Raw genomic sequence first — 56,289 nt, forward strand, 5'->3', positions numbered from 1 at the left:
CTGGGCGCAGGCGAGCATGAGCGAGACGTTCTCCATCGCCCACAGCGTGGTTCGCGCTCGCCGGTGCCCGGTCTGGGCCAGTGGTTCGATCTGGCTGCGCCGGGCGGACATGATCGCGAACTCGGCGCCCACGAAGAAGGCGTTGCTGATCAGCAGGATGACGAGCCAGACGATGCCCCACCAGTAGCTCATCGGACCTCCCCTCCCCTCTCGACGGCCGTGGCGCCGTGCGATCCACCGGCGGCAGGGGTGCCTTCTCCCGGGTCCGCGGGCCGGTCGGTGAACCGGATCCGGTCGATCCGGCGGCCGTCCATCCGTTCGACCGTCAAGGTGCCGGACCCCACGTCCACGGTGTCCCCGGCGACGGGGATGCGACCGAGCTCGGCCATCACGTACCCGCCGACCGTCTCGTACCCGGATTCGTCGGGCACCGTCAGGCCGGGGATCTGTTCACTGACCTCGTCCGGGCGCATCAGCCCGGGGAAGTACCAGTCCCCCGCCGCGCTCTGCAGCACGCCGGGCTTGACCCGGTCGTGCTCGTCGGAGACCTCGCCGACGATCTCCTCGACCAGGTCCTCCAGCGTGACGACGCCGGCGGTGCCCCCGTACTCGTCGAGCACGACGGCGAGCTGGAGGTTGCCGTCGCGCAGTTCAGCGAGCAGCGCATCCAGGTGCACGGTCTCGGGCACGCGCAGCACGTCGGTCATGATCGCGGCGGCGGGGATGTTGGCGCGCCGCTCCGCGGGCACCCCGATCGCCTTCTTCACGTGCACCACGCCGCGGATCTCGTCCACCGAGGATCCCAGCACGGGGAACCGGGAGTACCCGGTGCTGCGGGCGAGTTCGACGACGTCCGCGACCGGTGCCTCGTCGTCGACGGCGGCCATCCGGGGCCGCGGGGTCATCACGTCCGCCGCGGTCTGGCTCGCGAACCCGAGCGTGCGGGAGACGAAGGTCGCGGTGCCGGCGTCGAGCGTGCCGAGCTGGGCCGAGCGCTGCACCATCGAGGAGAGCTCCTCGGGCGAGCGGGCACCGGAGAGTTCCTCCTTGGCCTCGAGCCCGACCAGGTGCAGGACCCGGTTGGCGAAGCCGTTGAGCACCACGACGGCGGGCTTGACCACCGCGGTGAACATCAACTGGGGCCGGGCGAGCGCGCGGCCGAGCGGTAGGGCACGCGCGATGGCGAGGTTCTTCGGCACCAGTTCACCGAGCAGCATGGAGAACAGGGTGGCGATGATCATGGACGCGACCAGGGCGATGCCGTACTGCAGCGACGCGGGTACGCCCACGGCGCCCAACGGCCCCTCGAGCAGCACCGCGAGCGACGGCTCCATCACGTACCCGGTCAGCAGGGTGGTCAGGGTGATGCCGAGCTGGCAGCTGGACAACTGGGTCGACAGGCTCTTCAGACACTGCAGCAGCGCTTCGGCACCCCGCTCACCGGCGTCGACGGAACGCTGCACCTGGGGCTGGTCGAGCGCCACGAGCGAGAACTCGACGGCGACGAAGAATCCGGTGCCGAGGATGAGCAGGAAGCCGACGAGAAGGAGCAGCCATTCCATCAGGCATCAGCCCGCGTCGGCGCGTAGCAGGGAGCGGATGCGGTGCGGGGCGAGCCGGACCGCGAGGAGCGACTTCGCCCCGGGGCAGCGTCAGCTGCACCCGGCGATGTCCTCACGATTCTGCGCACACGGCGATGCGCGGCCGGCCCCCGTTGAGGGCGCTTCATGGGCCAAGAGTCTACCGGACGGGTGGACACCGGACACCGGCAGAAACTCGAAGGGTGCCATGACCGGCCCTCCCAGAACGTCCTCGATCGGTCTACCGTCGAATACGAGCGGGGATGAGAGCGAGCGAACGGCTACCGAAGGAGCGATCGCATGAAAGAGATTCACGAACGCACTCTGGGCACCCAGCACCTCGCGGTGTCGCCACTCGGACTGGGCTGTATGGGCATGAGCCAGTCGTTCGGCGCCCGCCCGCCGCGGGACGAGATGATCACGCTCCTGCGGGCCGCGGTCGACCGCGGCGTGACCCTGTTCGACACGGCCGAGGTCTACGGCCCCTTCCACAACGAGGACGTCGCCGGCGCCGTCAAGGAGCTGGTCGACGCCGGCAAGGTCCGCCACTTCGGGCTGTCCGAGGCCGGCGTCACCACCATCCGCCGGGCACACGCCGTGCAACCCGTCACTGCCCTGCAAAGTGAGTACTCCTTGTTTTGGCGCGAGCCCGAGGACGCCATCCTGCCCATCCCGGGTACCAGGCGGCTCGACCGCCTCGATGAGAACCTCGGGTCGGTACGGCTCGAACTCACGCCCGACGACCTCGCCGAGCTCGACGCCGCGTCCGCGAGCGTGCAGGTCCAGGGCGACCGCTACCCCGAGGCCATGCAACGCATGATCGACCGCTGACGGACGGGTGGTAGCACAGCAGAAATGTCGGAGGCGGGTGGTGGACTTGCTGCATGGAAGAGTTCACCACACCACGCGAGGGCAGCGCCGAGCGCGGCTTGGATTGCAGGCCGGCTCCCGACGCGGATACCGACACCGGCCCGGCCGCCGATCAGGAGTGGATGGACCGGGGCATCGACTGGCCGCGCTACGAGAACGCTCTGGCCCCCGCCCTGGGTGAGCTGGCCGACTGCGCCCGGGCCGAACGGGCGTTGATGGCGCGTCGAGCCCACGTGATCACCACGGTGATGCACCACGCCGAGGACGCACACCGACGGTGGGCCACCACCCACCCGGAGTCCTCCGCGAGCCTCCCCTCGCGGCTCGTCCGTGACCTCGCCCATTCCAGTGCCGTCGGCGAGCTCGCCTGCCTGCTGAAGCTGACCGAGCGCGCCGCCGAGGATCTGATCGCTCAGTCCACGGTGCTCACTTCCGCGCTGCCCCGAGCCCTGGCGGCCCTGGCAGCGGGGCGCATCAGTTGCCGGTCGGCGGCGGTGATCACCGACGTCGCGGGGGAACTGCCGCCCACGGTGGTCCCCCGGTTCGAGGAGCGGATCGTGGCGTACGCCGAGGGCGACGTCACCGACGCGCAGGTAGCCGCCCGCGCCCGCCGGCTGCGGGACGACCTGCACCCCGAGTCCCTCGCCACGCGCCGGCGGCGGTGCCACGACGATCGCCGGGTGTGGATCCGGCCCGCCGGCGATGCGATGGCCTGGCTGGGCGGCTACCTCGCCGCCGAGTCGGCCGCCCTGATCGAGGCCACGCTCACGGCCCTCGCTCGCGAGGCTCGTGACGCCCCGGACGAGCGCCGGACCATGGAACAGCGCCGCGCGGACGCCCTGGTCGATCTGCTCACCGATCCGGAGTCGCTCTCCCGGCCCGGCTCGCCCGCCGCAACCGCCACTGGATCCGTCGACCGACCCGTCGCTGGGCCCGCCGGCCGGCCGTCACTGCCGGGAACCGGATGGCTGGCCCGACCGGTGCTGGCGGTCACCGTTCCAGTCGGCACCATGCTGGGCGGACCGGAGCCGGGCTGGCTCGCGGGATTCGGTCGGATTCCCGCCGACCAGGCCCGGCAGCTGGCCGCGGCCGCCACCAGCTTCACCCGGATCGTGACCGACCCGGCCGACGGCGGCATCGTCTCGATCGACCCGCGCCAGTACCGCATCCCGGCCGCCCTGCGCCGTGCGCTGGCCCAGCAGACCGCCAACTGCCGGTTCCCGGGATGCCGCGCCCGGGCCGACACCTGCGACCTCGATCACCGGGTTCCCCACCGGCAGGGCGGCACCACCGATGCGGAGAATCTGCTGCCCCTGTGTCGAACCCACCACCTACGCAAGCACCGCACCGCCTGGCGGATGCTGCACGGACCGGGCACGACCGGAACGGACACCGGCACAGCCGCGACCAGCATCACGTGGGTGTCGCCGGGTGGGCGCCGCTACACCAGTGAGCCCGAGCCGCCGCCGTCCGTCGTGCTGGCCGACCCGCCGCCCTTCTGACCGGGCAACCCTCTGACCCGCGCCTCGATGACCAGCAGCGCTGACCGGCGGCTCACCAGCTCTGCGCGAGCGGGCGGCCCTCCTCGTACCCGGCGGCCGACTGGATGCCCACGACGGCGCGCTGCCGGAACTCGGTCAGGGTGCGCGCCCCCGCGTAGGTCATGGAGCTGCGCACCCCGGAGGTGATCCCGTCGAGCAGGTCCTGCACCCCGGGGCGGGCCGGATCCAGGAACATCCGCGAGCTGGAGATGCCCTCCTCGAACAGTCCCTTGCGGGCCCGCTCGAACGCCTCCTCCCGCTGGGTGCGGTTCTGCACCGCGCGGGCCGAGGCCATGCCGAAGCTCTCCTTGTACAGTCGGCCGTCCGCGCCCTGCTGCAGGTCGCCGGGGCTCTCGTGGGTTCCGGCGAACCAGGAGCCGATCATCACCTGACTGGCCCCGGCGGCGAGCGCGAGCGCGACGTCGCGGGGGTAGCGCACCCCGCCGTCGGCCCACACGTGCCGGCCCAGCGCCCGGGCCGCGTCCGCGCACTCGAGCACCGCGCTGAACTGGGGCCGGCCCACGGCCGTCATCATCCGGGTGGTGCACATGGCACCGGGGCCCACCCCGACCTTGACGATGTCGGCGCCGGCGTCCACCAGATCGCGCACCCCGCCGGCGCTGACCACGTTGCCCGCCACCACGGGCACGTGCGGGGCGAGGGAACGGACCGTGCGCAGCGCCTCGATCATCCGGCGCTGGTGCCCGTGCGCGGTGTCGACGACGAGCGTGTCCACCCCGGCGTCGAGCAGGCCGCGGGTCTTGGCGGCCACGTCGCCGTTGATGCCGACCGCGGCCGCGACCCGCAACCGTCCCTCCGCGTCGACAGCGGGACGGTAGAGGCCGGAACGGAGCACACCGGTGCGGGTCAGGGCGCCGGCGAGCACGCCGTCCCGCACCACGGGCGCGAACCCCGACGCGGTGGCGTTGAGCACCTCGAATGCGTGCCGCAGGGCGGTCTCCGCCCGGTCCGGGTCGGACGCCAGGTCCGCGGCGTCCAGTTCGGCGGCGTCGACGGTGGGCGAGGTGCGCAGCACGGCCCCCAGCGAGGCGAAGCGGTCCACCCCGGCCAGGTCGGACTCCCCCGCGACGCCCAGCACACGGCCCGACTCGTCGGCGACCACGACGTACCCGTGGGCGCGCTTGCCGATCAGGTGCAGCGCATCGACGACGGTGTCACCCGGACCCAGCCGGACCGGGGTCTCGAACACGGTGTGCCGGCCCTTCACCCAGCCGGTCACCTCGGCGATCACCGGCAGCGGCACGTCCTGGGGCAGCACGCCGAGAGCGCCACGACGGGCCACCGTCTCCACCATGCGCCGACCGGTCACGGCGGTCATGTTCGCCACGACGATGGGGATGGTGGTGCCGGTGCCGTCGTCGGTGGCCAGGTCGACGTCCAGCCGGGAGGCCACGTCGGAGGCCGACGGGACCATGAACACATCCGCGTAGGTCAGGTCGGTCGTGGGCTCGGTGAGGAACTTCATGGTCGGCTCTCCTGCCAGGGATCGGACGGCAAACCAAGCAACGATACCGTCCGCCGTCCCGATGCGGCAACCCGCCCTCCGAGTCACCGGCACCGTGGTGATTCGCCACCCTCCCGCGATCATCACTAGACTGGTCACTGGTCTTCGCTGCCCAGGCGCGACCACGCGCGGCCGGACGACGTGCCGACCTCGGACGTCCGGTGCGGAGCGCGTGAGCGTCTGTGCGGCCGGGACGACGGTGGATCGGGCAGCTCAGACGGAAGAGGCGAATTCATTGCCACACCAACCACACCAGCGCATCCCCGAGGAGTTCGCGGGTAACGAGTGGCTCGTCGACGAACTGTACGAACAGTTCACGAAGGACCGGAACGCGGTCGACCAGAAATGGTGGCCGATCTTCGACTCGTTCGACGCCGACGCGACCACCAGCCGCTCGGGGACCGCGGGCAACGGCGCTGTGCAGGACAGGACCCCCCGGAAGTCCCGCAGCACCGGTGCTGACGTCACCGACGAGGGTCCGGCCACCAACCCGGCCGACCCGGACGCCGACGCGAAGGGTTCCCGGCCCGCCGGGCCGGGCGGCGGCGCCCTGGGCGTGAAGCCGACCTCGATCGCCGAACCCGGCACGAACAGCCCCCGGATCCGCACCCCGATCCCGGCACAGCTACCGGCGAACGACCGGGAGAAGCGCACCGAGGAGGACACCCGGACCGTCCTCAAGGGCGTCGCCAAGGCCGTGGCCGCGAACATGGACGCCAGCCTGAGCGTACCCACGGCCACCACCGTCCGGGCCGTGCCGGCGAAGCTGCTGGTGGACAACCGGATCGTGATCAACAACCACCTGCGCCGGGCGCAGGGCGGCAAGGTCTCCTTCACGCACCTGATCGGGTTCGCCGTCGTGCGGGCGCTGGCCGCTTTCCCGTCCCAGAACGTGCGGTACGAGGTGGTCGACGGCAAGCCGACCGCGGTCCAGCCGGCGCACGTCAACTTCGGCATCGCCATCGATCTGCCGCGGCCCGACGGCACCCGCACGCTCGTGGTGCCGAACATCAAGAAGGCCGAGACGATGAATTTCGTCGAGTTCTGGACGGCCTACGAGGACCTGGTCAAGCGGGCGCGCGAGAACAAGCTGACCATGGACGACTACAGCGGGACCACGGTCTCGCTGACCAACCCGGGCGGCATCGGCACCGTGCACTCGGTGCCGCGGCTGTCCGCCGGCCAGGCCTGCATCGTCGGCGTCGGCGCCCTCGAGTACCCGGCCGGGTACCAGGGCTCGAGCGAGAAGATCCTGGCCAAGCACGCGATCAGCAAGATCATCACGCTGACGTCCACCTACGACCACCGGGTGATCCAGGGCGCCGGCAGCGGCGAGTTCCTCCGCCTGGTGCACCAGTTGCTCCTCGGTGAGCAGGGTTTCTTCGACCACATCTTCGAGGTCCTCCGGATCCCCTACGAACCGGTCCGCTGGGCGCAGGACGTGCAGGTCGACCCGTTGGAACAGATCAACAAGGTCGCCCGGATCCAGCAGTTGATCCACGCCTACCGGGTCCGCGGCCACCTGATGGCCGACATCAACCCGCTCGAGTACGTCCAGCGCAAGCACCCGGACCTGGACATCCGCACCCACGGGCTGACCCTGTGGGACCTGGACCGGGAGTGGCCGACCGGCGGTTTCGGCGACAAGCCCAAGCTGGCGCTGCGGGACATCCTCGGGGTGCTCCGGGACGCGTACTGCCGCAACGTCGGCATCGAGTACATGCACATCCAGTCGCCCACCGAGCGCGAGTGGTTCCAGGATCGGCTGGAGCACCCGTACAAGAAGCCGGACCGCGAGGAGCAGCTGCACATCCTCGCCAAGCTCAACGCGGCGGAGGCGTTCGAGACCTTCCTGCAGACCAAGTTCGTCGGGCAGAAGCGGTTCTCCCTGGAGGGCAGCGAGTCCCTGATCCCGTTGCTCGACGCCGTGATGGAAGGTGCGGCGGACGACGGGCTGGACGAGGTTGCCATCGGCATGGCGCACCGCGGCCGGCTCAACGTGCTGACCAACATCGCCGGCAAGACGTACGCGCAGGTGTTCCGCGAGTTCGAGGGCACCGTCGACCCGAAGTCCGTGCAGGGCTCCGGCGACGTCAAGTACCACCTGGGCACCGAGGGTTCCTACGTCTCGGAGCGAGGGAACCGGACCCGGGTCTACCTGGCGGCGAACCCGTCACACCTGGAGGCCGTCGACTCCGTCGTCGAGGGCATCGTCCGGGCCAAGCAGGACCGGCTGGACCAGGGCGCGGACGGGCCCTCCTCCTTCCCGGTGCTCGCCGTCCAGGTGCACGGGGACGCGGCGTTCGCCGGCCAGGGCGTGGTCGCGGAGACGCTGAACCTCTCGCAGTTGCGCGGCTACCGCACCGGCGGCACCATCCACGTCATCGTCAACAACCAGGTGGGTTTCACCACGGCGCCGTCGTCGGGACGGTCCTCGGTCTACTCGACCGACGTCGCCCGGATGGTGCAGGCGCCGATCTTCCACGTCAACGGGGACGACCCGGAGTCCGTGGTGCGCGTCGCCCAGCTGGCGTACGCGTACCGGCAGCGCTTCCACAAGGACGTCGTGATCGACATGATCTCCTACCGGCGGCGTGGTCACAACGAGGGCGACGACCCGTCGATGACGCAGCCGATGATGTACACGCTGATCGAGCACAAGCGCTCCACCCGCAAGCTGTACACCGAGGCCCTGGTGGGCCGCGGTGACATCAGCCAGGAGGAGGCGGACCGGGCGCTGAAGGACTACCAGGAACGACTGGAGCGGGTGTTCTCCGAGACCCACGCCGCGCAGACCTCCCCGATGCCCGTCATCACCGGCGACAGCGAAGCCGTCTCCGACCTGGAACGGCCCACCGCGCAGCAGCAGGACGACGGCGGCATCACCGTGCCGGACTCGACGGCCATCAGCGCCGAGCGGCTGGCCCGGATCGGGCAGGCGCACCTGGACATCCCCGAGGGGTTCACGGTGCACCCGAAGCTCAAGGCGCTGCTGGAGAAGCGGGAACAGATGTCCCGCGAGGGCGGCATCGACTGGGGTTTCGGCGAACTCGCCGCGCTCGGTTCGCTGCTGATGGAGGGCGTCCCGGTCCGGCTCGCCGGCCAGGACTCCCGGCGCGGCACGTTCGTGCAGCGGCACGCGGTTTTCCACGACCGGGTCACCGGTGACGAGTGGACCCCGCTGACGCACCTGACCGAGGACCAGGCGAAGCTGTGGATCTACGACTCGCTGCTGAGCGAGTACGCGGCCATGGGCTTCGAGTACGGCTACTCGGTGGAGCGGCCGGACGCCCTCGTCCTGTGGGAGGCCCAGTTCGGCGACTTCGCCAACGGCGCGCAGACCATCATCGACGAGTTCATCTCCTCGGCCGAGCAGAAGTGGGGGCAGCGCTCCTCGCTCGCCCTGCTGCTCCCCCACGGGTACGAGGGTCAGGGTCCGGATCACTCCTCCGCCCGGATCGAGCGGTACCTGACCATGTGCGCCGAGGACAACATGACGGTCGCCAACCCGACCACCCCGGCCTCGCACTTCCACCTGCTGCGGCGGCACGCGTTCAGCAAGCCGCGCCGGCCGCTGATCGTGTTCACGCCGAAGCAGTTGCTCCGGCTGCGGGCGGCGGCGTCCCCGGTCGAGGACTTCACGCAGGGCACCTTCCGGCCGGTGATCGGCGATCAGGCGGGGCTGCGGGCGGAGGACGTCAAGCGCGTCATCCTCGTGTCGGGCCGGCTGTACTACGACCTGGCCGCGCACCGGGACAAGCACGAGATCACCGACACCGCGATCGTCCGGGTCGAGCGGCTCTACCCACTGCCGCTGGCGGAGGTGCGCGCCGAGCTGGCGACCTACCCGAACGCGGAGCTGGTGTGGGCGCAGGACGAACCGGCGAACCAGGGTCCGTGGCCGTTCATGGGGCTGAACCTGGTGCCCGAGCTGGACCGCCCCGTGCGGTTGGTGTCCCGTCCCGCGTCGGCCTCCCCGGCCACCGGTTCGGCCAAGCGCCACGCCGTCGAGCTGCAGCGGCTCGTCTCCTCGGCCTTCGCCGAGAACTGATCGCTGCCGTGTTCGAACAACGCACCGTACGCATCAGCGCGGTCGGCGACGAGCTGCTGGCCGGGGTCGGCGACCCGCGGGCGCTGGGCTGGTTCGGTCGGGTGCTGGCCCGCACGCCCACGGACGACGTCGACCTGGCCGCCTACACCCTGGCCGCCCCGCAGGAGGGCACCGAGGCGCTGGCCGGCCGCTGGCAGGACGAGGTCGGTCGCCGGTTCGAGGACGGCGCGGAGAACCGCCTCGTCATCGGGCTGGCGGCGCACGACCTGGACGTGGAGGTCTCCAGCGCCCGCAGCCGGCTGAACCTGGCGAACATCATCGACGGCGCCTCCCAGCAGGGCATCCCGGTGATCGTCGTCGGGCCGCCCCCGGGTCTCGACCCGGTGCGGAACCGGCGGCTGGCGGACCTGTCCGCCGCGTTCGCGGACGTGACCACCCGGCGTCGGCACACGTACGTGGACACGTTCACGCCGCTGCAGCATCACGAGCAGTGGCGAGCCGACCTGGCCGCGAACGACGGCCGGCCGGGGCAGGCCGGCTACGGACTGCTCGCCTGGCTGGTGCTGCACCGGGGCTGGTACGAGTGGATGCGACTGCCCGCGCCCGCCTGACGGCGGTCCGGAGCGTGGCACCGGTCGTGGAAGAATGGACCGGAATCGATTCTCGACGGCGAAGGAGGCAGTGATGAGCAAGCGGGCACGTAAGCGCCGCGACCGCAAGCGCGGTGGAGCCAACCACGGCAAGCGGCCGAACACCTGAGCCGTGAGGCGACACGGCCTCATCGACGCGCGAGGAGGGCCCCGGACGATCACGTCCGGGGCCCTCCTCGTGTGCGGGCTGTGTCGTGTACGGACGGTCAGCGGGAGACGCGGACGGCGGTGATCCGGCTGATGATCGTGGCCTTGAGCGTCTCCGGGGCGGTCTCCGCGCAACTGCGCCGCACCACGGTGCGGATCACCCGCTCGACCTCCTCCTCCTGGACGCACTCGGGGCAGTGATCGAGGTGCGCCTTGATCTCGGCGATGTCCTCACGCGGCAGCGCACCGTCGAGGTACTCGTAGAGCCGCTCGATCCGGGCGTCCGTGCAGCCCCCGAGGGCCGTGCAGTCTTCCTCACTCATGTCGTTTCTCCTTGGTGGTGCTGCTCACCCGCATGCCGCGGTCCACGGCGTAGTCGGAGAGCTTCTCTCGCAACAACCTCCGGCCCCGGTGCAGCCGGGACATGACCGTGCCGATGGGTGTGCCCATGATCTCGGAGATCTCCTTGTACGCGAATCCCTCGACGTCGGAGAGGTACACGGCCAGCCGGAAGTCCTCCGGGATCTCCTGCAGGGCCCGTTTGACGTCGGTGTCCGGCAGGTGGTCGAGGGCCTCGACCTCGGCCGATCGCAGACCGGTCGACGTGTGGGACTCGGCGCGGGCGATCTGCCAGTCCTCGATGTTCTCCGACTGGGACTGCTGCGGTTCGCGTTGCCGCTTGCGGTAGAGGTTGATGTACGTGTTGGTCAGGATCCGGTACAGCCAGGCCTTGAGATTGGTGCCCGGCTTGTACTGGTGGAAAGCGGAGAAGGCCTTCGCGTACGCCTCCTGCACCAGGTCCTCGGCGTCGGCGGGATTCCGGGCCATGCGCAGCGCGGCCGAATACAGCTGGTCGACGTAGCGGAGCGCGTCCCGTTCGAACCGGGTCCGGCGCTCGTCCGCCGATTCGCTGGCGACGTCGACGTCGGGTGAGTCGGTCGGCGCGTCGCTCTCGGCGGTGCGCGCCGCCGGTCGGGGTGTGTGCGGTGCTGAAGTCATCGTCGCCCAGTCTACTGGCGTCGCCTCGAGCACCGGCATGGCCCCTCCTTCCGGGTCCGTCGCTGACGTACCTCGTTCCTGGTGCGCCTTCCGATCATGCCAACCATGACGCTCACCGGGCTTATTCCCCGGATCGGGTGGGCGGAGCCGGGAATAGATGGAAGACTGGCAGGCACCGACCACCCCTGGAGGCAGATCATGACGCTCGTTCGTTTCTTCGCCCGCCCCGCCCTCGCCGGCACCTTCGTCCTCTCCGGCATCGACCGGGTCAAGAACGCGGCCAGCCAGGCTCCCGCCCTGCAGCCGGTTCTCGGCGGCCTCCGCTCGGTGGCTCCGCAGGTGGCCCAGTACACCCGCGACGAGGTCACGGTGGCCAAGGTGCTCGGCGGTGTGCAGACCGGCGCCGGTGCCCTGCTGGCCATCGGCAAGCTCAGCCGGCTCGCCTCGACGGTACTGGTGGGTACCCAGGCGATCACCGCGTGGGCGGAGTACGCTCAGGCGCCCGCGGACACCGCCGAGCAGAAGACCGCCCGCCGCACGCAGCTGCTGACGAACATCGGCCTGGCCGGGGGCGCCGCCCTGGCGGCGGTCGACCGGAACGGCAAGCCGTCCCTGGCGTGGCGGGCCGAGCACGCGGCGGCCGAGGCGCGGCGCTCCGCGAACCGGTCCGAGACCCGCAAGGCGGTGCAGAAGAAGGCGACGGACGCCAGGAAGAAGGCCGCGGACGCGACCAAGAACCTGAAGCGGAACGCCGAGCAGGCCCGCGAGGCCGCCGCGAAGAAGGCCGCGAAGAGCGGCTCGAACAAGGCCGAGTGGCAGAAGAAGGCGGAGAAGCAGCTCAAGGCTGCCGGCATCCTCTGACCGGCCCCCGATGACCGGTACGGCCGACACGCCACGACGGAGCCTCCCCTGGTGGGAGGCTCCGTCGGCGACCCGGCCCGTGGACGCCGTGCTCGCCGTCCCCGGCTCCAAGTCCCTCACCAACCGGTACCTCGTCCTCGGGGCCCTCGCCGGTGGCGGCTCCCGCCTGCGCGCCCCGCTGCACTCCCGTGACACGGAGCTGATGCTGGCCGCGGTCCGCGCCCTCGGCGCCCGGGTCGACGAGATTCCCGGGCCGGGCGGCTTCGGTCCCGACTGGCAGTTCACCACCCCCCTGCCGAGCGGTCCGGCGGCGAGCGCGACCCCGGCCCGCTCGGTCGACTGCGGCCTCGCCGGCACCGTGATGCGGTTCGTGCCACCGCTGGCGGCCCTGACCGGGGGCCCGGTGCGGTTCGACGGCGACGAGGCGGCGCGCCACCGACCCATGGGCGCCGTTCTGGACGGGCTGCGCGCGCTCGGCGTCACGGTCGACGACGACGGTCGGGGCGCCCTGCCCTTCACCGTGGACGGCACGGGCGCCGTGACCGGCGGGCGCGTGGTCATCGACGCCAGCGCCTCCTCCCAGTTCGTCTCCGCGTTGCTGCTCGCCGCTGCTCGCTTCGCGGCGGGGCTCCGCCTCGAACACGCGGGCCCGCCGATCCCCAGCCTGCCCCACGTGCAGATGACCGTGCAGGCGCTGCGTGCGGTCGGCGTCGCCGTCGACGACGGCACGCCCGACGTCTGGACGGTCGAACCGGGCGCGGTCCGGCCCTTCGACGTCGCCATCGAGCCCGACCTGTCCAACGCCGGCCCGTTCCTGGCCGCGGCGCTGGTCACGGGCGGGCGGGTCACCATCACCGGCTGGCCCGAGCGCACCACCCAGGGCGGGGACCACTGGCGGCGAATCCTGCCCGCCTTCGGGGCCACCGTCACGTCCGGTCCCGGCCGGCTCACCGTCACCGGACCGGCCCGGCTGCGCCCCGTCGACCTCGATCTCTCGGCCGCGGGCGAGCTGGCCCCCACCGTCGCGGCGCTGGCCGCGGTCGCGCCCGGTCGTTCCCGGCTGCACGGCATCGCGCACCTGCGCGGGCACGAGACGGACCGGCTCGCCGCGCTGCGCACCGAACTGACCCGCGCCGGCGCGCCGACCACCGAGACGGAGGACGGCCTGGTCGTCGACGGCGGCCGGCTGCACGCCGCCGACATCCACAGCTACGCCGACCACCGGATGGCCACCTTCGGCGCGGTGCTCGGTCTGGTCACCCCCGGGACGCGGGTGGCGGACATCGCGACCACCGCCAAGACCCTGCCCGAGTTCCCCGACCTGTGGGCGCGGATGCTCACGGGCGGCAGAAGCCGGTGAGCGGCCGCGAGTGGGACGAGTCGGACGTCCGGGTCCGGCCCAACCGGCGCGGCACCCGACCCCGGACGAAGGACCGGCCCGAACACCGGGACGCCGTCGTCGGGCGCGTCATCACCGTGGACCGGGGCCGGTACACGACCGTCGTCGCCGAGGACACGCCGGACGAACGCGTCGTCATCGCCGCCCGCGCCCGCGAACTGCGACGCACCGCGATCGTGCCCGGCGACGCGGTCGACCTCGTCGGTGACGTCAGCGGCACCGCGGACACCCTGGCGCGGCTGGTCCGGATCCGGGACCGCCGCACGGTGCTGCGCCGCAGCGCGGACGACACCGACCCGGTCGAACGCGTCGTCGTTGCCAACGCCGACCAGCTCGTCATCGTCACCGCCGCGGCCCGGCCCGAACCGCGCACCGGGTTCGTGGACCGCGCCCTCGTGGCCGCCTACGACGCGGGCATCACCCCCCTGCTGTGCCTGACCAAGGCCGACCTCGCCGACCCGGCCCCGTTCCTGGCGCGCTACGCCCACGTGGACCTGCCGGTGGTGATCAGCCGCACCGGTGGAGCGAGTGGCCGGCCGGAAGCCACCGGGGCGGGACCCGACGCCGCCCTGGACGCCACCGCCGTCGGCCGCCTGCACGCCCTGCTGGACGGGCGGATCAGTGTGCTGATCGGCCACTCGGGCGTCGGCAAATCCACGCTCGTCAACGCGCTCTCCGCCGCCGACCGCGCCACCGGCTCGGTCAACGACGTCACCGGCCGCGGCCGGCACACGTCCTCCTCCGCGCTGGCGATCAGGCTGGCCGACGCCACCCCCGGCAGCTGGATCATCGACACGCCGGGCATCCGGTCCTTCGGGCTGGCGCACGTCTCCGCCGACAACCTGCTGCGGGCGTTCGACGACCTGGCGCCCGGCGCGGAGGACTGCCCACGCGGGTGCGAGCACCGCAGACCGGAGGACGGCTGCGAGCTCGACGCGTGGGTCGCGGCGGGCGGCGCCGGTGCCGCCGGCCCCGCCCGGCTGGCGTCGTTCCGTCGGCTGCTCGGCGTCGCCGAGACGGAGCCGGCCCCCGAGAAGGAACTCGGTTCCTAGCCGGGTCCTGGCACCGTATCCGGCGAGGCAGACGATAGCGTGAAGAGCATGATCACTCGCGACCGGCCCTCGTCGTCCTGGACCGAAGACCTGCGCCTCGCGCACGTGATCGCCGACGCGGTCGACGCGCAGACGATGGCGCGGTTCAAGGCGCAGGACCTGACCGTGGAGACGAAGCCGGACATGACGCCGGTCACCGACGCCGACACCGCCGCGGAGGAGTCGATCCGTGCCCAGCTGGCCCGGGTCCGACCCCGGGACGCCGTGCTCGGAGAGGAGTTCGGATCCACCGGATCCGGTCCGCGCCGCTGGGTCATCGACCCGATCGACGGCACGAAGAACTTCGTCCGTGGCGTGCCGGTGTGGGCGACCCTGATCGCGCTGATCGACGAGGAGCGGCCCGTGGTCGGCGTCGTCTCCGCCCCGGCGCTGAACAAGCGCTGGTGGGCCGCGGCCGGCAGCGGGGCGTTCACCGGTCGGTCCCTGGCCGCGGCCACCCGGCTGCGGGTCTCGGACGTCAGGACCCTCGCCGACGCGTCCCTCTCCTACTCCTCGCTGAGCGGTTGGCGCGAACGGGGCGGCCTGGACCGGTTCCTCGGCCTCACCGACGCGGTCTGGCGTACCCGCGCCTACGGGGACTTCTGGTCCTACTGTCTGGTCGCCGAGGGCAGCGTCGACATCGCGTGTGAACCCGAACTGAACCTGCACGACATGGCGGCCCTGGTCCCGATCGTCACCGAGGCCGGGGGCCGGTTCACCTCCCTCGACGGCGTCGACGGGCCCTTCGGCGCCAACGCGCTGGCCACCAACGCCCGGCTGCACACCGACGTCCTGCGCCTGCTCAACCCCGGCCTGGACGAACTCGCCCTCACCCCCGGCCAGGGCTGAACCGGAAGCATTGCCGTGGGCCCGGGCCGCCGGTAACTTTCAGGTATGCCTAACTCTGCCGTGCGGGTCCGCCGGCCGGCCCGGTGGCCGACCGTTGCCCTGCTCGGACCGGCCTTCGTCGCCGCCGTCGCGTACGTCGATCCGGGCAACGTGGCCGCGAACCTCACGTCCGGGGCAAAGTTCGGCTACCTGCTCGTCTGGGTGCTGGTCGCGGCGAACGCGGTGGCGGTCCTGGTGCAGTACCAGTCCGCCAAGCTGGGCATCGTCACCGGGCGATCCCTGCCGGAGTTGCTGGGCGACCGGCTCTCCGCCTGGCCGCGTCGGGCCTTCTGGGTGCAGGCGGAACTGGTCGCCCTGGCCACCGACCTGGCCGAGGTGGTCGGCGGGGCGATCGCCCTGCAGCTGCTGTTCGGGCTCCCCCTGCCCGTCGGTGGCGCGATCGTCGGGCTGGTCTCGATGGCGGTGTTGCTGGTGCAGAGCCGGCACGGGCAACGGCCCTTCGAGCGGGTGGTCGTCGGGATGCTCGGCGTCATCACCCTCGGCTTCCTCACCGGCCTGGTGATCAGCCCGCCCGACGCCGGGGCCGTCGTCGGCGGCCTGGTGCCGCGGTTCGCCGGTCCGGACTCGGTGCTGCTGGCCGCCAGCATGCTCGGAGCGACGGTGATGCCGCACGCGGTGTACGTCCACTCCGCGCTCAGCCGGGACCGGCACCACACCGCGCGGGACACCGGACTCGTCCTGCGGGCCACGCGGTTCGACGTCGGTGGCGCCCTCGTCCTGGCCGGGGCGGTCAACATCGGGATGCTGTTGCTCGCCGCCTCGACGCTGGGCGGGGTGCAGGGCACCGACACCATCGCCGGGGCCCATGCCGCCGTCGTCACCGCCCTGGGCCCCGTCGTCGGGGTCCTGTTCGCGCTGGGGCTGCTCGCCTCGGGCCTGGCGTCGACGTCCGTGGGCTGCTACGCCGGCGCGGTCATCATGGGCGGCCTGCTGCGGTTGCGGATCCCCCTGCTTCTCCGGCGCGCCCTGACGCTGGTGCCGGCCATCGGCCTGCTGGCCGCGGGAGTGGACCCCACCTGGGCGCTGGTCATCTCGCAGGTGGTGCTCTCCTTCGGCATCCCGTTCGCCGTGATCCCGCTGCTGCGGTACACCGGCCTGCCCGCCCTGATGGGCCGGTACCGGGACCCGGCGGTGACCCGGGTCCTGGCCTGGGCGGCGGTGGCGTTGATCGTCGCGCTCAATGTCGTGCTGTTGTGGCTGACCGTCACGGGGACGGCCGGATGAGCGCTCCGGCCCGCTCCTCGGCCAGTGTCCAGGACTACGTCAAGGTGATCCACGCCCACACCGAATGGCAGGCGGCACCGATCACGACGACGGCCCTGGCCGCCCGGCTGGGCGTCACCGCGGCGTCCGCCTCGGAGATGGTGCGCCGCCTGGACCAGCGTGGCCTGGTCCGGCACCGCCCGTACCGGCCCGTCGAGTTGACCCCGGCCGGGCGGAGTCTGGCGGTGGCCATGATCCGCCGGCACCGGGTGCTGGAGACCTGGCTCGCGGCGGAGCTGGGGTACGGCTGGGACGAGGTGCACGACGAGGCGGAACGGCTCGAGCACGCCGTCTCCGACCGGCTGATCGAGGCGATCGCGGACCGGCTCGGCGACCCGGAGCACGATCCCCACGGGGACCCGATCCCCCGCCGGGACGGCACGGTGGCCCCGGTCAACGCGCGGCCGCTCGCCGGTTTCGACGCCGGTCATCGGGTCGCCGTTCGCCGGGTCAGCGACGCGGATCCGGCGCTGCTGCGCGACCTCGCCGCCGCGCGGATCGGGCTCGGCACCGGACTGACCGTCGGGTCGGGCCTGCGGGCGCGGCTCGACGACGGCGACGAGGTGGCCCTCTCCGCAGCGGCGGTCGCCGCCGTGTGGGCCGTCGACCGCGGCGAGCACCCGGGTTGCACGCTCAGCCAGCGTTCCTGACCTCCACCACCCGGGCCTCCCAGGGCTGCAGGACGGCCGGGTCCGCTGCCGGTTCGGCTGCCGGCTCCGCCAGGTTGGCCAGCACCGGCGTGGCGTCCGCCGGTCGGCACGACGGCGGCAGGACACATGGTCCGCCACTGAGGTTCGCGGTGAGGAGGAGGGTGCGCTCACCCAGGGTCCGGGTGTAGGCGAACAGCTGCTCGTGGTCGGGCTCGAGCAGGTGGAACCGGCCGAAGGCGACGACGTCGTCGGTGTGCCGCAGCTCGATCAGCCGCTGGTAGAAGCGGAAGATCGACCGGTCCGAGGCCCGGTCGGCGGCGGCGTTGATGGTCGCGTAGTTGGGGTTCACCGGCATCCACGGCGTCACGTCCGGCCGCTCCGATCCGGCGCTGAAGCCGCCGTGCACCGAGGCGTCCCACTGCACCGGGGTCCGCGCGTTGTCCCGGGTCATCAGCCGCAGCGCGGCCAGCACGTCCCGGGGGTCGGCGCCCCGCGCGGTCACCGCCTCCGTGTAGTGGTTGATCGCCTCGACGTCGTGGAAATCCTCGATCCCGCTGAACGGGACGTTCGTCATCCCGAACTCCTCGCCCTGGTAGATGAACGGCGTCCCGCACTGCAGGTGCAGCACCGCCGCCCACGCCGTGGCCGAGGCGTACCGCACCCGGTTCCCGTGCTCGACGTCCCCCCGCTCCTCGAGGGCCTGGCCGTCGTCGCCGAACCGGGAGACCAGGCGCGGCTGGTCGTGGTTGTTCAGGTACAGGGAGTTCCAGCCCCGGCCGGCCAGACCGTCCTGCCACCGGGCCAGGTTGGCCTTGAGGTGGCGCAGGTTCAGGGTGGCCGGGTCCCATTTGCCGCCCTTGCCGTGGTCCAGGCCGACGTGCTCGAACTGGAAGATCATGTCGACCTCGCCGCGGGTCGGGTCGGTGTACAGCTGGGCCTGTTCCAGCGGCGTGCCGGGGGTCTCCCCCACCGTCATCAACTCGGCGTCCCGGCCGGCGAACACCTCCCGGTGCATCTCGCGCAGGTACTCGTGCACTCGGGGGCCGTTCGCGTACTGCTCGGCCCCGAGCGGCATCGGGGAGGCGACGGGCTCGACGTCGACGAACGCGCCCTTGGAGATCAGGTTGATCACGTCCATCCGGAAGCCGTCCACACCCCGGTCCAGCCACCAGCGCATCATGGCGTACACGGCCCGCCGCACGTCCGGGTGGTCCCAGTTCAGGTCCGGCTGCTGGGAGGCGAACAGGCGCAGATAATACTGCCCGGTGGCCTCGTCCCACTGCCAGGCCGGGCCGGAGAAGAACGACCGCCAGTTGGTCGGCTCGGCGCCCGGGCTGCCGCCGGTGCAGCCGGGGCGGGGATCCCGCCAGATGTACCAGTCGCGTTTGGCCGCGGTGCGGGCGGACCGGGACTCGCGGAACCAGGCGTGCTCGTCGGAGGTGTGGTTGACGACGAGGTCCATGATCAGCTTCATGCCCCGCTCGTGCACCGCGGCGAGCAGCTGGTCGAACTGTTCGAGCGTGCCGAACCGGGGGTCGATGCCCTGGTAGTCGGCGATGTCGTAGCCGTTGTCGTGCTGCGGGGACGGGTAGATCGGGGAGAGCCAGATGACGTCGACGCCGAGGTCGGCGAGGTGGTCCAGCCGGGAGGCGATGCCGGTCAGGTCGCCGAAGCCGTCGCCGTCGCCGTCGGCGAAGCTGCGCGGGTAGATCTGGTAGACGACCGCCCGCGTCCACCAGGGCGCGTCGGCCGGGTCGGGGAAGGCGGCGGACGGGGCGGGCACGGTCCGGGCGGTGGGGTCTGCGGTCATCGACCCATGATGTCAGGTGGTGACGGTCAACGGCGGCGGAGCAGACCGCCGAGCAGGAACGCGAGCCCGACGACGATCGCGAGCAGCGTGTAGAGGGTGTGGGTGCCGCCCACCACGGTCACGGCGAGGATGAACACGAACGACCCGGACAGGATGATCAGCCCGATCACGATCAGCCACCGCCCCGGCTGGGGAGGCGGGATCGGCGGCAACCACGGCGGCCGGTCGTCCGTCCAGCTCACGGGTCCAGTGTAGGGCCGGACGCTCGCCGGGCGGCTCCCCCGCTGCCGCCGTCTGGTTGGGACACGACATCCCGTTGACAGCCCCTAGACTTCACCGGTGAACCCGTCAGCCGCCGCGCAGCAGCAGCACACCGCGTCCCCCACCCCGCGAACCGGATCCCACCCGCTGGTGCGGGTCTCGCAACCGCACGTGCTGCGTAACGCGATCCTCGCGCTGGCGGTCGGCGGTTTCGGTATCGGCGTGACCGAGTTCGCCATGATGGGCCTGCTGCAGAACGCGGCGGACGACCTGGCCGTGAGCATCTCCGACGCCGGGCACGTGATCTCGGCCTACGCCCTCGGCGTCGTCGTCGGCGCCCCGGTCCTGGCGACGCTCGGCACCCGGATCCCCCGCAAGCACCTCGCGGTGTGGCTGATGGTGTTGTTCACCGTCGGGAATCTCAGCGCCTTCTTCGCGCCCACGTACCCGTGGCTCGTGCTCACCCGGTTCGTCGCCGGGCTGCCGCACGGTGCCTACTTCGGGGTGGCGGCGCTCATCGCCGCGTCGCTGGCACCGGCCACCCGCCGGGCGCACGCGATCGCGATGGTGATGATGGGCCTGTCCGTGGCGAACGTCGTCGGCGTCCCGGCCGCCACCTGGCTCGGTCAGACGTTCGGTTGGCGCTGGATGTTCGTGTTCGTCGCTTTCATCGGTGTCCTCGCCGTCGTCCTGATCGGCCGTATCGTCCCGTTCCTGCCGGCGGACCCGGGCGCGAGCCCGCTGCGTGAACTCGGGGCGTTGCGCCGGCCCCAGGTCTGGTACGCGCTGCTCACCGGGGTGGTGGGGTTCGGTGGCTTCTTCGCCATGTACTCCTACATCGGCCCGATCATGACGTCGGTGACCGGGCTCGACGCCGCGTGGTTGCCGCTCGTCGTCGGGTTGTACGGGTTGGGCATGGTGCTCGGCAACCTGATCGGCGGCCGGCTGGCCGACCGGTCCGTGATCGGCGGCATCGTGCTGGGCCTGGTGGTGACGTGCGCGCTGCTGGCCGTGTTCGCCGTGCTCGTGCACTGGCCCGTGACCGCGCTGCTGCTGGTCCTGCTGATCGGCGCGAGTGGCTCCGTCCTGGTACCCGGCCTGCAGGCGCGGCTGATGGACGTCGCCGCCGATGCGCAGACCCTGGCCGCGGCGCTGAATCATTCCGCCCTGAACATCGCCAACGCCCTCGGTGCGTTCCTCGGCGGACTGGTGATCTCTCTCGGGCTCGGCCTCGTCGCCCCGATCGTGCTGGGCTCACTCCTGGCCGCGGCCGGCCTGCCGATCCTCGGGCTCAGCGTGCTCCGGCAGCGGCGGACGGGCAGCGCGAGCGCCTGACACCCCGCTCGACATGCCGGCGGCGGAAGCGGACGCGCAGGTCACCCCGGTGATGCCATACTTGGATCATCAGCACCCTGAGGATGGAGGACATCATGGGCATCATTGCGTGGATCGTGCTCGGTCTGATCGCCGGCGCCATCGCCAAGGCGATCCTGCCGGGACGTCAGGGCGGTGGGTGGATCGCCACCCTGATCCTGGGCATCATCGGAGCTCTGCTCGGCGGCTGGATCGCCAGTGCGATCTTCGGCATCAACGTCAATCGGGAGTTCTTCAGCATCGGCACCTGGATCTTCGCCATCATCGGCGGCGTCATCGTCGCCGCGATCTGGCAGTGGATCCGGGGGCGGACGGGCGCACGCAACCGCGCCTGACCCGCCTGCACCCACGGACGGCCCGGACATCGGTCCGGGCCGTCCGTGTGTGCTGGCTCCTCAGCGGCGCTGGGCGCGCGCGGAGGCGTACAGGCAGACCGTGGCCGCGGTGCCGACGTTGAGGCTCTCCGCCGCCCCGTACACCGGCACCCGAACCCGCGCGTGCGCGGCGCTCCGTTCGTCCTCCGCCAGGCCGTGCGCTTCGTTGCCGAACAGCCACGCCGTCGGCGCCTCCAGCGCGAGGCCCTCGGTCGGTGCCGCCGCCGTCTCGCGACGGATCAGTCGACGGGCCGCGGCGGCGTCCTGCAGCGCGTCCAGGTCGGTACTGCCGTAGCCGTCCGCCGCCAGCAGGGTCACCGCGGATGCCCGTAGCCGGTCGGCCAGACCCGCGAACGGGACACCGAGGACGACGGGCAGGTGGAAGAGGGACCCGACGGTCGAGCGGACGGTCTTGGGGTTGTAGAGGTCCACGCTGCCCCGGGTGAGGATCACCGCGTCGGCCCCGGCCGCGTCGGCGGCCCGGAGCACGGTCCCCGCGTTGCCGGGGTCGCGGACCTGGCACAGCACCGCGATCAGGCGGGGATCGCCTGCCAGTACCTCGTCCAGACCCACGTCGACCATCCGGCAGACGGCGACGACCCCCTGCGGGGTGACGGTGTCGCTCATGGCCGCCAGGACCTCCGACGTCACCCGACGCAGGACGACCCCGTCGGCGGGCTCGCCCAGTTCCGGGTGGCGGGCCAGGGCGTCGTCGGTGGCGAACACCTGCTCCACGGTTCGGTTGCCGGCGCGATGCCGGCGCAGGGCTTCCCGGACGGCCTGCGGACCTTCCGCGAGGAACGCGCGGCGCCGCGAACGCGCGGAGCGCCCGGCCAGGCGCGCCACCTCCCTGACCCGGTCGGCTCCGGGGTGGGACATGACGGCGCTGTCCGGGCGCTCCGTCGGGCCGGTGCCCCGTTCCGCCCGCGAGATGGTGCGCCTCAGGCTGCGGTCGCCGGCGCCGACGTGTCGGCGGGCAGGGCATCCTTGGCGAGCGCGACGAGCGCGGTGAAGGCCGCCTCGTCGTTGACGGCCAGCTCGGCGAGCATCCGGCGGTCCACCTCGATCTCGGCCAGGCGCAGACCCTGGATGAACCGGTTGTAGGTGATGCCGTTCGCGCGAGCCGCGGCGTTGATGCGCTGGATCCACAGCCGGCGGAAGTCGCCCTTCCGCGCCCGGCGATCCCGGTAGCTGTAGGTGAACGACTTGGTGACCTGCTCCTTGGCCTTGCGGTACAGCCGCGACCGCTGACCGCGGTAGCCACTCGCCCGGTCCAGGGTCTCCCGGCGCTTCTTGTGGGCGTTGACCGCCCGCTTCACACGTGCCACGTGTCTACTCCTTTACTTGGTGACGGGGCGAACCCCGTGGAATTCGTCTGTCGAGCGGGTCTGTCTACAGACCCAGCATCCGCTTGATGGTCTTGGTGTCCGCCGGGGACACGTCCTTGTCCATGGACAGACGGCGGGTCAGGGTGCTGGGCTTGCGCTCGAAGTTGTGGCGCATGCTGGACTGCTGGCGGCGCAGCTTGCCGCTGCCGGTGACCTTGAATCGCTTCTTGGCCCCGCTGTGAGTCTTCTGCTTCGGCATCGGCCGTCTCCGTTTCTTCATCGGGCCGCGACGAGTCGCGGCGCATTCCTGGGTCCTGGTCGGGACCCGTCCGTGGGTGACCCGATCGATTGCCGGGCGAGGTGGTGGCTTACTTCCGTCCGCCGGGCTTGGGGCCCGGTTTCGGGGCCGATGGCCTGGGCGCCGACGGCTTCGGCGCGGCGGCGGGCTTGGAGGCCGCCGACGTCGGCGCCGCGGCGGGCTTCGACGTGGCAGTCTCGACGACAGGGCTCTCGACGGCCGGTGCCGCGGCAGCGGGTTCCGTCGCCTGCACCGCTGCGGGTGCCGACTCAGCCGTCGTGTCGACCGGGGTCGCCGTCGGCGCCGGCGCCGTCTCCACGGTCGCACCACCGCCGGCCGATCGCAGCGCGTCGCCGATGCTCTGGGTCATCGGCGCCTGCTCGCTCGTCTCCACCCGGCTATCGGCCCGGCTCTTCGACTCGCGGCGTTCCTCGCGCTGGGCGGCGCGGCGGGCGTCGGCCTTGTTCTTGAGCGGTCCGATGACCATCACCATGTTGCGTCCGTCGATCCGCGGCGTGGACTCGACGGAGCCGACCTCGGCGACGTCGGTCGCCAGCCGATCCAGCAGGCGGATGCCCATCTCGGGACGCTGCTGTTCCCGGCCGCGGAACTGGATCATGGCCTTGACCTTGTCGCCGGCACCGAGGAAGCGCAACGCGTGGCCGACCTTGGTGTCGTAGTCGTGCCGGTCGATCTTCAGCCGGAACCGGATCTCCTTGAGCACGGTGTTGGTCTGGTTCTTGCGCGCCTCGCGCGCCTTCACCGCAGCCTCGTACTTGTACTTGCCGAAATCCATCAGCTTCGCGACGGGCGGCTTGGCCTGCGGGGCGACCTCGACCAGATCGAGGTCGGACTCTGCGGCCAGTCGGAGGGCGTCCTCGATGCGGACGATGCCTACCTGCTCACCGGCAGGCCCGACGAGCCGCACCTCGGGGACGCGGATACGATCATTGATTCGGGGATCGCTAATCTGTTTGCTCCTGTAGTCGGTTGGCGATTCACGCCGCGGGGGCGTGAAGACCCCACGCACACGAAAAGCCTCCGTCTGCGCATGCACACGGAGGCTTCGGAAGGAGCGGGAGGACCACGCGAGCGGGTCACGGACCGACGACGAGGACGCCGTGGAACGACGCCGCACCGCACGCCGGGTCCTTGATCCAAGGAGCCTGGTGCCCGACCGGAACCCGGCGGCCGCACTGTCGAACGGGCCGTCGCGGGTGGGAGAAGCCTCCGCTTGCAAACGGCCCGCTCAGGGCGGGCCGCTGGTCTGTGCCAAGCTTACCATCATGAGCTTTCCGGACCAGAATCCCACCCCGCCCGCACCGCACGACCACCACGACGCGCACGCCCACACCGGCGATGGGGCCGGTGATTCTGCTCAAGCGCAGCTGCGGGACATCGCCGAGGTCCCGGCGGTCGAGGTGATCACGACGGCCGCGGTGCACCTGATGAGCGCGGCGGCGGTCAAGTGCGGGCTGGCCGACGGCGACGACGCGGCGTCGCTGACCGACCTGGACGAGGCGCGGAAACTGATCACTGCCCTGGCCGGGTTCGTCACCGCCGCCGCCCCGGAGATCGGCAGCCAGCACGCCGGCCCGTTGCGCGACGGTCTACGGTCGCTGCAACTGGCCTTCCGTGAGGCCTCGGCCATCCCGGACAAGCCCGGTCAGGGGCCGGGCGAGAAGTTCACCGGGCCGGTCAACTGACCGTCGCGCTCAACCGCGGCGGCGATCGACGCGTGCCCGACCGCCCACGAGGGCCAACCCCACCAGGGCGAGCACCAGCGCCAGGGAGCCGGCACCGATGAAGCCGGCGCCGGGCCCGAACACGTCGATCGCGATACCGATCGTCGGGGAGCCGAGCGCGCTGCCCGTGGTCAGCGCCGAGCCGTACCAGCCCATCGCCTGTCCGCGCCGCGCCTCCCCCACCAGGTCCGCGACCCGTTCGCTGCAGGCCGTCAGCGTCGGGGCGCACAGCAGGCCCGGCAGGATGGACAGCAGGCCGAGGGTGAGCGGGTCGGTGGCGAGGGCCAGCGGGATGGTCACCAGGCTCATCCCGGCCAGCAACAACAACGGAGATACCGGCCGGTCCAGCACACCGTAGGTCAGGCCGCCGACCACCGAGGCCAGGCACCAGAACAGGAACACCAGACCGAGGGAATCGACGTCGTCCGACTCGCGGAGCACGGCGACGAAACCGACGTCGGTGCCGGAGAGCAGCAGGCCGACCGCGGCCGCCGCCCCGAGCACGGCGACGATCGCCGGGGTCAGCCAACTCCGCCGGCGGCTGCCCACCACCGGCTGCGACGCGGTGATCAGCGGCAGGGACGACGTGATGGCGTCCGTGGCGGCGGCCACCTCGGCCGGGGCCAGCGTCTGCATCGCCTCCGTGTCCTGCCGCCGACGTCGTTCGTCGGCGGTGGCGTCGTCGCGCCGGCCGACCTGGCTGGACCGGGTGGGCGGGTTGAACCACATCAAGAGGGCCCCGGCCAGGGAGGCGCACACGCCGACCAGCACGAGGCCCACCTGGGTGCCCACGGTGGTGGCCAGCAGGACGCCGGTGGCCGGGCCGATGACGAACACGAGCTCGGTGCCCATGGAGTCGATGGCGTAGGCGGTGCGGCGCTGCTCCTCGGGGACGAGGACGGCCAGGGACTGGCGGACGACGGAGAAGACCGGCAGGGCGAACAGACCGCCGAGCACGGCGGCCGGGATCAACAGTTCGTAGGGCAGGAACGGCGCCACCGACCAGATGCCCACCTCGGCCACCACGGAGGGAATCAGGGCCCGCCGCAGCCCGACCGTGTCGACCCGGTGGCCGCGCCAGGGGGCGCCCACGGCCAGGCCGATCGTGATCGCGGTGGCGACGATGCCGGCGGCGGTGAAGCCGCGCTGGAGGGAGTCGACGACGTGCAGCGTGAGCATCACACCGGCCGCCGCGTGCGGGACGCGGGCGAGCATGCCCACGATCAGCAGGCGGCGGATCGGTGGCTGTGCCAGCAGCGTGCCGTACCGGGCGAACGTCGTCGTCCTCATCGCGGACATCGTCCTGTCGTCTCGTCCCGGCTCGGGGCGCGGGTCAGGTGGGTGCGGCCACGATCCGCAGTTCAATCGAATCGACGCCGTCGGCGAACACGGGGTCGGCGGCCAGTCGCTCCTGGATCCGGCGCACGGTGGCGTCGAGGTCGTGACGGTCGAGGCCGGCGCGCAGGGTGAGACCGATGCGCAGTTCCGGTCCGGGGCCACCGCCGGGGACCCGGGTGCCGTCGAGGGCGGCGCTGACCACGCCCCGGCCCGCCGTGCAATCGACCTGCAGGACCGCGGGCTCGCTCACTGTAGCACCGCGCGCGGCGGCGGCGACGGCGGCGTCGGTGTACGACGGCGTCCACGGCTTCTGCTGCGCCAGGGCCCACAGCGCGGGCCGGCGCACGACGAAGCTGATCGCCGCACCGGGGTCGAGCACCATCAGCTGGGCGCCTTCCGCGGCCGCGGCCAGGGCGGCTCGGGGCGCCCAGGTCGGGATCGGGCGCGCGTCCGGGTGCCAACCCCGCAGCGTGTCCACGGAGCTGAAGACGGGCAGCACGGTGCGCCCGTCGGGGGCGGCGATCGTCACCAGGGACAGCTCCGCCTCCTTGTCGGAGACGGGCACCGGCGCAGCCTCCGGGTCACCTCCGTGGGGGGCGGCGACGCCGGCGATCAGCGGAACGAAGATCCGCGCTTCCCGGAGCGCGTCCACGACGGCGTCCTCGCCGGCGCGACCGGCGCGCAGCTCGTCGAGCGCGGCGTTCACCCGAACGTCGGCGGACCCGTCGTCGTCGGCGTGGGTCGAGGGAGCGGCCGCATCGGGGCCGAGGTTCCGGCCCGCCCACGGGATGCCGGCCGAGTCGGCGGGGCCGCCCGCGGCGTCGAGCAGGGCCCGGATGTGCCCCGGCAGTTCACGGCTCACGGCCGGCCGGCCACGTCCAGCGCCTCGGGCAGCGTGAACGCGCCCGCGTACAGCGCCTTGCCGACGATCGCTCCTTCGAGTCCCCGGGGCACGAGCGCGCGCAGCGCGGTGAGGTCGTCGAGCGTGGAGATGCCGCCGGAGGCGACGACGGGCTTGCCCGTGCGGGCGAGCACCTGACCGAGCAGGTCCAGGTTGGGTCCGCGCATCGTGCCGTCCTTCGTCACGTCGGTCACCACGTAGCGGGCACAACCGGCGTCCTCGAGCCGGGCCAGCACGTCCCACAGGTCACCACCGTCGCGGGTCCAGCCGCGGGCGGCGAGGGTGGTGCCGCGCACGTCGAGGCCGACGGCGATCGCGTCGCCGTACTTCTCGATCGCGGCCGCGGTCCACACCGGGTTCTCGAGTGCGGCGGTGCCGAGGTTGACGCGGCTGGCGCCGAGGGCGACGGCCTGCTCCAGGGACGCGTCGTCGCGGATGCCGCCGGAGAGCTCGACGCGGACCTCGAGGTCCCGCACGACGCGGCCGAGCAGGTCCCGGTTGGAGCCGCGGCCGAAGGCGGCGTCCAGGTCCACCAGGTGCACCCATTCGGCGCCGGCGTCCTGCCACTGGCGGGCGGCCTCCACCGGGTCGCCGTAGGCGGTCTCACTGCCGGCCTCGCCCTGGACCAGGCGGACGGCCTGCCCGTCGGCGACGTCGACCGCCGGCAGCAGGATCAGCCGGCCGGTGGTCGTGTCGGCGACATCGGGAGCCGCGGGGGTCGGGGTCATGCGTGTCCTCGTCTTCTCCGGCGCGGTGCCGGTCAGGGTGTGCCGGGTCGGCTACAGGGTGCCGAGCCAGTTGCGCAGCAGTTGCGCGCCGGCGTCGGCGGACTTCTCCGGGTGGAACTGGGTGGCCGAGAGCGGCCCGTTCTCGACGGCGGCGATGAACGGACCGCCGTGCCGGCTCCAGGTGACGCGCGGGGCGGCCATCGTCGGGATGGTGACGTCGAACGTCCAGTCCTGCACGCCGTAGGAGTGCACGAAGTAGAAGCGCTCGTCGGCCAGCCCGGCGAACAGCGCGCTGTCGGCGGCCGGTTCCACCGTGTTCCAGCCCATGTGCGGGACGACGTCCGCGGCGAGCCGCTCGACCGTGCCGGGCCACTCCCCCAGGCCGTCGGTGGGCACGCCGTGCTCGACGCCGCGCTCGAACATCACCTGCATCCCGACACAGATGCCGAGCACGGGCCGGTTGCCGGCGATGCGTCGACCGATCAGGCGCGGCGCGTCCACGGCGCGCAACCCGTCCATGACGGCCTCGAACGCGCCGACGCCGGGGACCACCAGGCCGGCGGCCTCGGTCACGTCGGCCGGGTCGTGGCTCAGCGTCACGTCGGCGCCGACCCGTTCCAGGGCGCGCACGGCCGAGCGGATGTTCCCGGACCCGTAGTCCAGGACGGTGACGCGCGGCGCGCCGCTCACAGGGCGCCCTTCGTCGACGGGATGCCGTGCACCCTCGGGTCCGGCTCGACGGCCGCCCGCAGTGCCCGGGCGAGCGCCTTGAACTGGGCCTCGGCGATGTGGTGGGGATCCCGTCCGCCGAGCACGGTCACGTGCAGGCAGAGGTGGGCGTGCAGGGCGAGGGCCTCGAACACGTGCCGGGTGAGCGAGCCGGTGAAGTGCCCGCCGATCAGGTGGTACTCCTGCCCGGCGGGCTCGCCCGTGTGGACGAGGTAGGGCCGGCCGGAGATGTCGACGACGGCGCGGGCGAGGGCCTCGTCGAGGGGGACGGTGGCTTCGCCGAAGCGGCGGATGCCGGCCTTGTCACCGAGCGCTTCACGCAACGCCTCGCCGAGGGTGATCGCCACGTCCTCGACCGTGTGGTGGACGTCGATGTGCGTGTCACCGGTCGCCTGGACGGTCAGGTCGATCAGGGCGTGCTTGGTCAACGCCGTCAGCATGTGGTCGTAGAACGGGACCGAGGTGTCGATCCGTCCCTCGCCGGTGCCGTCGAGGTCGAGCTCGACGGTGACGGAGGATTCGCTGGTCGTCCGTTGCCGGCGGGCGGTCCGGGATGGGGTGGTCATGGCAGTCCTTCGTCGTCACGGGCGATGACGGGGTGGGAGAGGGTGGGGTCGAGTCTATCGAGCGACGCGGCCGGGCTGCTGGCCGCCGTCATCGGGCAGGAACGGCGACACCCGCGTCGACCAGTTCCCGCATCCGGTCCAGGAAGGCGGTGGTCTCCGCCTCGGTGCCGGCGCTGACCCGGAGCCGGCCGTGCAGGCCGATGTCGCGGATGATGACGCCGGCGTCGAGCAACCCGTGCCACACCGCCGTGGCGTCCCGGAGCGGACCGAACAGCACGAAGTTGGCGTCCGACGGGGTGGGGGTCAGACCGAGCCGGTCCAGCCCGGCGACGATCCGGTCGCGCTGGGCCTTGATGTCCTCGACGGTGGCCAGCAGGGCGTCGGCGTGGGTGAGGGCACCCAGGGCGACGGCCTGGGTGACCGCGGAGAGGTGATACGGCAGACGCACCAGCCGCAGGGCGTCGGTCACCTCGGGGGCGGCGGCCAGGTACCCGAGCCGCGTGCCGGCCATGCCGAAGGCCTTGCTCATGGTGCGGGAGACGACCAGCCGCTCCCGCCCGGGCAGCAGGCGGAGAGCGCTCGGGGTGCCGGTGTGCGCGAACTCGACGTACGCCTCGTCGACGATCACCATGGACCGGGTCTGCTCCGTGGCCGCGTAGACGGCCTCGACGACATCCAGACCGGTGGAGGTGCCGGTGGGGTTGTTCGGACTGCACACGATGACGACGTCGGGTGCCTCCGCGCGGACCTGGGCCGCCGCCGCGTCCGGGGTGAGGGTGAAATCCGGCTCCCGGGTACCGGCGATGTAGCGGGTATCGGTGCCGGAGGCGAGCAGCGGATACATGGAATAGGTGGGCGGGAAGCTCATCAGGGTCCGGCCCGGTCCGGCGAACGCCTGGAGCAGCTGCTGCAGCACCTCGTTGGACCCGTTGGCCGCCCACAGGTGGTCGGCGTCCAGCCCGTGCCCGAGGTAGCGGGCCAGACTCGCGCGCAGGGTGGTGAACTCGCGGTCGGGGTAGCGGTTGAGGGTGTCGAGGGTGCCCTCGACACCGCGCAGAATCGCGTCGCGCACGGAATCCGGCAAGGGGTGGGTGTTCTCGTTGACGTTCAGCTGGATCGGCACGTCGATCTGCGGCGCACCGTACGGCGTTGCGCCCCGCAGGTTCTCCCGCAACGGCAACGCGGCCAGGCGCTCCAGTCGTCCCTCGGCGTCGTTCGCAGTCACCGTCCTAGTCTAGGAACGCACCCCGGGGGCCGCGAATCGGCCACTCGGGTCGAGCAGCAGCAACCCCGCGTCAGGAACCCAGCGGGACGTACAACTTCCGGCCGGCGTCGATGCGGTCGCCGTCCAGGCCGTTCACCACCACGATCTGCGCGACGACGTCGCGAGTGTCGCGTCCGTGAGCGTTCGCCGCGGCGACCTGCCACAGCGACTCCCCGGGTTGGACGGTGACCTGCAGCGCCGGCGTGGACGGAACCGCACGGACGCCCTGCTCGGCAGCTGCGGGAGCCGTGGTGAACACCGCGACCAGGGCCAGCAACGCCGCCGTCGCCAGCAGCACGGGCAGGCCGAGGAGGACGAGCCGTCCGCGCCGGGTCAGCCGTAGCGTCGGGGTCGGGGTCTTCGGGGTCGGGGTCTTCGGGGTCGGGGTCTTCGGGGTCGGGGCACTCGCGCGGCGGGTGCGGCGGACGGGCAACGTGAAACTCGGTGCGTGCAGGACGTGGATCGACATGCCAGCCTCCTCGGTCAGGGATCCGGATGGTCGCTCTCGCGCTGGACCCGAACTCCGACTCCTGAGGAGCCGTCTCGATGCCCAGCGTTCGAATACGCCTTCGAATCCGTTCTTCACTCTTTCTAGCACTGATCCTCGAACGATGTCGAGACTCGCTAGAACAGATGTTTGAAAACGGTGCTCCGCTCCCCTAACGTGTGAGGCAGAGAACCGGAGTGGTTCTCAGTGCATCAACCGCCACCGACAGAACTGCGCAGAGCCGGATCCTGTGGCCGCCGGGCCCGCCGAGAGCCGGCTCGGCCGCCGCCGCGCAGCCGCTGGTCGGACCGTGAGAGGACACCGACGTGCAGCGAAACGCAACCCGGGGCCTGACCCCCCGTCAGCAGAGGATCCTCGAGACCATCCAGCGCTCCGTCACCGCGAACGGCTACCCCCCGTCGATGCGGGAGATCGGGGACACGGTCGGCCTGGCCAGCCTCTCGAGCGTCACCCACCAGCTCGGGCAGCTGGAACGGCTCGGTTATCTCCGGCGCGATCCCAAGCGGCCGCGGGCGATGGAGGTGCTGACCCCGCTCACGCTGACCGAGCAGCCCGTCCCCGCGGCGGACGCGGATCCCTCCGCCCCCGTGTCCGCGCCGCTCGCGCCGTCGGCGACGGACACGGCCATGGTGCCGCTGGTGGGCCGGATCGCTGCCGGTGGGCCGATCCTGGCGGACCAACGGGTGGAGGACGTGATGCCCCTGCCGCGCCGGCTGGTGGGCCACGGTGAGCTGTTCATGTTGCAGGTCTCCGGGGACTCGATGATCGACGCGGCGATCTGCGACGGCGACTGGGTGGTGGTGCGGCGACAGAAGGCCGCGGAGAACGGTGACATCGTGGCCGCGCTACTCGACGACGAGGCGACGGTCAAGACGTTCCGGCAACGGGACGGGCACACCTGGCTGCTCCCCCAGAACACCCGGTACGAGCCGATCCTGGGCGACCACGCCACCGTGATGGGCAAGGTCGTCTCCGTGGTTCGCGCTCTCTGAGCCGCTGTCCGCTACGTCAGTCGGTCAGCTGGCCGGGACCGAGGTAGCGCCGGTGGTGGCGGCGAGCCGACTGAGCGCGGCCAGGGCGACGTCGCGATCCGTCGTGGTCCAGAACGGTGGCAGCGTCGCCCGGAGGAAGGCGCCGTAACCGGCGGTGGCGAGCCGGGAGTCGAGCACGGCGACGACGCCGCGGTCCTGCCGACTGCGGATCAGCCGACCGGCGCCCTGGGCGAGCCGCACCGCGGCGTGGGTGGCCGCCACCGCCATGAAGCCGTTGCCACCGGCACCGGCGACGGCGCGGGTGCGCGCCGTCGAGAGCGGGTCGTCCGGCCGCGGGAACGGGATCTTGTCGATCACGACGAGCCGGCACGCGGGCCCCGGCACGTCCACACCCTGCCACAACGACATGGTGCCGAACAGGCAGGTGTCGGGGTCGGCGGCGAACTGCTCGATCAGCGCCGCCGTGCCGCCCTCCCCCTGGCACAGGATCGGCACGTCCAGCTTCTCCCGCAGCGCGTCGGCCGCCTGTTCCGCGGCCCGCCGAGCGGAGAACAGGCAGAGCGCTCCGCCGCCGGATGCGCGGATCAGGGCCTCCAGTTCCTCCAGCGCGGCGGCGGAGACGCCCTGACCAGGACGCGGCAGGTGCTTCGCCACGTAGAGCACGCCCTGCCGGGGGTAGTCGAACGGGGAACCGACGTCGACGCCGGTCCAGCCGGGTGCACCCGTTCCCTGCAGTCCGAGGGCGCCGGCGACCGGCTCGAACGCGGATCCGATGGCCAGGGTCGCGGACGTGAGCACCACCGTGCGGCCCGCGAACAGCCCGTCCCGCAGGCGGCCGGCGACGGAGAGGGGCGCGATGGTCAGGGTCGCCGGGTCGGTCGGGTCTGCCTCCGCGTAGCCGGTCTGGGGTGACCAGTGGCCGGGCCGGGAGACCCACACGGCGTCGCTGGCCGGTGCCGCGGCCAGCAGCCGCTCGGCCACCTCGTGGACCTGGCTGAGCCGGGAACGGGCCAGCTGCCGCCCGCCGTCCGCCGGCGCCCCCTGGCCCGGCTTGGAGTCGGACAGCGCGGCCCGGGTGGCGGCGAGTAGCCGGTTGACCGCCGTGGCCTGGTCCTGGTCGAGACCGCGGGCGAGCAGGCCGGTCGGCGTCGTCGTCAACGCCGCGTCGAAACCGTCCGCCGCCTCCTGCAACGCCGTGACGTCGATGGCGGTGTGCCGGCGGGCGGCACTCGCGGCGGTGTGCACCATGGTCGCGGACAGCTGGCCCGTCACGGCCCCGGTGACCCGGTCGGCCAGTTCGTGCGCCTCGTCGATGACGACCACGTCGTAGTCGGGCAGGACGGCGAGCCCCTCGAACGCGTCGATGGCGAGCATCGCGTGATTGGTGACGACGAGGTCGGCCTCGGCGCCACGCTGGCGGGCCCGTTCGCTGAAGCACTCGGCGGCCACGGGGCACTTCTGGGCACCGAGGCACTCCATGGCGCTGACCGAGACCTGGCGCCAGGCGCGTTCGGAGACGCCGGGCCGCAATTCGTCCCGGTCCCCCGTCTCGGTCTCCTCGGCCCAGGTGCGCAGCCGGGTGATCTCCCGGCCGAGGGCACTGATCGGTCCGTCGGCCCGGGGCGCGGCGGGATGGGGCGCGGCCGTGTCGGCGCCGAGGCTGAACAGCGTGTCGGCGGGGTCCTCCTCGGGGGGGAACCCGCCGTCGAGCTTGTGCCGGCACACGTAGTTGCCGCGGCCCTTCACCAGCGCCACGTCGATCGGCCGGTCCAGCTCGGGAGCCAGCGTCTCCAGCAGCCGGGGCAGGTCGCGGCCGACGATCTGGGCCTGCAACGCGAGCGTCGCGGTGGCCACCAGGACCGGCCGGTCGGCGGCCAGGGCATGCCGGATCAGCGGTACGAGGTAGGCCAGGGACTTGCCCGTGCCGGTACCGGCCTGGACCAGCAGATGGCGACCGTCGGAGATCGCCCGGTCCACGTGTTCGAGCATCGCGCGCTGTCCGTCGCGCGGTTCACCGCCCAGCCCGGCAACGGCGGCGTCGAGCAGCGCGGTCGCCGGAGCGGCTTCACCCGCCGTCTCGCCGGTGTCTTCACCGTCGGGACCGTCGTCCGCGGCCCGCCGACGGGGCCCGGCACTCACGACGTCATGACGAACGGGTCGAGCAGGGGCCGCAGCCCCGCCCGGACCCGCACGGTGAGCCGTGTCCCGTCGGGGTCGTGGTGCAGGGCGACGATCTGAGCGTCGGAACCGTGCAACCGGGAGAGGATGTCGCCGCGCTCGTACGGGATCAGCAGGTCCAGGGCCTGGTCGGGCCGCGGGATGCTCGCACTGATCCGCTCCTTGAGTTCGTCGATGCCCTTGCCCGTGCGGGCGGAGACGACGATGCTCGACGGCTCCCGCCGGCGCAGGCGTTCGAGCGTCAGTTCGTCGGCGGCGTCGGCCTTGTTCAGGACGACGACCTCGGGGATGTCCCGGGCGTCGACCTCGGCCAGCACCTGCCGGACGGCGGCGATCTGTCCCTCCGGGTCCGGGTGGGAGGCGTCGACGACGTGCAGGATCACGTCCGCGTCGGCCACTTCCTCCAGCGTGGACCGGAACGCTTCGACCAGCTGGGTGGGCAGCGACCGGACGAACCCGACGGTGTCGGCGAGCGTGTAGCCGATGCCGTCGTCGGTCTGCGCCTTGCGCACGGTCGGATCCAGGGTGGCGAACAGGGCGTTCTCCACCAGCACGCCGGCATCCGTGAGCCGATTGAGCAGCGACGACTTGCCCGCGTTGGTGTACCCGGCGATGGCGACGGAGGGCACCTCGTTGCGCCGTCGGTTGCCGCGCTTGGTCACGCGGGCCGGCTCCATGGCCGCGATCTGGCGGCGCAGCTTGGCCATCCGGGTCCGGATCCGGCGCCGGTCCAGTTCGATCTTCGTCTCACCGGGACCACGCGATCCGATGCCGCCGCCGGCGACACCGACGCGGCCACCGGCCTGCCGGGACATCGATTCGCCCCAGCCGCGCAGGCGCGGCAGCAGGTACTCGAGCTGGGCGAGTTCCACCTGGGCCTTGCCTTCACGGGACTTGGCGTGCTGGGCGAAGATGTCCAGGATCAGCGCGGTCCGGTCGATGACCTTGACCTTGACGATGTCCTCCAGTCCACGCCGCTGGGACGGCGAGAGCTCGGAGTCGACGATCACGGTGTCGGCGCCGGTCGCGGCGACGATGCCGCGCAACTCCTCGGCCTTACCGGAGCCGAGGAACGTGCCGGGATCCGGGGTCAACCGGCGCTGAACCACGCCGTCGAGCACCTCGGACCCCGCCGTCTCCGCGAGGGCGGCCAACTCGCGGAGCGAATTCTCGGCGTCGGCCGCCGTCCCGGCGGTCCACAGCCCGGCGAGCACCACGCGCTCGAGGCGCAACTGCCGGTACTCGACCTCGGTGACGTCCTCGAGTTCGGTGGACAGACCGGCCACCCGGCGCAGGGCACGCCGCTCCGCCCGGTCGTCCTGGTCGCCGTCGTAGTCGGTCCGGTTCTCCTCGCCCTCCGCGAGGGCCAGGGCCCGGCGGTCGAGGATGCGAGCGGACGCGTCGTGACGGTCGTTGCCCGCGTCGGTGGGCGAGGTGCTGCCGGACGCCCGGATGCGCGCACCGGTACCGGTCACGGCGTCCTCCCGCGCCAGAATGCGGTCGATGACACCCTGCATGTCCTCCGGGGCCAGTTCGCGGGTGCCAGAGGTGGGCTGTCGGGACTGGGTCATGGTCTCCTTGGTACTGCAACGGTTGTCCGGCGCACCGACGCGGTCGTCTGTGCGGCGATTCTGCGGTGAGCCGACTCTGTCTCCATGGTAGTCGCCGCCCCGTCGCCGGAGCGGAGTTATCCACCGGTGGGTTCAACACCGGGCGGGCGCCGTCTCTTCCCGTTCGTCCCCGCGGGCGCGCGGCTCCGACCGGCAACGCCCCGGCACGACCATGCCCCCGGGCGGGTAGGACGAAAGTAGGGTGGGACAGGTGTCCGATCACTACTTCTCCGCGCAGCCCGCGGGCCCGATGACGGTGCGGACCCTGGCGGTCACCCTCGCCGGTCGCACCGTGACGGTGCGCACCGCGGGCGGCGTCTTCAGCCCCGACGCGGTCGACAAGGGCACCGCGGTCCTGCTCAAGTACGCACCGACGCCGCCGCGCACCGGCCGCTTCCTCGACCTGGGTTGCGGGTGGGGCCCGATGGCGCTCACGCTCGCCCTGCGCTCCCCCGACGCCGACGTCCGCGCCGTCGACGTCAATCAGCGTGCTCTCGATCTGGTGCGGCACAACGCGGCGGCGCTCGGGCTGGACCGGGTTCACGCCGTCGAACCGGAGCAGGTACCACCCGGCGAGCAGTACGACCTGATCTGGTCCAACCCGCCGATCCGGATCGGGAAGGCGGCACTGCACGCACTGCTGGCCCACTGGGTGCCGCGGTTGCGGCCGGGCGGGACGGCGCTGCTGGTGGTGCAGAAGAATCTCGGCGGGGACTCGCTGCAGCGGTGGCTGACCGGGGCCCTGGGCGAGGATTTCACGGTCGAGCGGGCGGCCACTGACAAGGGCTTCCGGCTGTTGCGCGTGCAGTGCGCGGACTGACGCGGAGCGAACTACGGCGCCGAGTAACATCGGCGGCACAGTGCCCCGTTCGTCGAGTTCATGCCGGCTGGGGGCGATTCAGTGTTGTCCGCTCCGGGAGCTGGCCCTTTCCCTGCCCGAGATGGTGCGTAGATGCGAGGAAACCATGCCCCGAATGTCGCCCGCAGAAGTCCTGTTCTGCCGCAGTGTTCCGTGGCGCTTTCTGGCCCGGAGGATGGTTCCCTGGGCGACTCAGGGATGGCCCCTGGCTGGACGCGTGCTGGAGATCGGCGGCGGTAGCGGGGCGATGGCCGCAGCAATCATTGAGTCCAACGGGCAGGTGAACCTCACGACGACCGACATCGACCTCGCGATGGTCCAGGCTGCGCAGCGATCCCTCGCGGGACTCCCCATTGAGACACGTCAGGCCGATGCCGCTGCCCTGCCTTTCGCGGACGGGTCCTTCGACATGGTGTTGAGCTTCCTCATGCTCCATCATGTGGTCGAGTGGGAGCAGGCGATCGCTGAGGCGGCTCGAGTTCTGCGCCCGGGAGGGTCGTTCGTCGGATACGATCTGCTCTCCTCGCGCGTCGCACGCTGGATTCATTGGGTCGACCACTCTCCGCACCGCCTCATTGAAGTCGCTGCGTTCAGAGCCGCCCTGGAACAAGCTGGTCTGAACCCGCTCCGACTCCACGCTACTGCCGGGGGCCGGGTCCTACGATTTGTCGCACAGAAGCCGAGCATCGCCGTCAACGACGCCTCGTAACTCTTCCTGTAGGTGGACACGGACTTCCCCAGCGCTCCCCTCCGCACCGGCGCCCACTCGATGGGAGACTCCGTCAGAGCAGGTCGATCCGGCCGACCAGCACCGCCGGGCCGCTGAGTTCGACGTGCTCGGTGCCGTCCGCTGCCGGGATGAACGCGACGCCGAGGACGCCCCCCGGCACAGCGATGCGGTAGCGATCGGGCGCGCCCGGGCCGGCCCAGAAGCGGATGGCTGCAGCGGCGGCGCAGGCTCCCGTCCCGCAGGACTGGGTCTCCCCGACGCCCCGTTCGTGCACGCGCATGGCCAGGTCGGCGACGCCGTCGGGACCGATCAGCGGGTCGGCGGGAACGACGAACTCGACGTTGGTTCCGGCGGGCGGCCGGGGCTCCACGGTCGGCGCCCGGAGGAGCACGAGGTGGTCCAGTTCGGCGCGGGAGGCCAGCGCGACGACGGTGTGCGGGTTGCCCATGCTGATGGACAGGGCAGGCCGGTCGACGTCGACGCCGTCGGTGCGCACCCGGGCGTCGGCGCCCCGCTCCCGGGCGACGGCCGGGTCGACCAGGCTCCACGGGCCCATGTCCACGGCGTAGCCGTCCTCGACGATGCGGACCACCTTCACGCCGCCTCGGGTGCCGACCGGCAGCACCGCACCCGGCTCCACGGCGACCAGGCCCTCGCGGCGCAGGAACTCGGCGAACACGCGGACGCCGTTGCCGCACATCTCCGACAGGGAGCCGTCGGCGTTGCGGTAGTCCATGAACCACTGGGCGGCCGGCTCCGTCGCCAGCAGCGCGCGGCCCTCGGGCAGCAGCCGCGACGGGACCGCGCGGATCAATCCGTCCGCGCCCACCCCACGGTGCCGGTCGCACAGCGCGGCCGCGGTGGACTCATCCACCGGCCGGTTGCCGTCCGGATCGGCCAGCAGCACGAAGTCGTTGCCGGTGCCGTGGCCCTTGGTCAGGGGAAGGCCTGCCCAGCGCTCGGCGGCACGGGCCAGCGCGTCGTCGTGCACCCTGCTTTCCGACGGGACACCGTCCGCGACGACCCCGGCCGGCGAGCCGGTGAGGGGGGAGAACGGATCTGCGGCGGACATCTGCTCAGCCTAACGCGGAGCAATGGCTCCGCCGAGTGGGACCGGACCGGCTCCTGAGCACCGGGACCGAATCACAGCAGCCTCAGCTGCCACACTCGGTGGATCGGTTGCACCGCTCAGGAGTCGGCGGCCCGATCAGGACCGCAGCCGGGTGAGGGCGGCTTCGAGCAGCCCGTCCCGGTCGGTGCCCTCGACGTCGAGCCAGTGCACCCGGGGGTCGGCGCCGAACCAGGTGCGCTGCCGTTTCGCGAACCGCTGGGTGGCTGTGATGGTGTCCGCCACCGCGTCCGCCTGATCGAGCGTCCCGTCCGCGACGGCGAGGAACTGGGCGTAACCGATGGCGCGGGAGGCGGTCCGGCCCCGGCGCAGTCCGGCCGCGTCGAGCCGGGCGACCTCCTGGGCGAGCCCCCCGGCGACCATCGCCCGGACGCGCGCGGCAAGTCGCTCCCGCAAGGACGGTGTCGGTCGCCGCAAGCCGAGCTGGACGGCGGGCCGGACGTACCGGCGATCGGGCATGAAGGAGCTGAACGGTCGACCGGTGATCTCGTGCACCTCGAGCGCCCGGATCACTCTCCGGGCGTCGTGCAGCCGACCGGCGGCAACGGGGTCGACGGCGGCGAGCCGGTCCCGCAGGGTCGGGAGCCCGGCCGCTCCCGCCTCCCGCTCGAGCCGGGCCCGGACGGCCGGATCCGTGCCGGGCAGCTCGAGTCGATCCAGGGCGGCACGGACGTAGAGCCCGGAGCCGCCGACCAGGATGGCCCGGCGGCCGCGTGCCGTGATGGCGTCGATGACGTCTCGGGCCTGCCGCTGGTAGGCGGCCACGGACGCCTCGTCGGTGACATCCAGCACGTCGAGCAGATGGTGCGGGACCCCCCGTCGGTCGGCGAGCGGCAGCTTGGCGGTGCCGATGTCCATCCCGCGGTACAGCTGCAGGGCGTCGGCGTTGACGATCTCCCCGTCGAGGGCGACCGCGAGATCCACGGCGAGGTCGGACTTGCCGGTGCCGGTCGGCCCGACGATCGCGATCACCGGGTCGGGCTGGCTCACCACCGGGTCACGACGGCCAGGGGCTCACGCTCGGGCCGGCAGGCCGGGCATGCCGAGCGCCACCGCGCCGGGGCGCCCGTTCGTGTCGGCGGCGGGCGGCATCGACGCGGGCACGGCACAGGATTCGGCCTGGGCACGGTCCCAGGCGTCACCGGCGCGGGTGCGGCGCAGCCGGTAGTCGGCCGGTACGGGGTCGGCGATCAGGTGGTAGGGCGCGGCGGCGGTGATGGGGACGGTGACCATGTCGCCCGGCCGCGGCCGGTCTCCCCCGCTGGGGACGGCGACATGGACGAGCCGGTTGTCCCGGGCCCGGCCGGAGATGCGGCCGGTGGCGTCGGCCTTCGACCCCGCGGCCGCGGTGATCATCACCTCGGCGGTGCTGCCGAGAAGCGCGCGGTTTTCCTCGCCGCTGATCCGCTCCTGCAGGGCGATCAGCCGCTCGTACCGTTCCTGCACCACCGCCTTGGGCACCTGCCGATCCATCGTGGCGGCCGGTGTGCCCGGGCGGATCGAGTACTGGAAGGTGAAGGCGGCGGAGAAGCGGGAGGCCTCGACGACGTCGAGGGTGGCCTGGAAGTCGTCCTCGGTCTCCCCGGGGAACCCGACGATGATGTCGGTCGTGATGGCCGCGTGCGGGAGCCGGTCGCGGACCTTGTCCAGGATGCCGAGGAACCGCGAGGACCGGTAGGACCGGCGCATCGCCTTGAGCACCGCATCGCTGCCGGACTGCAGCGGCATGTGCAGTTGCGGCATGACGTTGCCGGTCTCGGCCATGGCGTCGATGACGTCGTCCGTGAAGGCGGCCGGGTGGGGGCTGGTGAACCGGACCCGTTCGAGGCCCTCGACGGTTCCGCAGGCGCGGAGCAGGTCCGCGAACGCGCCCCGTTCGCCGAACTCGACGCCGTAGGAGTTGACGTTCTGCCCGAGCAGGGTCACCTCGACGGCGCCGTCGGCGACCAGGGCGCGCACCTCGGCGAGGATGTCGCCGGGCCGACGGTCGCGCTCCTTGCCGCGCAGGGAGGGCACGATGCAGAACGTGCAGGTGTTGTTGCACCCGACCGAGATCGACACCCAGCCGGAGTGCACGGACTCGCGCCGGGTGGGCAGGGTCGACGGGAAGACGTCGAGGGACTCGAGGATCTCCAGCTCGGCCTGCTGGTTGTGCCGGGCACGGTCGAGCAGGGTGGGCAGCGAGCCGATGTTGTGGGTGCCGAAGACGACGTCCACCACGGGCGACTTCGCCAGGATCGTGTCCCGGTCCTTCTGGGCGAGGCAGCCGCCGACGGCGATCTGCATCCGGGGGTTCTTCCGTTTGGCCGGCACGAGTTGCCCGAGGTGGCCGTAGAGCTTGTTGTCCGCGTTCTCCCGCACGGCGCAGGTGTTGAAGACGACGACGTCGGCGTCGCCTTCACCGGCGTCTTCCGGCACGGGCAGATACCCGGCGGCGTCGAGCAACCCGCTGATCCGCTCGGAGTCGTGCACGTTCATCTGGCACCCGAAGGTGCGGACCTGGTAGGTGCGGGGTGCGTCGCGGTCGGTGGTCGCGGACGGGGCGGTGGAGACGGTCGAACTCACCGGACCAGCGTACCGACCGTGGTGGCTCGCCGCGGACCGTGGCCGCGAGATGCACGGGACGTGGACGTCCCCGAGTCGAAGGTGCCGGAAACGCGGTTGTGGTCAGTCCGTCCCGGACACCTCGCCCGGGTCCGGGCCGTCCGCGCCGGCCTCGGCGAACACGTCGTTGACCGCACGGAACGCCGTGCCGGGTGGGTAGCCCTTGCGGGCGAGCATGCTGACCAGGCGACGGACCAGGCGTTGCCGGTCGGCGTCCGGGTCGGTCAGCTGGCGGCGGTCCGCGGCGGTGAGCTTGCGGCGGACGAGCGCCAGTGCGCCCGCGTACTCCTGCTCATCGGTGAGGTCGTCGAGGGCGTCGACGATGGTGTCGCGGTGCACCCCCTTGAGGGTGAGTTCACGGCGCAGCGCCGACCTGCCCAGGTGCCGGTACCCGGCGCGGCTGCGTACCCACGCCCGGGCGAACTCGGCGTCGTCGACCAGACCCAGGTCCTCGTAACGGTCCAGCACCGCGGTCGCTGCGTCCTCGGGCACGTTCCGGTCGGCGAGCTTGCGTTCCAGTTGCGCCCGGCTCTTGGCCGACCCGGTCAGCTGACGCAGCACGATGCTGCGGGCCACCTCCTGCGGGTCGGCCTGCGCATCCGGCTCGTTCGGCTCGTCCGGCGGTGGGGCCGGCCGTGGTCCTGGACGGTCGGGGCGATCGGCTGACGGCTCGCCCGCCGGGCGCCGGCGGCGAGTGCCGCCGCGTCGATCAGAAGCCGTCGTCGTCCCCGACCGCCTTCAGTTGCGGGCCGTCCGGCTCCGCCTCGGCTGCCTGGACCCCGATGCCGAGCTTCTCCCTGATCCGCCGCTCCAGCTCGTCGGCGAGCTCCGGGTTGTCCTTGAGGAACTGCCGGGCGTTCTCCTTGCCCTGCCCGAGCTGGTCCCCGTCGTAGGTGAACCAGGCCCCGGACTTCTTCACCAGCCCGTGCTCGACGCCCATGTCGATCAGGCCACCCTCGCGGGAGATGCCGAAACCGTAGAGGATGTCGAACTCGGCCTGCTTGAACGGCGGGGCCATCTTGTTCTTGACGATCTTGGCCCGCGTCCGGTTGCCGACCGGGTTGGCCCCGTCCTTGAGGGTCTCGATGCGACGCACATCCACCCGGACGGAGGCGTAGAACTTCAGCGCCTTGCCACCGGTGGTGGTCTCCGGGCTGCCGAAGAAGACACCGATCTTCTCGCGCAGCTGGTTGATGAAGATGGCGGTCGTCTTGGTCTGATTCAGCCGGCCGGTGATCTTCCGCAGGGCCTGGCTCATCAGCCGGGCCTGCAGACCGACGTGGCTGTCCCCCATCTCGCCTTCGATCTCGGCGCGGGGCACCAGCGCGGCGACGGAGTCGATGACGATGATGTCCAGCGACCCGGAGCCGATCAGCATGTCCATGATCTCGAGGGCCTGCTCGCCCGTGTCCGGCTGGGACACCAGCAGCGCGTCGGTGTCGACACCGAGCTTCTGCGCGTAGTCCGGATCCAGGGCGTGCTCGGCGTCGATGAACGCCGCGATGCCGCCGTTGCGCTGGGCGTTGGCGACGGCGTGCAGGGCGACGGTCGTCTTGCCGGACGACTCGGGGCCGTAGATCTCCACGACGCGCCCGCGGGGCAAGCCGCCGATCCCCAGCGCCACGTCCAGGGCGATGGAACTGGTCGAGATGGTCTCGATGGGAGCGCGTGTCTCGTCGCCGAGACGCATCACAGACCCCTTGCCGAACTGCTTGTCGATCTGGGCGAGGGCGGTCTCGAGGGCTTTCTGACGGTCGGCTGGTGCCGGCATGTTCCACCTCTTCGGTCGTGGGCGCGGTGGCCAGGTTTCGGTCGGTTGCGGACCCGGGTGACGCCGTTCCGGGCCCTCGCGGTGGGCGGGGACTCGGGGCGGTGGATCCGATGTCTGCAACGGTAGGCGGCGGCACCGACAAAAGCAGTGAGCCCCTGTCGCCTGTGGACAACGCTGGAGGTCGGTGGTGGAGGTCGGTGTTGGAGATCGGTGCTAGCACGGGGTGCCGTCCCGGTTGTCTCGTGCTGCCCTCAAGCCTACTGCGAACCGAACAGGTATTCGAAGGTTCGACCACGGCGTGTTGCCGACCGGGGGCGTGTCGCCGGCATCCATCAGCGGCGGGGCGGGATGTCCCGGCCGAGCCGACGGGACTCCGGTACGTCCTGCGCGTCGCAGACGGCCAGCCACACCTCCCGCGGATCGATCCCGGCGTCGAGAGCATCGGTGACGCTTCGGCCGCCCAGCCGGGTGAGCACCAGGTCGCGGGCGAGGACACGGGAATAGGCGACACCGAACTCGTCGTCCATCAGCCGCCAGAAGCTGCTCGATCGCATGTCTCTCCTGTCGAACGGTCGCACGCGGGATACGGTCGCACGCGGGAAACGGTCCCGGCGCGGCGATGGGGCCCGCCACACCGGCGGGCCCCATCGGGGTCGATCGTGGACGGCAGCGCCGTCGTGCGCTCAGACGCGTCCCGAGTACATCGGGCGCGAGAACTGTTCCGGTACCTCGTCTGGGATGTCCGCCACGAACTCGCGGGACAGGTCGCTCGGCACGGTGTCCGGGACAGCGACACCCTCGGCCATGGCGAGCCGGTCGCTGACCTCCCGCAGCAGCAGGGACAGCGGGACGTCGAGGGCGGAGCAGATGGACGAGAGCAATTCCGAGGAGGCTTCCTTCTGGCCTCGCTCCACCTCGCTGAGATAGCCCAGGGACACGCGCGCGTCGTGGCTGACCTCACGCAACGTCCTGCCCTGGCGTTGACGCACATCACGCAGCACATCACCGATCTGGTGGCGCAACAGAACCATCGTGCGCTCCTTCCGGTCGTGTTTCGTCTCTTCGGCCAGACCCACTTCACGCCAACGGACCACACCGTTCACGGATACGGGTTCTTTCACCATCTACCTCGTCAACTCCTGTCGGGGTGAACCCCGCGCGTTCCTCACGGTGGTCCCATGCTACCGGTGCCATCGGCGCCGGCTACTGGTGACAACCTTCCGACGTGATGCTTTGTTCCGCCCATCCGCGCGCCGACGGCGATGCCGCGCCGGCTGTCACCGGGTCGACCCAGCCTAGGCGCGGAGGCTGAGTACGCACTGGCGCCGGACTGGGGGGCCACTGAGCGCACCGGCTGACGGTCGGGCTGACGGTCTCGGGCACGCGAGTGTCAGCGGGTGCGCAGAGACTCCAGCAGCACAGCGAGTGCTGCGTCGCGCGCGGAGGCTCGGATCTCGGCCCGGCTCCCCGTGAACCGGTGCCGGGTGGCGGTCGCGCCGGCAGCGGTAGCGATCCCGATCCAGACGGTGCCGACGGGCTGGCCGTCGTGGGGTTCCGGGCCGGCGACGCCGGTGGTCGCGACCGCGACGTCGGCGCCCGTCGCCACCCGGGCGCCGACCGCCATCTGCGCAGCCACCTCGGGATCGACGGCGCCGTGGGCGGCCAGCCGGGCGGGGTCGACGCCGAGCAGGCCCACCTTGACGTCGTGGTGGTAGGACACGACGCCGCCGCGCAGCACGGCGGAGGCGCCCGGGACGTCGACCAGCGCCGCGCACACGGCGCCCCCGGTGAGAGACTCGGCGGTGGCCAGGGTGCGGCCGCGCTCGACGGCGGCGGCGATCACCCGGGCCGGGTCGGCCTCGGGCTCACACACGGGTGCCGCCACGCCCGGCACGGCGCAGGCGCACGGCGTCGCGGACGTAAGCGGCACCGGTGACGACCGTGACGACGAGAGCTGCGGCCATCACCAGCCAGCCCAGCCACAGGGCCCAGGGGCCGAGAACCGTCCCCAGCGGCAGCAGCAGCAGGATGATCGCCGCGGCCTGCAGGACGGTCTTGAGCTTGCCGCCGGCGGAGGCGGCCATCACCCCGTAACGAATCACCCAGAACCGCAGGCCCGTGATCCCCCACTCCCGGATCAGGATCACGACGGTCACCCACCACCACAGTTCGCCGAGCAGCGAGAGCATGACCAGGGCGGACCCGGTCAGCAGTTTGTCCGCGATCGGGTCGGCGATCTTGCCGAAGTTCGTCACCAGCCCGCGCGACCGGGCGATGTCGCCGTCGAGCTTGTCGGTGTAGATCGCCACGACGAAGAGGACGGCGGCGATCCAGCGCAGGGGCCCGTGCGCTCCCCCGTCGGCGGCGAGCAGGACGACGAACACGGGCACCAGCAGGATGCGGATCCCGGTCAGCACGTTCGGCAGGTTCCAGGACGAGACCGGGGACGAGTGCGGTGCCGGGGTGCTCATCCGTCAAGGCTACCGTCGGGTGCTCAGCGCCCGGTCAGGTGCCAGGCGTCCTCGGACCCGTCCTCGTCGGCATCGTCGTGGTAGTCGATGACCTGCGTCCGGCCGTCGAGGTCGGTCTCGACGAGGTCCGTGCCCCGTTCGTCCCGGTCGTCCCTGGCGGGAGCCCCGGCGTCGGACGCCGCGGCAGCCGGCGACGGCCCGTCCCCACGGATGGCGGCGAGCGTGACCGCGAGATCGTCGGGCTTGACCAGCACGTCGCGGGCCTTCGACCCTTCCGACGGACCGACCACGCCGCGGGACTCGAGCAGATCCATCAGCCGGCCGGCCTTGGCGAACCCCACCCGCAGCTTGCGCTGGAGCATCGACGTCGAGCCGAACTGGGTGTTGATGACCAGCTCGGCGGCCGACAGCAGCACCTCCAGGTCGTCGCCGATCTCCTCGTCGATCTGCTTCTTCTCGGCCTGGACGGTGACGTCGTCCCGGTAGACCGCCTGCAGCTGGCCCTTGACGTGCTCGACGACGCGGTGGATCTCCGACTCGGTGACCCAGGCGCCCTGTACGCGCATCGGTTTGGAGGCGCCCATCGGCAGGAACAGGGCGTCGCCCTGCCCGATCAGCTTCTCCGCGCCGGCCTGGTCGAGCACGACGCGCGAATCGGTGACCGAGGAGGTGGCGAACGCCATCCGGGACGGCACGTTGGCCTTGATCAGGCCGGTGACGACGTCCACCGAGGGTCGCTGGGTGGCGAGCACGAGATGGATGCCGGCGGCGCGGGCGAGCTGGGTGATCCGCACGATCGAGTCCTCGACGTCGCGGGGGGCCACCATCATCAGGTCGGCCAGTTCGTCGACGATGACCAGCAGGTACGGGTAGGGCTTGATCACCCGCCTGGAGCCCGGCGGCGGGACGACTTTGCCGTTGCGGACCGCCTTGTTGAAGTCGTCGATGTGTTTGTACCCGTACGTGGACAGGTCGTCGTAGCGGGCGTCCATCTCCCGGACCACCCACTGCAGGGCCTCCGCGGCCTTCTTCGGGTTGGTGATGATCGGGGTGATCAGGTGCGGAACGCCCTCGTATGCGGTCAGTTCGACGCGTTTGGGGTCCACCATCACCATCCGCACCTCGTCGGGCGTGGACCGCATCAGGATCGAGGTGATCATCGAGTTCACGAAGGAGGACTTGCCCGCGCCGGTGGCGCCCGCGACCAGCAGGTGCGGCATCCGGGCGAGGTTCGCGACGACGAAGCCGCCCTCCACGTCCTTGCCGACGCCCATCACCATCGGGTGATCGGTCTTGCGGGCGTTGGTGGAACGCAGCACGTCGCCCAGGGAGACCGTCTCCCGGTCGCTGTTGGGGATCTCGATGCCGATGGCGGACTTACCGGGGATCGGCGAGAGGATCCGCACGTCGGCCGACGCCACCGCGTAGGCGATGTTCTTGCTCAGGGCGGTGACCCGCTCCACCTTGGTGCCGGAGCCGAGTTCGATCTCGTACCGGGTGACGGTCGGTCCGCGGGAGAACCCGGTGACCTCCGCGTCGACCCCGAAGTCGGTCAGGACCTTGGTCAGGGCGGCGACGACGGCCTCGTTGGCGGCGGAGCGTTCCTTCGGCGGGGTGCCGGGGGTGAGGAAGTCCGAGGCAGGCAGCGTGTAGGTGACGTCCCCGGCCAGCTGCAGCTGCTCGGACCGCTGCGGGATGGGCGTGGGCGGCATCTGCGGGGCGACCGGGGTGGACCGGACGGCGGCCAGCGCCTCGGTCGGACCGGCGTCGGCGTCGAGCCCCTGCTCGGCGCGCAGCCTGGCGGCGGCCTTCTCGGCCTGGGTGGGCCGGCGGACCCCCGGCGGCACGGTTGGCGCCTCGGCCACGGCGGGGATGTCGGCGGTGGCCGGTTCGGGCTCGCCCAGCAGGGCACGTTCGAACGCCTCGTCGCCGTCGTACTCGTCCAGGTCGCCGGCCCGGTGGTCCCGGTCCTTGCGCCCGAAGCGATTCTTCTTCCGGGCCGACCGGGCTGGTGGCGGGTCGTCGAGGTAGGACCGGTCGTGCTCGTCGGGCCGGGCGGCGCCGGCCTGCTGGCCGGTCAGATGCCGGTAGAGGTCGCGCAGCCGGGCGGGGATCCGCCCGAACGGGGTGGCGGTGATGATGAGCAGGCTCACGAACGCCAGCGCCAGCAGCAGCAGGAGGGTCCCGGCGGAGGTGATGATCTGGCTCAGCGGGCTCGCGGCGAGGAAACCGATCATTCCGCCGGCGGCCCAGAGCTGGTCGACACCCGCCGAGATCGTGGGCGCGCCGAGGGTGAGGTGGGCGACCCCGCTGGAGGCGACGGTGAGCACCGCCAGACCGATGGTCACCCGGTTGTTGGCACCCGTGGCCGTCGGCATCCGCATCAGCCGGATGCCGAGGATGACCAGGGCGAACGGCAGGACGAGGGCGATCGAGCCGAAGGTGCCGGCAGCGACGGCGTGCACCCCACGGGCGAACCACCCGGACAGGGACCACCACTCGACGGCGGCGACGAGGCCGGCCAGCAGGAGGAAGAGCAGGGCGCGCCCGTCCCGGCGGTCGTCCGGGTCGAGCCCCTCGACCCGGTGCCCGACGGCGCGGACGGCGTGGCCGACCCCGTGGGCGAGCCCGAGCCAGGCGCCGCGGACGGCGCGCACCGGCAGGGACGGCCGGTCGTCGGGCAGCGGGGCGCGCGAGGAGCCGCCCGAGCGGGCGGAGGACCGGCCGGTCCCGCCGCTGCCGGAGCGGGTGGATGCTCGCGACGCGCTGCCCTTGCCCTGGCGGGCGGGGGCGGGGGAAGTACGGGTCGCCATGTTTCCACGGTACCGCCGACACGCGTCAGCCCGCCGGATCAGCACGCCGGATCAGGGTGCCGGATCAGGCTGCCGGATCAGGGTGCCATCCCGGTTGGACGCCGACCAGCCGGAAGATCAGGAAGATCGACTGCAGGAACCACAGATGCTCGTAGCAGGAGGTTCTCCGCTGGGCGCGGGGTTACGCCTCCAGGACGACCGGGATGATCATGGGTCGCCGCTTGTACCGCCGGTTCACCCAGGAGCCGACGACCCGGCGGACGATCTGCTGCAGCTGGTAGGTGGTGTGGGCGCTGCCGGGACCGGACTGGACCGCGTCCTGCAGGGCGTCGGTGATCTTCGGGATGATCTCGGCGAACACCTTCTCGTCCTCGGCGAAGCCGCGGGCGTGGATCTCCGGCCCGGAGACTATCGTCCCGTTGTGCCGGTTGACGACGGTGATGATGGAGATGAAGCCCTCGTCGCCGAGGGTGCGCCGGTCCTTGAGGTCGTCGTCGGTGATCTCCCCCACGGTCGTCCCGTCGACGTAGATGAAGCCGCAGTCGATGCCGCCGACGACGCGGGCGACGCCGTCGGTCATGTCGACGACCGATCCGTCGTCGGTGAGCAGCACGTCCTCCTCGGCCAGCCCGGTGGCCTGTGCCAGTTTGCCGTTGGCGATCAGGTGCCGGACCTCGCCGTGCACCGGCATCACCTGCCGGGGACGGACGATGTTGTAGCAGTAGAGCAACTCGCCGGCGGCCGCGTGCCCGGAGACGTGGACCTTGGCGTTGCCCTTGTGCACCACATCGGCGCCGAGTTTCATCAGCCCGTTGATCACCCGGAAGACGGCGTTCTCGTTGCCGGGGATGAGGGAGGACGCGAGGATCACGGTGTCCCCCCGGCCGACCTGGACGCGGTGATCGCCGTTGGCCATCCGGGACAGAGCGGCCATCGGCTCCCCCTGGGAACCGGTGGACATCAGCACGACCTTCTCCGGCGGGTGGTCGTCGACCCTTTTGAGGTCGACCAGGATTCCCTCCGGGATGTGCAGGTAGCCCAGCTGCGAGGCGATCGACATGTTCCGCACCATGGAGCGGCCCACGAACGCGACCTTGCGCCCGTTCGCCTGCGCGGCATGCAGGACCTGCTGGACGCGGTGCACGTGGGAGGAGAAGGACGCGACGATGACGCGCTTGTCCGCCTGGCCGATGACCCGGTCGAGGGTGGGGCCGATCTCCCGCTCGGAGGACATGAAGCCGGGGACGTCCGCGTTCGTGGAGTCCACCATGAACAGGTCGACCCCTTCCTCGCCCAGTCGGGCGAAGGCGCGCAGGTCCGTGATCCGCCCGTCGAGGGGCAGCTGGTCCATCTTGAAGTCACCGGTGTGCAGGACGTTGCCGGCGGCGGTGCGCAGGAAGACCGCGAGGGCGTCCGGGATGGAGTGGTTCACGGCGACGAACTCGCAGGAGAACGGGCCGAGCTGTTCGATCTGTCCCTCGCTGACCGCGAGCGTGTACGGCTTGATCCGGTGCTCGGCGAGCTTGGCCTCGATCAGCGCGAGGGTGAGTTGCGAGCCGACCAGGGGGATGTCCGGGCGCAGCCGCAGCAGGTACGGGACGGCACCGATGTGGTCCTCGTGCCCGTGGGTGAGGACGACGGCGACGACGTCGTCGAGCCGATCCCGGATGCTGGTGATGTCGGGCAGGATCAGGTCGACGCCGGGCTGGTGCTCCTCGGGGAAGAGCACGCCGCAGTCGACGATGAGCAGCTTGCCGTCGAGTTCGAAGACGGTCATGTTCCGCCCGACCTCGCCGATGCCGCCCAGGGGGATGATCCGCAGGGTGCCGGGTTCGAGCGCCGGCGGGGCCTTCAGTTCCAGGGTGGAGTCACTCATGCGGACAGCTCCCAACCGGCCTCGGCCAGATCGGCGCGGATCAGGGCGGCCTCCTCCACGGACGGGCTCACCAGGGGCAGGCGCACGCCGGGGTGAGTGAGCACACCCTGCCAGGTGAGGATCTGCTTGGTGGCGACCGCGCCCTGCACCCGGGTCATGGTGGCGCGGATCACCGGTTCCAGTTCGTACGCGATCCGTTGGGCGGTGGGCAGGTCGCCGGCGACGACGGCGTCGACGAGCTTCCGGAACCGGGCGGTCGCGACGTGCGTGGTGACGCCGATGACGCCGACGGCGCCGAGCGCCATCCAGGGCAGGGTCAGCCCGTCGTCACCGGACCAGTACGTCAGGTCGGAACCGGCCAGCACCCGGGTCGCGGCGGCGAAGTCGGCCTTCGCGTCCTTGACCCCGACGATCCGGGGGTGCTCGGCCAGGCGAAGCATGGTCTCGGGCGCGATCGGGATGGCGGAGCGGCCGGGGATGTCGTACGCGATGATCGGCAGCCCGACCGCGTCGGCAATGGCGGTGAAGTGGGCCTGCACCCCGCCCTGGCTGGGCTTGTTGTAGTAGGGGGTGACGATCAGCAGACCGTCCACGCCCAGCTCCTCGGCGCGCCGGGACAGGTTGATCGAGTGGGCGGTGTCGTTGGTGCCGGTCCCGGCGACGATGCTGGCCCGGTCCCCGACGGCCTCGCGGACCGCCCGGAACATGGCGAGGTTCTCCTCGTCGGTCAGGGTGGACGTCTCGCCCGTGGTTCCGGTGACCACGAGCCCGTCGCACCCGTCGGCCACCAGCCGGTCGGCCAGCGCCGCGGCGGCGTCGAGGTCCACCTCCCCGTCCGGGGTGAAGGGGGTGACCATGGCGGTCAGCAGGCGACCGAAGGGGACGGTGGGCTCGGGCATGGCCTCCACGTTACCGGCTGCGGGCCCGGCGCCGGCGCAGCTTGACGACGACGAACCAGATCACCAGGAGAGCGATGACGGCGTAGATCACGTACTTGAGGGTGTCGACCCAGACCAGCACGGTGTCCCAGTTGTCACCGAGGACGTACCCGGCCAGGATGAACACGGTGTTCCAGATGCCGGAGCCGACCAGGGTGAGCAGCCCGAACCACAGGGCGGGCATCCGTTCGATGCCGGCCGGGATGGAGATGAGGCTGCGCACCCCGGGCAGGAACCGGCCGAAGAACACCGCCGCGGCCCCGTGCCGCGTGAACCAGGCGACCGCCTTCTCCACGTCGGCGACGTCGACCAGTGGAATGCGCCCGGCGAGCCGGACGATCCGGGCGTGGCCGAGCGCCCGTCCGATTCCGTACAGCGCGAAGGCGCCGATCACCGAGCCCGCCGTCGTCCAGGCGATCGCCTCGACGACGCCGAACTTGCCTTGGCTGGCGGCGAGGCCGGCCAGGGGGAGGACCACCTCGGACGGGATCGGCGGGAAGAGGTTCTCCAGGAGCACGGCCAAGCCGGCCCCGGGTGCGCCGATCGCGCCCATCACGTCGATCACCCAGCGGGAGACGGCACCGAAGATGCCTCCGGTGGCGCCGTCGACGGCGCTCTGGCTGCTCATCCCGACCCCGCCGAGCACGGCGACGCCCGCGAGGGCCGCCCCGGTCACGGCTGCACCATCGCGACGGTCCAGGCGCCGTCCGGCGTCGTCCGCGTGTAGCGCCGGCGCGGGTGGGCCCGGCCCGGATCGCTGGACCAGAACTCGACCGCGGTGGGCCGTAGTCGGTAGCCGTGCCACGTGGCCGGCCGACGGAGCCCGCCCGAGCCGGCGGCGATCTCGGCCGTGCGCCGACGCAGTTCGTCGAGCCCGGCGGGGTCGATCGGCTGCCCCTGCCCGGAGACGATGAACCCGGCCTGGGAGAGGCGGGAATGGGCGGCGAACAGGTCGTCGGAGTCGGCGTCACCGAGCATCGTCACGGGCCCGGTGACGCGGACCTGGCGCAGGGGCTCGGGCCAGAGCAGGACGGCGGCAGCCACCGGATGCACCGCCAGGTCGCGGCCCTTGGGGCTGCGCTCGGAGGTGACGAAGACGATGCCCGCGTGGTCGATCCGTTTGGCCACGACCACCCGGTTGGCGGGCTCGCCGTCCGGGGTCACGGTGGCCAGGGCGAGCGCGTCCGGCACCCCGGCGCCGGACGCGCGCGCCTCGTTCCACCACGTGTGCAGCCGGGCGAGCGGATCGGCGGGTGCCGCCGTGTCGGCCGCGGCGCCGGCCACGGGAACGACCCCGTTCACGGGGTGCCCCCGGACCTGCCGGCGACGGCGGGATGTCCGGGGTCCGCGGTGTGGTGGCGGATGGCGTCCCGCATGCTGCGCCGGGCTCGCGTCCGGTCTCCCGCGGCGTCGTAGGCCCAGGCCAGCCGGAACCAGCGGCGCCAGTCCTCCGGATCGGCCTGGACCTCCACCCGGTACCGTTCGAAGGCCGCGTCCGCGGCGGCCCGGACGATCCGGCCGGACGGTCGCCGCGGCAGATCGTCATCGGGCAGACCGCCCTCCCGTTCGAGCGTCCGGGCCAGCCGCTCCACCCGGGTCCCGAACGCGATCTCCCGGGCCAGCACCCACGCGCCGACGACGGGCAGCAGCAACAAGGCGACCCCGAGCCCCTTGGCGAGGAACCCGTCGGAGGCCAGCAGCAGCCACCCGCGCTGGGCGGTGAGGACGAGGTACAGCGCGAGCAGGACGACGACGACGGCGACCCACACCCGGGTGGCCAGGAAGAAGAAGGCCGGGGCGATGAAGATCAGGGCGAGCCAGAAGTCGAACGGCGAGGCCAGGGCGCCGAGCACCAGCAGGACCAGGCCGATCAGGTGGCGGGTGCTCAGGGCGCGCCGCGCGCCGTCTCCTCGTCGTTCCCCGGCTTCGCCCGGCCCCTCGGCGTGGGCGCCGTGCCCGGTGGTCTCACTCATCGCTCGGTCCTCTGCTCGTCTCGGGTGCGCGTCTCGTCGAGACCGAGGAAGGCCTCAAGCCCGTGGGTGAGCCCCGGGGCGCTGGGCACGGAGCGGATCCCGAGCAGGACGCCGGGCATGAAGGAGGCGCGGTCCAGCGAGTCGTGCCGGATGGTGAGGGTCTCACCGGGGGATCCGAGCAGGACCTCCTGGTGGGCGACCAGCCCGCGCAGGCGGACGCTGTGCACGCGCACGCCGTCGACCTCGGCGCCGCGGGCACCGGGGGCGGCGGTGCGGGTCGCGTCCGGGCTCGGCCCCGTGCCGGCGGCGCGGCGGGCGTCGGCGACCAGGGCGGCGGTCCGGGCGGCGGTCCCGGAGGGGGCGTCGACCTTGTCCGGGTGATGCAGCTCGACGATCTCGACGGACTCGAAGAACCGGGCCGCGCGGGCGGCGAAGGCGGTGGCGAGGACGGAGCCGACGGCGAAGTTCGGGGCGATCAGCACGCCCACCCCGGGAGCGGCGGTCAACGCGTCGCGCAGGCCCCGCAGGCGGGACTCGTCCCAGCCGGTGGTGCCGACGACGGCGTGGATGCCGTTCCGCACGGCGACGTGGACGATCTCCTCGGTGCTGTCCGGGACGGTGAGGTCGACGAGGACGTCGGTCCCGGCGCGGACGAGCTGCGCCAGGTCGTCGCCCCGGCCGAGCGCGGCGACGAGTTCGAGGTCGTCGGCGGCGTCGACGGCGTCGACGGCGGCCGCACCCATCCGGCCGCCGGCTCCGGTCACGGCCACCCGGATCCGCTCGCCGCTGGTCGGCGCTGCGACGCGGGCGCGTTCCTCCTGGGGGTCCTGGGGGGTGTCGACCATGTGTCCCAGCCTAACTGGCGGCGTGCATCCGGCAGCACGACCGAGCGGTGCCGGTGAGCGAGACCACAGCCGGTTCCCGACCGGCGGGCGACCGGATCCCGTAGACTGATCACGTTTTGGTAACAGTGACGCGCAGCCCCGCAAGCGGCCCCCCAACCTGTCCGGTCCCCCGCGTGCGCCCGGGGCTCGAGGCCAGCCGCGCGCCCCGTCCCCGCCACGTGGGCGTTCCGGGCCTGGACGGCCTGCGCGCCCTCGCCGTCGTGCTCGTGATGCTGTATCACCTGCTGCCCCAGTGGGTGCCCGGCGGCATGATCGGGGTGGACGTGTTCTTCGTGATCAGTGGCTTCCTCATCACCTCGCTGCTGTTGGTCGAGTTCCGCAGCACCGGCCGGATCCGGCTCGGCGCGTTCTGGCTGCGACGCGCCCGGCGCCTGCTGCCGGCGATGCTGCTCGTCCTGTTCGTGTCCACGACGGCCGCGGCCCTGCTCGGCGGTGACGTGCTGGTGGGCCTGGGTCGACAGCTCACCGGTGCGCTGACGTACACCAGCAACTGGCTCGGCATCACGTCGGGTTCGGCCTATTTCGCGCAGACCTCGCCGCAGCTGCTCACCCACTTCTGGTCGCTCAGCGTCGAGGAACAGTTCTACGTGGCGTGGCCGCTGCTCGTGGTCGGGCTGCTCCTGCTGAAGGTGCGACGCGCGTTGCTGGTCGGCGCCGCCACGGCCGCCGCCGTCGCCTCCGCGGCCGGGATGGCCGCCCTGCACGTGCCCGGCTCGGAGGCCACCCGGGTCTACTTCGGTACCGACACGCACAGCTTCGGGCTGATGGCCGGTGCCGCGCTCGCGTTCGCACTGCCGCACGCCCTCGACGCGGCCCGCAGGGTGACCGTGGGGCCGGTGGCGGCCCGGGTGCGGCACGCCGTCGGACTGGTCTGCCTGGCCGGGCTGGTCGCCTGCGGCGTGCTGCTGACCGAGCGCAGCGACGTCACCTACCAGGGCGGTCTGGCGCTGGCGACCCTGCTGACCGTCGGCGTCGTCCAGGCGCTGATGACCGGGCACGCCGGGGTGTTGAGCCGGGCGCTCGCCCTCCGTCCGCTGGTGTGGATCGGCCGCCGGTCGTACGGCCTGTATCTGTGGCACTGGCCGCTGTTCGTGTTGCTGCACTACGCGAACCCGACGCTGCCGATCCTCGCCCAGGCGCTCATCGTCGCCGTCGTCACGCTGGCCGCCACCGAGGCGAGTTACCGGTGGGTGGAACTCCCGGTGCTCCGGCTCGGCTGGCGCGGTGCGATCCGCTCGCTCGCAGCGCACACCCTCTCGCGCGGTCGGAAGGCGCTGGCGGTCGCCGTGGTCGCGGTGACGGCCGTGCTGGGCAGTGCCGGGGTGGCCGCGGCCGGCGTCGTCGACGCCCCCGCCATCACCCAGGCGCAGCGGCAGATCGAATCCGGTCAGCGGGTGCTGGACGCGCGGCCGACGGGCGCGGACCGGGGCGACGGCGCCGGGGACGACGTGACCGTCATCGGGGACTCGGTGACGGTGGCCTCGACCGCCGCCCTCGAGCGGGACCTGCCGGGCGCCGTGATCGACGCGAGCGTGGGTCGGTCGATGAACGACGCCGCCGACGTCGCCGGCCGGCTGGCCGGAAAGGGCCGGCTGAACCGGACCGTGGTCGTCGGCCTGGCCACCAACGCCGATTTCTCCGGCGCCCGGGTGCGGGAGCTGCTCGACGTCCTCGGACCCGACCGGCGACTCGTGCTCGTGACCGGTTTCGCCCCGGACCGGGTGTACTGGACGTCGGAAGCCAACCGGGCGCTGCGCGAGGCGGTCACCGACGACCCGCGGATCACGGTCGCCGACTGGCAGACGGCGATCTCCGCGCACGCGGACTGGCTGGCCAGCGACGGCATCCACCCCACCCCGCGCGGCCAGCAGCTCTACGCCGACGTCATCGCCCGCGCCGTCCGCGGATCGTAAGACCCGCCGCGGCGGCCGGAACACCCGGCGGCACCCGGCCCTCACCCGAGCGCGGCGGCGTCCTCGAACGGGCCGACGACGACGGTGCTGCGCGGCCCCGACGCGAGCGTGCGAGCGAGCTCGGTGACCTGCGCGGCGGTGACCGCCTGCACCCGGGCGAGTGACTCGTCCAGGTCGATGAACCGGCCGTGCACCAGTTCGGCGCGGCCCAGCCGGGACATCCGGGAGGCGGTGTCCTCCAGCCCGAGCACCAGACCGCCGCGGAGCTGTCCCTTCGCCCGGTCCAGTTCCTCGGTGCCGAGTCCGTGGTCGGCGAGGCGGGCCAGTTCCGACTCGAGCAGGCCGAGGACCTCCCGTGTCCGGGACGGTGAGCAGCCGGCGTACATGCCGACGTACCCGGCGTCCGCGTAACCGGCGGCGAAGGAATAGGTCGAATAGGCCAGGCCGCGTTTCTCGCGGATCTCCTGGAACAGCCGTGACGACATGCCGCCGCCGAGCGCGGCGTTGAGCACGTTCAGGGCGTGGCGGCGCTCGTCCGTGGCGCTCGGGCCGGTGGTGCCCATGATGATGTTGGCCTGCTCGACGGGCCGCTGGACGACCTGCAGGTCGGTGGCGGAGGTGATGACGGCCGGGGCACCCGCCCGGCGCGCCACCGGCATCGCATCGGGATCCAGCCGCCAGCCGGACCGGCGCAGCGCCGCCAGGACGAGCGCGCACACGGCGTCGTGGTCGAGGCTGCCGGCGGCCGTCACGACCAGTTCCTCCGG

Annotated in this window: 55 protein-coding genes (2 of these 55 running past the window's edge); 18 read left to right on the top strand and 37 right to left on the bottom strand. The window is 72.0% G+C overall.

Features of this window, described 5'->3' with window-relative positions:
* Together BKD30_RS09415 and BKD30_RS09420 are read right to left on the bottom strand one after the other, a co-directional pair.
* Window positions 1-192, bottom strand: the start of a protein-coding gene (locus BKD30_RS09415; protein WP_076704218.1) for a hemolysin family protein. The gene continues 864 nt to the left of window position 1, outside the view; the window shows 192 of its 1,056 coding nt (coding positions 1-192); the start codon lies at window positions 190-192; the stop codon falls past the left edge of the window.
* Complete coding sequence (locus BKD30_RS09420) at window positions 189-1,562, bottom strand: hemolysin family protein (RefSeq protein WP_076704219.1); 1,374 nt, start codon at window positions 1,560-1,562, stop codon at window positions 189-191. Before BKD30_RS09420 ends, BKD30_RS09415 begins: the two co-directional genes overlap by 4 nt.
* A gap of 318 nt (window positions 1,563-1,880) precedes the next feature.
* Between BKD30_RS09420 and BKD30_RS09425 the strand changes: the two genes are divergently transcribed.
* Both BKD30_RS09425 and BKD30_RS09430 read left to right on the top strand, forming a co-directional pair.
* Window positions 1,881-2,411, top strand: a complete 531-nt coding sequence (locus tag BKD30_RS09425) for an aldo/keto reductase (protein WP_076704221.1) — start codon at window positions 1,881-1,883, stop codon at window positions 2,409-2,411.
* Between the two features lie 53 nt (window positions 2,412-2,464).
* The gene (locus BKD30_RS09430) at window positions 2,465-3,952 is read left to right on the top strand and encodes an HNH endonuclease signature motif containing protein (RefSeq protein WP_076704222.1); all 1,488 of its coding nucleotides are present in this window, start codon (window positions 2,465-2,467) and stop codon (window positions 3,950-3,952) included.
* 52 nt (window positions 3,953-4,004) lie between these two features.
* Here the strand turns inward: BKD30_RS09430 and guaB1 are convergent, their stop codons facing one another.
* On the bottom strand, window positions 4,005-5,477 hold the full coding sequence (guaB1, locus tag BKD30_RS09435) for a GMP reductase (protein ID WP_076704224.1): 1,473 nt from the start codon (window positions 5,475-5,477) through the stop codon (window positions 4,005-4,007).
* Between the two features lie 274 nt (window positions 5,478-5,751).
* Here guaB1 and BKD30_RS09440 point away from each other — a divergent pair, with 274 nt between their 5' ends.
* The 3 genes from BKD30_RS09440 to BKD30_RS17100 all read left to right on the top strand — a co-directional run bounded on the left by BKD30_RS09440 (window position 5,752) and on the right by BKD30_RS17100 (window position 10,326).
* Window positions 5,752-9,567, top strand: a complete 3,816-nt coding sequence (locus BKD30_RS09440; RefSeq protein ID WP_076704225.1) for a multifunctional oxoglutarate decarboxylase/oxoglutarate dehydrogenase thiamine pyrophosphate-binding subunit/dihydrolipoyllysine-residue succinyltransferase subunit — start codon at window positions 5,752-5,754, stop codon at window positions 9,565-9,567.
* A gap of 8 nt (window positions 9,568-9,575) precedes the next feature.
* A complete protein-coding gene (locus BKD30_RS09445; protein WP_076704227.1) occupies window positions 9,576-10,178 on the top strand; it encodes a GDSL-type esterase/lipase family protein in 603 nt (200 codons plus the stop codon).
* A gap of 73 nt (window positions 10,179-10,251) precedes the next feature.
* Window positions 10,252-10,326 (top strand): 50S ribosomal protein bL37, encoded by a 75-nt coding sequence (locus tag BKD30_RS17100; RefSeq protein ID WP_369299106.1) that lies wholly within the window; start codon window positions 10,252-10,254, stop codon window positions 10,324-10,326.
* Window positions 10,327-10,423: 97 nt separating this feature from the next.
* Here BKD30_RS17100 and rsrA read toward each other — a convergent pair whose 3' ends face one another.
* Together rsrA and BKD30_RS09455 are read right to left on the bottom strand one after the other, a co-directional pair.
* On the bottom strand, window positions 10,424-10,687 hold the full coding sequence (rsrA, locus tag BKD30_RS09450) for a mycothiol system anti-sigma-R factor (protein ID WP_076704228.1): 264 nt from the start codon (window positions 10,685-10,687) through the stop codon (window positions 10,424-10,426).
* Window positions 10,680-11,402 carry a sigma-70 family RNA polymerase sigma factor gene (locus BKD30_RS09455; protein ID WP_076704230.1) on the bottom strand — a complete coding sequence of 241 codons (723 nt, stop codon included), beginning with the start codon at window positions 11,400-11,402 and terminating at the stop codon, window positions 10,680-10,682. Before BKD30_RS09455 ends, rsrA begins: the two co-directional genes overlap by 8 nt.
* A gap of 159 nt (window positions 11,403-11,561) precedes the next feature.
* Between BKD30_RS09455 and BKD30_RS09460 the strand changes: the two genes are divergently transcribed.
* Genes BKD30_RS09460 through BKD30_RS09485 form a run of 6 tightly spaced genes read left to right on the top strand, consistent with a single transcriptional unit; the run spans window position 11,562 to window position 17,536 of the window.
* Window positions 11,562-12,224 (top strand): DoxX family protein, encoded by a 663-nt coding sequence (locus tag BKD30_RS09460; RefSeq protein ID WP_076704231.1) that lies wholly within the window; start codon window positions 11,562-11,564, stop codon window positions 12,222-12,224.
* 10 nt (window positions 12,225-12,234) lie between these two features.
* On the top strand, window positions 12,235-13,584 hold the full coding sequence (gene aroA, locus BKD30_RS16380) for a 3-phosphoshikimate 1-carboxyvinyltransferase (RefSeq protein WP_076704233.1): 1,350 nt from the start codon (window positions 12,235-12,237) through the stop codon (window positions 13,582-13,584).
* On the top strand, window positions 13,581-14,675 hold the full coding sequence (gene rsgA / locus BKD30_RS09470) for a ribosome small subunit-dependent GTPase A (protein WP_076704353.1): 1,095 nt from the start codon (window positions 13,581-13,583) through the stop codon (window positions 14,673-14,675). The genes aroA and rsgA overlap by 4 nt, the downstream gene beginning before the upstream one ends.
* 48 nt (window positions 14,676-14,723) lie before the next feature.
* The gene (gene hisN / locus BKD30_RS09475; protein WP_076704354.1) at window positions 14,724-15,563 is read left to right on the top strand and encodes a histidinol-phosphatase; all 840 of its coding nucleotides are present in this window, start codon (window positions 14,724-14,726) and stop codon (window positions 15,561-15,563) included.
* A 45-nt stretch (window positions 15,564-15,608) separates the two neighbouring features.
* Window positions 15,609-16,847 (top strand): Nramp family divalent metal transporter, encoded by a 1,239-nt coding sequence (locus BKD30_RS09480; RefSeq protein ID WP_076704234.1) that lies wholly within the window; start codon window positions 15,609-15,611, stop codon window positions 16,845-16,847.
* Window positions 16,844-17,536: a metal-dependent transcriptional regulator gene (locus BKD30_RS09485; protein WP_076704357.1), complete on the top strand. Its 693-nt coding sequence runs from the start codon at window positions 16,844-16,846 to the stop codon at window positions 17,534-17,536. Before BKD30_RS09480 ends, BKD30_RS09485 begins: the two co-directional genes overlap by 4 nt.
* On the opposite strand, the gene BKD30_RS09490 is transcribed toward BKD30_RS09485, so the two are convergent.
* A complete protein-coding gene (locus BKD30_RS09490) occupies window positions 17,520-19,346 on the bottom strand; it encodes a glycoside hydrolase family 13 protein (protein ID WP_083956221.1) in 1,827 nt (608 codons plus the stop codon). The genes BKD30_RS09485 and BKD30_RS09490 overlap by 17 nt on opposite strands.
* Window positions 19,347-19,372: 26 nt before the next feature.
* A complete protein-coding gene (locus BKD30_RS09495; RefSeq protein ID WP_076704236.1) occupies window positions 19,373-19,588 on the bottom strand; it encodes a hypothetical protein in 216 nt (71 codons plus the stop codon).
* 169 nt (window positions 19,589-19,757) lie between these two features.
* Here BKD30_RS09495 and BKD30_RS09500 point away from each other — a divergent pair, with 169 nt between their 5' ends.
* Both BKD30_RS09500 and BKD30_RS09505 read left to right on the top strand, forming a co-directional pair.
* Window positions 19,758-20,942, top strand: coding sequence for an MFS transporter (locus tag BKD30_RS09500; RefSeq protein WP_235861611.1), 1,185 nt, complete (start codon window positions 19,758-19,760; stop codon window positions 20,940-20,942).
* 95 nt (window positions 20,943-21,037) lie between these two features.
* Window positions 21,038-21,316, top strand: coding sequence for a GlsB/YeaQ/YmgE family stress response membrane protein (locus BKD30_RS09505; protein WP_076704360.1), 279 nt, complete (start codon window positions 21,038-21,040; stop codon window positions 21,314-21,316).
* Between the two features lie 60 nt (window positions 21,317-21,376).
* Here the strand turns inward: BKD30_RS09505 and BKD30_RS09510 are convergent, their stop codons facing one another.
* The 4 genes from BKD30_RS09510 to infC form a co-directional block, all read right to left on the bottom strand.
* Window positions 21,377-22,234 carry a TrmH family RNA methyltransferase gene (locus BKD30_RS09510; RefSeq protein WP_076704238.1) on the bottom strand — a complete coding sequence of 286 codons (858 nt, stop codon included), beginning with the start codon at window positions 22,232-22,234 and terminating at the stop codon, window positions 21,377-21,379.
* A 62-nt stretch (window positions 22,235-22,296) separates the two neighbouring features.
* A complete protein-coding gene (gene rplT / locus BKD30_RS09515; protein WP_076704239.1) occupies window positions 22,297-22,683 on the bottom strand; it encodes a 50S ribosomal protein L20 in 387 nt (128 codons plus the stop codon).
* Between the two features lie 64 nt (window positions 22,684-22,747).
* The gene (rpmI, locus tag BKD30_RS09520; RefSeq protein WP_076704241.1) at window positions 22,748-22,942 is read right to left on the bottom strand and encodes a 50S ribosomal protein L35; all 195 of its coding nucleotides are present in this window, start codon (window positions 22,940-22,942) and stop codon (window positions 22,748-22,750) included.
* Window positions 22,943-23,051: 109 nt separating this feature from the next.
* Window positions 23,052-23,909, bottom strand: coding sequence for a translation initiation factor IF-3 (gene infC / locus BKD30_RS16875; RefSeq protein ID WP_408033371.1), 858 nt, complete (start codon window positions 23,907-23,909; stop codon window positions 23,052-23,054).
* Between the two features lie 358 nt (window positions 23,910-24,267).
* Here infC and BKD30_RS09530 point away from each other — a divergent pair, with 358 nt between their 5' ends.
* Entirely contained in the window at window positions 24,268-24,687 is a 420-nt protein-coding gene (locus tag BKD30_RS09530) for a DUF1844 domain-containing protein (protein WP_076704363.1), read from the top strand.
* Between the two features lie 9 nt (window positions 24,688-24,696).
* On the opposite strand, the gene BKD30_RS09535 is transcribed toward BKD30_RS09530, so the two are convergent.
* The 7 genes from BKD30_RS09535 to BKD30_RS09565 form a co-directional block, all read right to left on the bottom strand.
* The gene (locus tag BKD30_RS09535) at window positions 24,697-26,016 is read right to left on the bottom strand and encodes an MFS transporter (RefSeq protein WP_076704365.1); all 1,320 of its coding nucleotides are present in this window, start codon (window positions 26,014-26,016) and stop codon (window positions 24,697-24,699) included.
* 43 nt (window positions 26,017-26,059) lie between these two features.
* Window positions 26,060-26,926 (bottom strand): SseB family protein, encoded by an 867-nt coding sequence (locus tag BKD30_RS09540; RefSeq protein WP_076704243.1) that lies wholly within the window; start codon window positions 26,924-26,926, stop codon window positions 26,060-26,062.
* Window positions 26,923-27,693 carry a bifunctional 1-(5-phosphoribosyl)-5-((5-phosphoribosylamino)methylideneamino)imidazole-4-carboxamide isomerase/phosphoribosylanthranilate isomerase PriA gene (gene priA / locus BKD30_RS09545; protein WP_076704244.1) on the bottom strand — a complete coding sequence of 257 codons (771 nt, stop codon included), beginning with the start codon at window positions 27,691-27,693 and terminating at the stop codon, window positions 26,923-26,925. The genes BKD30_RS09540 and priA overlap by 4 nt, the downstream gene beginning before the upstream one ends.
* Before the next feature lie 51 nt (window positions 27,694-27,744).
* Window positions 27,745-28,383, bottom strand: coding sequence for an imidazole glycerol phosphate synthase subunit HisH (gene hisH, locus BKD30_RS09550; RefSeq protein ID WP_076704246.1), 639 nt, complete (start codon window positions 28,381-28,383; stop codon window positions 27,745-27,747).
* Window positions 28,380-28,988 (bottom strand): imidazoleglycerol-phosphate dehydratase HisB, encoded by a 609-nt coding sequence (gene hisB, locus BKD30_RS09555; RefSeq protein ID WP_076704247.1) that lies wholly within the window; start codon window positions 28,986-28,988, stop codon window positions 28,380-28,382. Before hisB ends, hisH begins: the two co-directional genes overlap by 4 nt.
* Window positions 28,989-29,076: 88 nt before the next feature.
* Entirely contained in the window at window positions 29,077-30,213 is a 1,137-nt protein-coding gene (locus tag BKD30_RS09560; RefSeq protein ID WP_076704248.1) for a histidinol-phosphate transaminase, read from the bottom strand.
* A gap of 70 nt (window positions 30,214-30,283) precedes the next feature.
* Window positions 30,284-30,721, bottom strand: coding sequence for a LysM peptidoglycan-binding domain-containing protein (locus tag BKD30_RS09565; protein ID WP_083956227.1), 438 nt, complete (start codon window positions 30,719-30,721; stop codon window positions 30,284-30,286).
* Between the two features lie 344 nt (window positions 30,722-31,065).
* Between BKD30_RS09565 and lexA the strand changes: the two genes are divergently transcribed.
* On the top strand, window positions 31,066-31,752 hold the full coding sequence (lexA, locus tag BKD30_RS09575) for a transcriptional repressor LexA (protein ID WP_076704250.1): 687 nt from the start codon (window positions 31,066-31,068) through the stop codon (window positions 31,750-31,752).
* A gap of 24 nt (window positions 31,753-31,776) precedes the next feature.
* Here lexA and BKD30_RS09580 read toward each other — a convergent pair whose 3' ends face one another.
* Both BKD30_RS09580 and hflX read right to left on the bottom strand, forming a co-directional pair.
* Window positions 31,777-33,891, bottom strand: a complete 2,115-nt coding sequence (locus BKD30_RS09580) for an ATP-dependent DNA helicase (protein WP_076704251.1) — start codon at window positions 33,889-33,891, stop codon at window positions 31,777-31,779.
* Complete coding sequence (gene hflX, locus BKD30_RS09585; protein WP_076704253.1) at window positions 33,888-35,501, bottom strand: GTPase HflX; 1,614 nt, start codon at window positions 35,499-35,501, stop codon at window positions 33,888-33,890. Before hflX ends, BKD30_RS09580 begins: the two co-directional genes overlap by 4 nt.
* Window positions 35,502-35,790: 289 nt before the next feature.
* Here hflX and BKD30_RS09590 point away from each other — a divergent pair, with 289 nt between their 5' ends.
* A complete protein-coding gene (locus BKD30_RS09590; RefSeq protein WP_076704368.1) occupies window positions 35,791-36,360 on the top strand; it encodes a class I SAM-dependent methyltransferase in 570 nt (189 codons plus the stop codon).
* 256 nt (window positions 36,361-36,616) lie between these two features.
* The gene (locus tag BKD30_RS09595; protein WP_235861589.1) at window positions 36,617-37,108 is read left to right on the top strand and encodes a class I SAM-dependent methyltransferase; all 492 of its coding nucleotides are present in this window, start codon (window positions 36,617-36,619) and stop codon (window positions 37,106-37,108) included.
* 73 nt (window positions 37,109-37,181) lie between these two features.
* On the opposite strand, the gene dapF is transcribed toward BKD30_RS09595, so the two are convergent.
* The 16 genes from dapF to dapB form a co-directional block, all read right to left on the bottom strand.
* The gene (dapF, locus tag BKD30_RS09600) at window positions 37,182-38,201 is read right to left on the bottom strand and encodes a diaminopimelate epimerase (protein ID WP_083956228.1); all 1,020 of its coding nucleotides are present in this window, start codon (window positions 38,199-38,201) and stop codon (window positions 37,182-37,184) included.
* 135 nt (window positions 38,202-38,336) lie between these two features.
* A complete protein-coding gene (miaA, locus tag BKD30_RS09605) occupies window positions 38,337-39,251 on the bottom strand; it encodes a tRNA (adenosine(37)-N6)-dimethylallyltransferase MiaA (protein WP_408033372.1) in 915 nt (304 codons plus the stop codon).
* A gap of 21 nt (window positions 39,252-39,272) precedes the next feature.
* A complete protein-coding gene (gene miaB / locus BKD30_RS09610; protein ID WP_076704256.1) occupies window positions 39,273-40,823 on the bottom strand; it encodes a tRNA (N6-isopentenyl adenosine(37)-C2)-methylthiotransferase MiaB in 1,551 nt (516 codons plus the stop codon).
* Between the two features lie 102 nt (window positions 40,824-40,925).
* The gene (locus tag BKD30_RS09615) at window positions 40,926-41,438 is read right to left on the bottom strand and encodes a regulatory protein RecX (RefSeq protein WP_076704257.1); all 513 of its coding nucleotides are present in this window, start codon (window positions 41,436-41,438) and stop codon (window positions 40,926-40,928) included.
* Between the two features lie 133 nt (window positions 41,439-41,571).
* Window positions 41,572-42,633, bottom strand: a complete 1,062-nt coding sequence (gene recA, locus BKD30_RS09620; protein WP_076704259.1) for a recombinase RecA — start codon at window positions 42,631-42,633, stop codon at window positions 41,572-41,574.
* Between the two features lie 332 nt (window positions 42,634-42,965).
* Entirely contained in the window at window positions 42,966-43,187 is a 222-nt protein-coding gene (locus BKD30_RS09625; RefSeq protein ID WP_076704260.1) for a DUF3046 domain-containing protein, read from the bottom strand.
* Between the two features lie 129 nt (window positions 43,188-43,316).
* Window positions 43,317-43,757: a helix-turn-helix domain-containing protein gene (locus BKD30_RS09630; RefSeq protein ID WP_076704262.1), complete on the bottom strand. Its 441-nt coding sequence runs from the start codon at window positions 43,755-43,757 to the stop codon at window positions 43,317-43,319.
* A gap of 266 nt (window positions 43,758-44,023) precedes the next feature.
* The gene (locus BKD30_RS09635) at window positions 44,024-44,506 is read right to left on the bottom strand and encodes a CinA family protein (RefSeq protein WP_076704373.1); all 483 of its coding nucleotides are present in this window, start codon (window positions 44,504-44,506) and stop codon (window positions 44,024-44,026) included.
* Window positions 44,499-45,104: a CDP-diacylglycerol--glycerol-3-phosphate 3-phosphatidyltransferase gene (pgsA, locus tag BKD30_RS09640; RefSeq protein ID WP_076704263.1), complete on the bottom strand. Its 606-nt coding sequence runs from the start codon at window positions 45,102-45,104 to the stop codon at window positions 44,499-44,501. The genes BKD30_RS09635 and pgsA overlap by 8 nt, the downstream gene beginning before the upstream one ends.
* A 23-nt stretch (window positions 45,105-45,127) precedes the next feature.
* Window positions 45,128-47,917, bottom strand: a complete 2,790-nt coding sequence (locus BKD30_RS09645) for an FtsK/SpoIIIE family DNA translocase (protein ID WP_076704265.1) — start codon at window positions 47,915-47,917, stop codon at window positions 45,128-45,130.
* Window positions 47,918-48,098: 181 nt separating this feature from the next.
* A complete protein-coding gene (locus tag BKD30_RS09650; RefSeq protein ID WP_076704266.1) occupies window positions 48,099-49,793 on the bottom strand; it encodes a ribonuclease J in 1,695 nt (564 codons plus the stop codon).
* Window positions 49,790-50,692, bottom strand: a complete 903-nt coding sequence (dapA, locus tag BKD30_RS09655; RefSeq protein ID WP_076704268.1) for a 4-hydroxy-tetrahydrodipicolinate synthase — start codon at window positions 50,690-50,692, stop codon at window positions 49,790-49,792. Before dapA ends, BKD30_RS09650 begins: the two co-directional genes overlap by 4 nt.
* 10 nt (window positions 50,693-50,702) lie before the next feature.
* Window positions 50,703-51,407, bottom strand: coding sequence for a DedA family protein (locus BKD30_RS09660; RefSeq protein ID WP_235861592.1), 705 nt, complete (start codon window positions 51,405-51,407; stop codon window positions 50,703-50,705).
* A complete protein-coding gene (locus tag BKD30_RS09665) occupies window positions 51,404-52,033 on the bottom strand; it encodes a pyridoxine/pyridoxamine 5'-phosphate oxidase (protein WP_159440563.1) in 630 nt (209 codons plus the stop codon). Before BKD30_RS09665 ends, BKD30_RS09660 begins: the two co-directional genes overlap by 4 nt.
* Window positions 52,030-52,542: a tetratricopeptide repeat protein gene (locus BKD30_RS09670; protein WP_076704377.1), complete on the bottom strand. Its 513-nt coding sequence runs from the start codon at window positions 52,540-52,542 to the stop codon at window positions 52,030-52,032. The genes BKD30_RS09665 and BKD30_RS09670 overlap by 4 nt, the downstream gene beginning before the upstream one ends.
* A gap of 158 nt (window positions 52,543-52,700) precedes the next feature.
* Window positions 52,701-53,549, bottom strand: coding sequence for a 4-hydroxy-tetrahydrodipicolinate reductase (gene dapB, locus BKD30_RS09675; protein WP_083956231.1), 849 nt, complete (start codon window positions 53,547-53,549; stop codon window positions 52,701-52,703).
* 173 nt (window positions 53,550-53,722) lie between these two features.
* On the opposite strand from dapB, the gene BKD30_RS09680 reads away from it, so the two are divergent.
* Window positions 53,723-55,522 (top strand): acyltransferase family protein, encoded by a 1,800-nt coding sequence (locus BKD30_RS09680; RefSeq protein ID WP_076704269.1) that lies wholly within the window; start codon window positions 53,723-53,725, stop codon window positions 55,520-55,522.
* A 41-nt stretch (window positions 55,523-55,563) separates the two neighbouring features.
* Here the strand turns inward: BKD30_RS09680 and BKD30_RS09685 are convergent, their stop codons facing one another.
* A protein-coding gene (locus tag BKD30_RS09685; protein WP_076704271.1) for a M16 family metallopeptidase crosses the window boundary here: on the bottom strand, window positions 55,564-56,289 show its 3' portion. 591 nt of this gene lie beyond the right edge of the window; the window shows 726 of its 1,317 coding nt (coding positions 592-1,317); its start codon lies off the right edge, out of view — the gene reads right to left on this strand; it ends in the stop codon at window positions 55,564-55,566.

This window comes from Tersicoccus phoenicis, from assembly GCF_001968835.1.
Classification (GTDB): Bacteria; Actinomycetota; Actinomycetes; order Actinomycetales; family Micrococcaceae; genus Tersicoccus; species Tersicoccus phoenicis.

Coding starts and splice junctions, on each gene's coding strand:
- BKD30_RS09420 (WP_076704219.1), bottom strand. CDS start 1,562: ATGGAATGGCTGCTCCTTCTCGTCGGCTTCCTGCTCATCCTCGGCACC.
- BKD30_RS09425 (WP_076704221.1), top strand. CDS start 1,881: ATGAAAGAGATTCACGAACGCACTCTGGGCACCCAGCACCTCGCGGTG.
- BKD30_RS09430 (WP_076704222.1), top strand. CDS start 2,465: ATGGAAGAGTTCACCACACCACGCGAGGGCAGCGCCGAGCGCGGCTTG.
- guaB1 (WP_076704224.1), bottom strand. CDS start 5,477: ATGAAGTTCCTCACCGAGCCCACGACCGACCTGACCTACGCGGATGTG.
- rsrA (WP_076704228.1), bottom strand. CDS start 10,687: ATGAGTGAGGAAGACTGCACGGCCCTCGGGGGCTGCACGGACGCCCGG.
- BKD30_RS09455 (WP_076704230.1), bottom strand. CDS start 11,402: ATGCCGGTGCTCGAGGCGACGCCAGTAGACTGGGCGACGATGACTTCA.
- BKD30_RS09460 (WP_076704231.1), top strand. CDS start 11,562: ATGACGCTCGTTCGTTTCTTCGCCCGCCCCGCCCTCGCCGGCACCTTC.
- aroA (WP_076704233.1), top strand. CDS start 12,235: ATGACCGGTACGGCCGACACGCCACGACGGAGCCTCCCCTGGTGGGAG.
- hisN (WP_076704354.1), top strand. CDS start 14,724: ATGATCACTCGCGACCGGCCCTCGTCGTCCTGGACCGAAGACCTGCGC.
- BKD30_RS09480 (WP_076704234.1), top strand. CDS start 15,609: ATGCCTAACTCTGCCGTGCGGGTCCGCCGGCCGGCCCGGTGGCCGACC.
- BKD30_RS09485 (WP_076704357.1), top strand. CDS start 16,844: ATGAGCGCTCCGGCCCGCTCCTCGGCCAGTGTCCAGGACTACGTCAAG.
- BKD30_RS09490 (WP_083956221.1), bottom strand. CDS start 19,346: ATGACCGCAGACCCCACCGCCCGGACCGTGCCCGCCCCGTCCGCCGCC.
- BKD30_RS09505 (WP_076704360.1), top strand. CDS start 21,038: ATGGGCATCATTGCGTGGATCGTGCTCGGTCTGATCGCCGGCGCCATC.
- BKD30_RS09510 (WP_076704238.1), bottom strand. CDS start 22,234: ATGTCCCACCCCGGAGCCGACCGGGTCAGGGAGGTGGCGCGCCTGGCC.
- rpmI (WP_076704241.1), bottom strand. CDS start 22,942: ATGCCGAAGCAGAAGACTCACAGCGGGGCCAAGAAGCGATTCAAGGTC.
- BKD30_RS09530 (WP_076704363.1), top strand. CDS start 24,268: ATGAGCTTTCCGGACCAGAATCCCACCCCGCCCGCACCGCACGACCAC.
- BKD30_RS09535 (WP_076704365.1), bottom strand. CDS start 26,016: ATGAGGACGACGACGTTCGCCCGGTACGGCACGCTGCTGGCACAGCCA.
- priA (WP_076704244.1), bottom strand. CDS start 27,693: ATGACCCCGACCCCCGCGGCTCCCGATGTCGCCGACACGACCACCGGC.
- hisB (WP_076704247.1), bottom strand. CDS start 28,988: ATGACCACCCCATCCCGGACCGCCCGCCGGCAACGGACGACCAGCGAA.
- BKD30_RS09565 (WP_083956227.1), bottom strand. CDS start 30,721: ATGTCGATCCACGTCCTGCACGCACCGAGTTTCACGTTGCCCGTCCGC.
- hflX (WP_076704253.1), bottom strand. CDS start 35,501: ATGACCCAGTCCCGACAGCCCACCTCTGGCACCCGCGAACTGGCCCCG.
- BKD30_RS09590 (WP_076704368.1), top strand. CDS start 35,791: ATGACGGTGCGGACCCTGGCGGTCACCCTCGCCGGTCGCACCGTGACG.
- dapF (WP_083956228.1), bottom strand. CDS start 38,201: ATGTCCGCCGCAGATCCGTTCTCCCCCCTCACCGGCTCGCCGGCCGGG.
- recA (WP_076704259.1), bottom strand. CDS start 42,633: ATGCCGGCACCAGCCGACCGTCAGAAAGCCCTCGAGACCGCCCTCGCC.
- BKD30_RS09625 (WP_076704260.1), bottom strand. CDS start 43,187: ATGCGATCGAGCAGCTTCTGGCGGCTGATGGACGACGAGTTCGGTGTC.
- BKD30_RS09630 (WP_076704262.1), bottom strand. CDS start 43,757: ATGGTGAAAGAACCCGTATCCGTGAACGGTGTGGTCCGTTGGCGTGAA.
- pgsA (WP_076704263.1), bottom strand. CDS start 45,104: ATGAGCACCCCGGCACCGCACTCGTCCCCGGTCTCGTCCTGGAACCTG.
- BKD30_RS09645 (WP_076704265.1), bottom strand. CDS start 47,917: ATGGCGACCCGTACTTCCCCCGCCCCCGCCCGCCAGGGCAAGGGCAGC.
- BKD30_RS09650 (WP_076704266.1), bottom strand. CDS start 49,793: ATGAGTGACTCCACCCTGGAACTGAAGGCCCCGCCGGCGCTCGAACCC.
- dapA (WP_076704268.1), bottom strand. CDS start 50,692: ATGCCCGAGCCCACCGTCCCCTTCGGTCGCCTGCTGACCGCCATGGTC.
- dapB (WP_083956231.1), bottom strand. CDS start 53,549: ATGGTCGACACCCCCCAGGACCCCCAGGAGGAACGCGCCCGCGTCGCA.